Source organism: Clostridium sp., assembly GCF_030532265.1.
Taxonomy (GTDB): Bacteria; Bacillota; Clostridia; order Clostridiales; family Clostridiaceae; genus Clostridium.
In genome coordinates this window covers 7,910-62,957 of sequence record NZ_JAUNLM010000005.1, presented here as the reverse complement: position 1 = coordinate 62,957, position 55,048 = coordinate 7,910, and the positions used below count along the sequence as shown (strand labels likewise).

Sequence of the window (55,048 nt, the reverse complement as noted above, 5' to 3'; positions counted from 1 at the left end):
TAAATATAAAAAGAATGTTAAATAAATTAAAAGGGGGCAATTTCATGGACATAGAAGGAGACATACAATTAGAATGATTTTTAAAATTGATTAATTGGGGGCGTTTTTAATGAAAAATTTATCAAAAAAAGATTTATTATTAGTAAGCTTAATGCTTTTCTCATTATTTTTTGGTGCAGGAAACTTAATTTTCCCGCCATTTTTAGGACAGTCAGCTGGAGTAGATACTTGGATTACTATGATTGGATTTTTAATTACATCAGTAGGATTTCCTATTTTAGGTGTAGTTGCAGTAGCAAAATCATCAGGACTATATAATTTAGCAAGTAGAGTAAGTCCTTTATTTGCAACGGTATTTACAATTCTTATTTATCTTTCAATTGGACCTGGACTTGGAATACCAAGGGCGGGAAGCTTACCATTTGAAATGGCAGTAAGACCATATTTAGGAGAAGGTTTTATATCTCATGGATTGGCATTATTTATTTATACATTTATATTTTTTTCAGTAGCTTATTGGCTTTGCTTAACTCCATCTAAATTAGTAGATCGTATGGGGAAAGTTTTAACTCCTACGTTATTAATATTAATTTTTTCAATATTTATTGCAAGTATTTTTAAGCCATTAGGTGCTTATGGTGAAGTAACTGGAGAATATGTAAATGCACCTTTAGTAAGTGGATTCTTAGAAGGATATATGACCATGGATACAATTGCAGCATTAAATTTTGGTATTGTTATCTCACTTGTAATTAAACAAAAGGGAATAAAAGGAGAAAAGGCAGTTGTAAAAAATTCAGTAAAAGCTGGTGTATTTGCAGGTGGATTATTAATTTTAATTTACTCAATGCTTGCTCATTTAGGTGCAACCAGTGGTGGTAGATTTGGAGCAACTGAAAATGGTGCTCAAACTTTATCAAATGTTATGACATATCTTTTTGGAGATATGGGAGCTGTACTTCTTGCAGTAATATTTACACTAGCTTGTCTTACTACTTGCGTAGGACTTATAACATCATGCAGTCAATATTTTGTAACATTAAACTCAAAGATAAGTTATAAAACTTGGGTTAGAGTTTTAGCATTATCAAGTATGGTTCTTGCTAATATGGGACTTACAAAAATTTTAAGTATTTCAGTTCCTGTACTTGATGCAATTTATCCAGTTGCTATTGTTTTAATTTTACTTGCAATGTTTGATAAACTTTTAAAGGGAAATAAGTTAGTTTATTCAGCAACAGTTTTAATTACAGCTTGTGTAAGTGTTATTTATGCATTAAGCAATACTTCATTAAATATGAAATTCCTTGAAGGTATAGTTAGATGGTTACCACTTTATGATAAAGGGTTAGGTTGGGTAGTTCCAGCATTTTTGGTAGCTTTATTAAGTTCTTTAGTTGTATTATTTAAGTATAAGGTTAATAATAATGAAATTTTAGAAAAAGAAATTAATGAGGAAAAGGTAAATTTAAGTGAATTAGAGTTATAAAATTCTTATTTGATTAATTAATTTATTATATATAGAAAGAACAAGAAGTTTGAATATAAAGTATTAATAATAAAAAATTAATTATTATATATTAATACAATAATAAATATAGACCGTAGAATTTTTATCTACAGTCTATATTTTATACTATAATGTTTAAGAATTATTTAAAGCAATTATTAATGCCTTGAGCTATTCCTTCACATATTTGATTATAATTTTTATCATTACTTAGGTAAGAATCTTCTTTAGGATTTGAAATAAATCCTAATTCAAGTAAAACAACAGGAACTTTTGACCAATTAAATCCAGTTAAATCGTCTCTTTTAACTACACCTCTATTATATATACCAGTAGTTTTGGTATAAGAGTTTAGTATCTTTTCACCATAAGAATAACTTTTCTTTGCTATATTTTCTGTTATATATCCTTTCACTTCAGGAACAAGTATAGAAGCTCCTTTAGCGCTTGGTGAATCAACTCCATCACAATGAATTCGTATTAGTAGATTTGCATTAGCTTTATTTCCTATATTTGCTCTTTCTATATTACTACGTTGTTCATTTATATTATCTTTAGTTAAAATAACATTATAACCTTCTTTTTCTAATAAATTTTTTAATTTAATACTTATTTTGTGAGTTATTGTATATTCAGGTATACCACTACTCACACCAGTTGCTCCACTAGTATCTTTTAATTTTTTTTCTTTTGAATCTGGTGATACACATTCTTTTTCATTTGAGCTTTTACTTGAATGTCCTGGATCAATAACTATAGTTATCTTTTTTAAGTTATTAGTATTTTTATTAAGATTATTTTCATTTAAGTTTTTATTATTAGATGTAGAATTAGTATCTTTAGTATTTTTCTTTTCTTTATCGTTAGATTTATCAATATCTTTAGTATCATTGATTATATTATCTGATTCAGAATTTATTTTTGAATTAACAGTATTAGAATCAGATGAATTAACTTTAGATTTATTATTAGTACAACCAAATAAAAGTATTGATAAACTTAATGTTAATAAAATGAATTTCATAAATTTCTTCATTTATATTACCTTCTTTTACTTAGAATTTTCAACTGATTTTATAGTTTTTACATTTGCTACTTCATATTCATTAAGTTCTTTATCATCACCTTTAAATGATGAATCTGGAGAATACCAAGACTTTGAATTAAAATATGATTTATAAGGTTCTGTTCCAAATATATAACCATGTCTTGCATAAATTTCATTTCTCATAAGAGCTAATGTTTCTTTGTTGTACTGATTAATATCAGATTTATCTATATAACTTGAGTTACTATAGGGAATTAAATAATCTCCTTTATAATCATAAATATTTTTAGGAATATTATTAGTTGGAGTCTCATTTTTAAAACTATAAATATTTTGTGATGAATCTGTAGATTTATGGTTTTCTTTTGATTCATCTATTTTTTTCATTAATTCGTTATAGTTTATATAATCTTTTTCGTTATAGCCATATTTCTTAGCTAAAGATAAGTAACTAAGGCATGCATCGTAGTTTTTGCCATCAAAGTTTTTATCCGCATAAAATGTACATAATTTATATATTAATTTATTGGTATCTTCTTTATTCAAGTTAGTAAGAGGAGACATTTCATCTATGAATGATGAATCACCTTTTAATACATTATATATTGAATTAATAACATCATCATTATATCTATATTCTAAAGCATTATTATAATCTTTTAATTTTTCAAAAGTAGATGTAGCAGAATCTGCTTTATTTACATAATGATTATACATTAGCGAATCTCTTGAAAAATAAATGAAACTACCAATGGATAAAATAACTATAATAATTATACTTATTATTATGTATTTCTTTTTTTTATTTTTAGGTTTAATTTGGTCATCATAAGAATATGATTCCTCATCTATTTTATTATTGTTAATTATATTATTAGTATTTTTATTAATAGTTTCTTTAGATGAATTATTAATATTATTGTTTAAATCATAATCATTTTTATCATATAGTGTAGTTTTATCTAAATCATTAGAATCGGATTTTTGTGATTCATTAATTTTGCTTTTACTATATTTTGACTCATCAATATTAATTTTATTTTTATTAATAATATTATTAGAATTAGTGTCAAGATTACTCTTTATATTAATATCATTATTTTTTGATAACTCTTCATTAGATAAATCTTTAGTATTATTAGATGATATTTCTACTTCATTTTTAATAATTTTATTCCCACATTTATTACAAAACTTAGCTGAACTTTCTAATTTATTTCCACATTTATTACAATATTTCATTAAATACACCTCTAATCTTTAATATCAGTTAAAACTAATAGACCATTAGAATTTCTTTCAAAAGTATAAGTATTTTTAAATTCTTTATATTTTGGAACGTTATTATTTTTAGCAATAGAGTATACTTCATTACAAGTAACTTCTCCAGTATTTGTATCATTATTAAATTTATAATTTAGTATTTCTGTACTATTAAATGATTCAGTAATATTTTGTTTATAAATATCTGGTACAACCTTCTTTTGTTTATTATATATAGGACTATTTTCTTTAAGGTATGATGAAATATAATTAAAGTCATTATAATTAACAGCATAAGCGAACCCAGATGAGTAATTATTTAAAAGGCTATAAAGTTCTGTTTTAAAATCATCTTCTGATGCTTTAGCATCAGCAAAATTAATGTAAATTTCAGATGAAGAATCAATAGTATATTTTTTACTCATAAGTTTTTGACCATTTTCATTTGATATAGCATAAATAGTACTATTTGGGTCAACTGGACCAAAATCCTTAGCATCTTTTACTTTAATTCCAGTATTTTTGTTATTTATATATAAGTCAGCGTTTGGTATATCACTATCTATATGTATAATTTTTAAATCTTTAAATACTTCAATATCTGGACAATTATTATCAAAAGTATTTACATCTATAACTTCACTTTTATTTAAATAAGAATTAGATAATTCTGCTGTGATATTATAGTTTCCAGGCATTAAAGGACCTATTTCTGTTGATTCATTTAAATCACTATAAGTTTGATCTAACACTTTAATTTTAAAATTTTTAAAATTACATTTTACTTTCATAAATGTAGGTTTAACAACAACTTTATATACTGGGAAAAAGAAAAACTTTTTAGAAATCTCTTTTATTGATAAAGGATAACCAGTATCAACATATTTTCCAGCGTTAAAGTTATCATTTATATCAGAAAATTTAGATGGATTTTTAGTAAAATAATCAATTAAAACATTTGCATTTGTTGTATTAATTTGTAGTTTTTGATTATCACAATAAAGAATTTCTTGAAGTTCATCAGCGTTTTTATTAGATATTGCATTAGAAAAATCCATTGCAATTTCAGACTGTGTTTTTGAGGTTGATTTTCCATAAATAAAAATACCTCCTATTAAAATAAATAAAATTATAATAAATCCAATTATAAGTTTAAAATAATTTTTATTTTTGTTTGAATTAGAAATAGTAGAGCAATTAGGACAAGAGCCGTTTTCAAGCCTACTACCACATTTGCTGCAAAAATTCATAATATATCCTCCTTAGTAAAAACTTATATAAATAATTTATCATTTTTATGTATAATTTACAAATATAATTAAAAATTGACATAAATAGTATGCGGAAGGTATAATTTTCAATATAATATTTAATTAAATTAAAGGGGGAGAAATAATGTATTGTACCAAGTGTGGAAGTAAGATTCCAGATGATTCAAAATTTTGTCCAGAATGTGGAAATAGTTGCGGTGGAGAAACAAAAAATAATAAAACAACTATAAATATATCAACTCCAGAAGTTGATATAAAAAAGCATAAAAGTTATGTATTAACTGCAATAAAACATCCATTTACTAGTATGAAAGATGGTATACTAGGACTTTCATTGAAGTTAAGTTTAATATATGGCGTAATAATAACTTTGATAATTCCTTTAATAAAGGTATTATCTATAAAAATATTTAGCTACAACTTATTAAAATCAATTATGGAATTGGTTTATAGTATATCAGGAGAGTATTTTAGTAAGAATGATTCTATATTTTTAAAACAGCAATTTAACACTCAATTAGATATGGTATTTCCTACTGGAAGTGTATATTTCTTAGATTTATTAAATTATATATTATTTTATGGAATAATAATTTTTATAGTATATTTAATTTATAAATATTTAATAAAAGAAAAGATAGATAGAAAAAATTTAGGAAATATATTTTTTGTTTTTTCAGTAATTAATTTTATACTTGTTATAATTCAATCTTTAGCATTATTTATAGGATTTATACCTTGGGCTATAGTAAGTATATTTGCTTCAATAACTTCAGTAATTTTAATTTATAGTGGTTTTAACAGTATATTAAAGGGGAAAAATAAATTAGTGTATTTATTTTCGTTTGCTTATGTAATAGCATTTGGAATAGTTTTATGGGTTTCAATTAATAATATAACATCTATAATAACAAAAATTATTTATCATTCTAGTGGATTAAATTTTTAAAAATTCAAAAGTAATAGATTTAATTATAAAGTTTTTAATAAAAACGAATTAAAATATTTTTGTAAATAAAATAGAGTTGCTTTAAAAGTATTAAAGCAACTCTTTCATTATGTAGACTATTTTATTGTTCTAAATTCAAAGCCTTTATCTTTAAAATATTCAATTATTTGAGGTAGAGCTTTTGCTGTTTCAGCTTTTCCATAAGTATCGTGCATTAATACAACAATACTATCTGCATTTGGGCCAAGTTCATTAACGCTTTTCTTTAAGAATTCAACAAGTTCAGGTGCGTTTTTCTTTTTACCTTCAGCATCACCATTTAGAGCGTTCCAGTCAATATTACTTATATTAAGTTCTTGCATTTTCTTTTTAAAAGGTTCTCTACCTTTCCATGACCAATATCCACCAGGTAATCTTATTACTCTAGTTGAAAAGTCTTTTCCTAAAACACTTTTCATAAGTTCATCATTTTTATTAAAGTCTTTTAGCATATTATGTACATTCATAGTTCTACCTGGGTATAAGTAAGCATAATCATGGCTATAACTATGATTTGCAATAGCATGTCCATTTTTAGCTATTTCTTTTAATAATTCCTTAGCTGTATCATTTGCAGCTAGAGATTTTCCCATTACAAAAAATGTACCTTTAACATTATATTTTTCTAGAGTTTTAAGGACTGTTGGTGTATTAGTAGTTGAAGGACCATCATCAAAAGTTAAGTAAACAACTTTTTTACCATCTGTTCTAACAGGGTACTGTTTAGCTCCAGTTAATAAATCATTTGTATTTTTTGCTACCATTTCAGCATCATCAGCATTTGGGTCATCTTTTAATGCTATATATCCACTATTATCTAATTTTTTTTCTTCAGGTTTTTCTTTTGCTTCGTTATTAATATTATCATTATTGTTGTTATTAGATGAATCAGTAGTAACTTTGTTAGTATCGGCTTTAACAACTTCATTATTAGTACTTTTTTTATTTAAAATTAAAAATAAAGGAATACAAATAATTAATATAGCAATAAATGAAATTGAAATTATTTTTCTTCTTCTCATTGCTTTTTTTCTTTTCATTATTTGCATACTTTTACGATTATTATTTTTCATTTTTTATTACCCCCTTTTATTACTATATTTAAACTATATATTAAATATTAATATTATTAGTTACATAATGGTTAATTTTTAGCAACAATTGCTGAAAAATGAGCTAAAAATTATTATTTTAATAAATTATCATTTAAATTATCTAAATATGTATTTAAGTTTTTTATTACTAAAAATAGATATTGATATTAGACTATGTTTTTTAGTGGATTGGTTTATATAGGTATAAAATATTTAATTTTATATTTAGGTTATTTCATTATAAGAAATCAAATAGTGAATTAATTACAAAAGATTTGTTATTTAAGTATATAATAATTAAGTTTTGAAATTATATCTATAATAGAAGGAGCTAAAATTTAGCTCCTTTTTTAATAATTATAAATTATATTAATCCTTTTTGTCTTCTTTCTCTTTCAGCAAGCTTTGGCATTATTAAACCAAGTCCTACTAATACGAAAGGAGTTATTATATTTAATACTAATTGGAAAGTATTTTCTGAATACATACCACCTATACAAGCAAAAGCTGTGAAGAAGAAGCACCATGCTCCTAAAATTATTCCAAGAACTTTGCTCTTTGTGAAACGATATTCTGCATGGAACTTGTCTCCAGCTTTCTTTAATGCGATATAAGCTACAAACACCCATAAATAACGTAATGGCATACAAACAGCATTTAATTTAACTAACCATTTAACTATAGCATCAACATTTCCTATACCAAATGCAGGAATTATAATTAATATTGATACAATTATAGTAATTAATATATTACCATTTATAAATGCACCATGTTCATTTTTCTTAAGTAATTTTGATGGAATAAATTGTTCATCAGCATTTTCAAGTAAAATACGTAAAGGAGCATCAATTGATAGTATTAAAGTTGAAATTTGTCCTATAACATTTGTTATAGCATATATTACAACGAATGTATTTCCGATTCCGTAATACTCACCAAGTTTTTGGAATGCATAATAAGCACCATTAGTTAATAAGTCTTTTGGTACATTATCAGAACTAAACATCATACCAAGAGAAATAGTTCCTAATATAGCACATACTGCAACCATAATTGCTAAAGCAATCATACCTTTAGGGAATCCCTTTGAAGGATTGTCCATTTTATTTACATAAGGTGAAATCTTTTCACATCCTCCAACAGCAAATACTAATATTGAAAGACTAGTAAAGTATTTAACATCAAATGTAGGCATAAATGTTTTAAATGACCAATCAATATTTACTAATTTAGCATCAGTAATAGCAGGTGCTGCTATCATAAGAAGTATAAATAAGATTGACATAACAAACATTGATGTACCAGCAATAGTTGTTATTCTTTTTAAAGGTTTTATACCTCTTGATGCAACCCATATTCCTATTAAGAATATTATTAAACAAAGTGTTTGTAAAAGAATTGGATTTAAAGAACTAACCCCGTTGTTTTGGAATATAGCCCAGAAACCAGCAATAATAGCACCTTGTGGCTTTTGAGAAATATAAGGAAGATGTACAACCCAATAAGTCCAACCAGCATAATATGCAAGTCTAGGTCCAATAGTTTCATTGATCCATGAACTTACACCACCACCTAAATCTTTGAAGGCAGAACCAAGTTCACCTACCATTAAAGCATAAGGTACAAAATAAATAGCAAAAATAAGAATCCATGATACTATAGCCTTTAATCCACCAAATTCTGAGAATCCATTAACTACATTACCGAATCCCCAAACAGCAGAGAATGCCATAAGAGCAAGGCTATACCACATAATTTTTTTAGTTTCTTTAGTTCCTTCCATATGAAACTCCCCCAATTATAAAATTTTTATTTTAATAAAACTATAGATAATTTCAAATATACAATTAAATGTACATTTAATTGTATAATAATTGTATAAAAATAAGTTTAATATAATGAATATAAATAGTCAAGGACATTTGTGTATTATAGGCGAACAATTTGTTTGTATTTGTGGAATAAATAAATATTCTAAAATACCACTAAAGGAGAGGAAATAATTGATTAATACTTATTATTACTACACAAGTTTAGGAAAAATTACTATTGTTCAAGAGGAAAATTATATAACAAAAATTTATTTTGGTGAAAGTAAAGAAGTAAACTCAAATAATATAGAAACGGAATTAATAAAAGATGCAAAAATTCAAATAGAAGAGTACTTAAATGGAAAGAGAAAAAAATTTAATTTACCAATTAATCCAAAGGGAACAGAGTTTCAAAAGAAAGTTTGGAAATCTCTGATGAAAATACCTTATGGAAAAACATTAAGTTATAAAGAAATTGCAAATTTTATTGGAAATAAAAATGCTTCAAGGGCAGTAGGAATGGCTAATAATAAAAATCCAATACTTATAGTCATACCTTGTCATAGAGTAATTGGATCAAATGGAAATTTAATTGGATATGCTGGTGGAATTGATATGAAGCAAAAACTTTTAAATATAGAAAAAGAAAATACGTTATAAATTATAGGTATATAAAATAATTGGTTACTATCACAAATAAAAATAAACTCTATAAAGGAGTATTCCTTTATAGAGTTTATTTTTATTTAGAATTTTCTTTTATATAATTATTTAAATTAGTTATTTGGTTATTTAACTCATCAATTTTTTTATTAGAATTTGAAAGTTCATTATTAGTATCAGAAAGAGTTATTTGTTTATTGCTATATTCTTTATCTAGTTTAGCTTTTAGTTCATTATTTTTATTTGAACCGCAACCTATGATAATTCCAACAAAAAAACAAATAAATACTAATACGATAGTAAGTAGTTTTTTTACTAATTTATTCATTAATTTCTCCCCTTAATTAAAAACATTTAGAGCAAGCATCTAATCCTAAACTTTGTGCTTCTTTTAATGATGCTTGTCTTGCGTTGTTTGGATTAGTATTTCCACAATGGTTTGTTCTATGATATTTTTTACCAGTTGCAGTTATCCAAACAGTAGTTCCAACAGTATTATTGTTGTTATCTTCATAATTTGAAGAATTATTTTTTGCTTTTGATGAAGAGCTTGTATTATTAGTAGTAGATTTATGAGAGCTATTACTACTTTTTTTTATGTTAGTACTAGATTCAGCCGAAGCAGTTTGTTTTTCTTTTAATTCTTCTTTTGCTTTTTCTGCTTTTAATTTTTCAGCTTCTTTTTTCGTTTCAATTTCATCTTTTTTTGATTGTAAAGTAGAAATCTCATTTGTTAGCTTAGATATTTTAGAATTATTAGATTGCAATGCTAAATTATTATTAGAGATTTCAGATGATATACTAGAATTTCTAGATTGAGCTGAAGCTATTTCATCTGCAGATGCTGATGAAATATTACCAAATATAATTCCTAAAAATAAAAATATAATACCAAAAGCTAAAATTTTCTTATTTTTTGATATAAATGATTTAAAGTTCATTATTTAACTTCCCCCTTTGTTTTTAATCATGATTATAATAACACAATGTTTTAAATATATAGTATAATGTTACAAAAATTAAAAATATTGCATTTAAAAATAAATTTTGGATAGTTGTAAAATATATATAATAGTTATATTTTTATAATTTAAGTTAGGAGGAAATATGTTTTTTATAGGAATATTCGGAATAGAAAGTAAGTCAAAGGAAATAAAAATTTTAGAAAATCTTCAGTGTAAAAAATGCAATTTAAAAACTAAGGGTAAATTGATAAAAACATTTGACTGTTTTCACTTTTTCTTTATACCTTTATTTAAATGGAATGAAAGCTATTATGTAGTTTGCAACAGATGTAATTCTGTATATGAAATTCCAAAGGAAAAAGGTAAAGCAATAGAAAGAGGAGAGAATGTTGATGTAACTTATTGGGATTTAAAAGAGATTAAAAGAGAATATAATAACAATTATTATCAATATGAAAAAAGATGTCCGAATTGTGGAAAAGTAATAGAAGGTGATTTTAAATATTGTCCATATTGTGGAGAAAAAATAAATTAATTATTAAAAATAAAAAAGTTTAAATCATGTACACAGCAATAAATCAAATTATTAATAAATTACTTCTATAATTAAATCAAAATTATTTTATTATAAGGAGTAAAATTCTATGGGTAATATAGATAATGAAGTTTCTGAAAGTAGAAAATCAAAAATATTAATGTGTGTTGTTATAATGACATTTATGTCATGTATTGATGGAAGTATAGTAAATGTTGCACTTCCACTTATAGCACGTGATTTAAATGTAACAATGGCTCAGGTTGAGTGGGTAGTTACAAGCTATCTTTTAATAATTTCAGTATTAGTTTTATTAAATGGAAGAATAGGAGATATAAAGGGTAAAAATAAAGTTTTTAAGTTTGGAATTTTAGTATTTACTATTGGATCTATTTGTAGTGGATTTTCAAAAAATTTAGTATTACTTATTGTTTCAAGAGTTATACAAGGTATTGGAGCATCTTGTACAATGGCAGTTAATATGGGAATAATAACTGGTATATATAAGGAAGGGGAAGGTAGAGGAAAAGCTCTTGGAATATCTGCAAGTGCAGTTGCTTTGGGAACAATGATAGGTCCATCAATTGGAGGTATACTTGCATCAATTAGATGGGATCTTATATTTTGGATTAATGTACCTATTGGAATAATAAATTTAATATTAGCTAACAAGGTTTTAGAAAAAGATAATATTAAAATTGAAGAGAAAATTGATGTTAGAGGAACAATTGCTTTTGGATTTTTTATAGTTTCACTTATATTGTCAGTAACTAAAGGTGAGTTTGTAGGATATACAAATAAATATATATTATTTGGATTTTTAATTTCAATAATAGGGCTTATTATATTTTTATATTTACAAAAAACAGTTAAGTCACCAGTACTAGATTTAAAATTATTTAAAAATAAATTATTTTCAACAAGTATATTATGCAACTTCTTAACTTTTATAGGACTAAGTTCAGTAACAATAATATTACCATTTTATTTGCAAGATGTACTTAAAATGTCAACTTTACATGCGGGATTTTTTCTTATGATATATCCATTAGTATTAGGAATAGTTTCACCATATAGTGGTAAGCTTTCTGATAAGTTAAATTCAAAATATATAGCAACTATTGGTTGTTTAATATTATCAATAGGATTAATTCTTTTAGGTACAGTAAAAGAAAATACATCTTTATTTCAAGTTGCTATTTATAGTGGAATAATGGGACTTGGTAATGGTTTATTTAAATCACCTAATAATGGACTTGTTATGAAGGAAATTAAAAAAAGTCAACTTGGTATAGCAGGAAGTGTTAATGCATTACTTAGAAATGTTGGGATGGTGTTTGGTATAACTCTTTCAACAACTCTTTTATATAATAGAATGAGTCATATTATTGGTTATGAAGTTTCAAATTATGTACCAGGAAGAAATGATGTATTTATTTATGCAATGGATATTGTATTTTTAACTACAGGTTTTATATGTGTATTAGCAACAATATTAAGTATAATAAGGTCAAAAAAGTATTAAGGAAAATTAATATTGACATAAATTTCAAATAGTGATATATATAAATTATGCATTAGCACTCAAGTTATAAGAGTGCTAATAAAAATATCTTTTGAATTTGAAGGGAGAGATTTAAATTGGAAAAAAGACAATTTAAAGCAGAATCAAAAAGATTATTAGATATAGTAATTAATTCAATTTATACTAACAGAGAAATATTTTTAAGAGAATTAATTTCAAATGCAAGTGATGCAATAGATAAAATTTATTATAAAACATTAGGTGATAATTCATTATCATTTAATAAAGATGATTATTTTATAAAAATAGTTCCAAACAAAGAAAATAGAACTCTTACTATATCTGATACTGGTATAGGAATGACAAAAGAAGAATTAGATGAAAATCTTGGTGTTATTGCAAAGAGTGGTTCACTTAAATTTAAAGAAGAAAATGATTTAAAAGATGGATTTGATATAATAGGACAATTTGGTGTTGGATTTTATTCAGCATTTTTAGTTGCGGATAAGGTTACTGTTATAACAAAAGCTTTTGGTGAAGAAAAAGCTTATAGATGGGAATCAGACGGAGTAGATGGATATACAATAGAAGATGCAGAAAAAGAGGGTCATGGAACAGATATAATTCTTCATTTAAAAGAAAATACAGAAGATGAAAATTTTGATGAGTTTTTAGATGAGTATAAATTAAGATCTTTAATTAAGAAGTATTCAGATTTTATAAGATATCCAATAAAGCTTGATGTTACAAAATCAAAGCTTAAAGAAGGAACAGAAAATGAATATGAAGAATACAAAGAAGAAGAAACAATAAATAGTATGGTTCCTATTTGGAGAAGAAATAAAAATGAACTTACAGATGAAGATTACAACAATTTTTATTTTGAAAAAAGATTTGGATTTGATAAACCATTAAAACATATTCATATAAGTGTTGATGGTATGATAAGTTATAATGCAATACTTTATATTCCAGAAAATATACCATATGATTATTACACAAAAGAATATGAAAAAGGATTAGAGTTATATTCAAATGGTGTATTAATAATGGAAAAATGTTCTGATTTATTACCAGATTATTTTGGATTTGTAAAAGGTATAGTTGATTCACAAGATTTATCACTTAATATATCAAGGGAATTACTTCAACATGATAGACAATTAAGACGTATTGCTAAAAATATTAAAAATAAAATTAAAAATGAATTAGAAAATATGCTTAAGAATGATAGAGAATCTTATGAAAAATTCTATAAATCATTTGGAAGACAATTAAAATATGGTGTTTATGATGAGTTTGGAGCAAATAAGGATACATTAAAAGATTTATTAATGTTCTATTCATCAAAAGAAAAGAAAATGGTAACATTAGCTGAATATTTAGATAGAATGTCAGAAGATCAAAAATATATTTACTATGCAGTTGGTGAATCAAATGAAAGAATAGAAAAAATGCCACAAACAGAAATGGTATTAGATAAAGGATATGAAATTCTTTATTTCACTGAGGATATAGATGAATTTGCAATTAAGATGCTTATGAACTATAACGAAAAAGAATTTAAGTCAGTATCAAGTGGAGATTTAGGAATAGAATCAGAAAAAGATAATGAAAAGGCAAATGAAGAAAATAAAGATATATTTGAAGCTATGAAAGAAACTTTAAATGGAAAAATAAAAGAAGTTAAAGCTTCAAGTAGACTTAAAAATTATCCAGTATGTTTATCAAGTGAAGGTGAACTTTCAATAGAGATGGAAAAAATATTAAGTCAAATGCCAAATAATGGTGAAGTTAAAGCTGATAAGATATTAGAAGTAAATACAGATCACGAAGTATTTTCTTCATTAAAAGATGCTTTTTCAAATGATAAAGAGAAGTTTAATCTTTATACAAATCTTTTATATAATCAAGCATTACTTGTAGAAGGATTAAGCATCCAAGATCCAGTAGAATTTACAAATGATATATGTAAATTAATGAAATAGTTTGAATGAAATAGACTGTCTAAAAATTAGACAGTCTATTTTATTTATTTTAAGTTTGTATAGCAAAGGTAATAAAAAATATACATTAAAACTACTTTAATATAACTTTAATAATACAATTATTAATTTTATTTATTAAAGTTATATTAATAAAGTTAATAAAAGGTAAAAATTACTAACAACTACTAAAAAGTATTAAATTTGATATTATAATTAAATAGACTTTTTTATATTAGGGGGAAAATTATGTACTGTAAGAATTGTGGTAAGGAAATCGATGATAATGCTTATGTATGTGTACACTGTGGAGTAAAAGTTAATAATGAGGATGATAAAAAAATTGATAATCCTTCAAACTTAGCAGGAGCAGTTTCTTGTTGTTTTCCAGTTGTAGGATTAATATTATATTTTTTATGGAAGGATGAGAAGCCAAATTCAGCAAAACTTATTTGTAAATGGATGATAGGTGGAATAATTGTTTGGGTAATAATTTATATTTTATTCTTTATGCTTGGAATAGCAAGTGAGTTATAATACATATGGAAAAAATACTTCATTATATGTTTTTTTGTCATAGACTACCGGAAAGATCATTTTTTTTCAAAGGTAAGCAGTTTCCAATATGTGCAAGATGTACGGGAATACTTTTAGGATATTTAATAGGAATTATATATTTGATTATAGTTGGTAAAAGTAATTTTGCTATTATAGTATTATTAATAACTCCTCTTTTAATTGATGGAGTAGGACAGCTAAAAGGAAAATGGATAAGCAATAATTTTAGAAGACTAATTACGGGAATATTTGCAGGTATAGCAACTATACTTTTTTTAAAATTTTCAGCAGAATTAGGATTAAATAGCGGTAGATATATAAGTAAATTTATATTGAATAAATAGAGAAAAGGAGAGTATTGATTATTTCAGTACTCTCCTTTCTTGTTTAACAATTATATTCTAATTTTAGTTTATTTATATTATTTTTTATTTAGAAATGAATTGGTATTTTTACTAATTAAAAAAATGTTAATACATAAACTTATTGACTTAGAGTAAACTCTAAGTAATACAATATAATTTATAAAAATTATTTAATATAAAAATTGGAGTATAAAGATGGAATATACTATAGGACAAATTTCAAAAATAACAGGATTAAGTGAGTATACTATAAGATTTTATGAAAAAGAAAAGCTAATACCAAATATAAAAAGAAATAAAAATGGAATCAGAATATTTAGTGAAGAAGATTTAAACTGGGTAAACATAGTAAAGTGTTTTAGAGATACAAATATGTCAATTGATGATATAAAAAATGTAGTAGCTCTTTATGAAGAAGGAGACCATACATTAGAAGAAAGAAAAAAACTTATAGAAAAGCATAGAGAAAAGATAGAGAATCAAATAAAAGAATTAAGAGAATATTTAAATAGAATTGATGCTAAATTAAATATGTATGAAGGAAAAATAAAGGATAGACATTAAAATATTTATATAGATTTTAAATAAAATATAAAGGAGGAAAAGTTATGAATAACTTTGATTTTTATAATCCAACTCATATAGTATTTGGAAAAGATAGAATAAAGGATATAAATAATCTTGTACCAACAGATTCAAGAGTATTAATTCTTTATGGTGGTGGAAGCGTTAAAAAATTTGGAACATTAGATAAAGTAAAAGAAGCTTTAGGAGATAGAATTGTATTTGAATTTTCAGGAATTGAACCAAATCCAAAATATGAAACATTAATAAAGGCAGTAGATTTAATTAAGAAAGAAAAGATAGATTTTTTACTTGCAGTAGGTGGAGGCTCTGTTATAGATGGAACTAAGTTTATATCATTAGCATCACATTATGATGGAAATTTAACTGATTTATTAATACCAAACTTTACTTTAGAAAATATAAAAGTAGCACTTCCAATAGGAGTTGTATTAACATTACCTGCAACAGGTTCAGAGATGAATAGTGGTGCTGTTATAACATATGATAAGGGAAAATATAGTGTTTATAGTCCTTTAGTATTTCCAAAGTTCTCAGTATTAGAACCAGAAATAACATTTACTTTACCAAAAACTCAAGTTGCAAATGGTGTTGTTGACACATATGTTCATGTTCTTGAACAATATTTAACATATCCAGTTGATGCAAAATTTCAAGATAGAATGGCTGAGGGGATACTTTTAAGCTTAATTGAAATAGGAAGAAAAACTATTGATGAACCAGAAAATTATGACTTAAGGGCAAATCTTATGCTATGCGCAACTATGGCATTAAATGGATTGCTTAAGATGGGAGTTCCAGGAGATTGGAGTACTCATAAGATTGGTCATGCACTTACTGCTTTATTTGAAATTGACCATGCAAAAACTTTAGCAGTAGTTTTACCAGCATTATGGACTGTAAGAAAAGATAAAAAGAAAGCAAAATTAGTACAATATGCAGAAAGAATATTTAATATTACAGAAGGTAATGATGATTATAAAGCTGATATGGCTATACAAAAAACAAGAGAGTTTTTTGAAAGTCTTGATATAACTACTAAACTTTCAAATTATAATATAAATAAGGAACAAATTGAATTAGTAGTTGATTCATTAAAGAAACAAGGACTAACTAATTTATCAGAAACAGGAGATTTAACACCTAATATAGTAAGAGAAATATTAATAGAAGCGTTATAAAAAATAAAGACCAATTAATGATAAATTAATTGGTTTTTTATTTAAGGTTTAATGAGATATCTTTAATATAATAATTCTGTTTTATTTATGTTAACTATAAGTTTTTCTTAATATTATAAATATTTCATTAGTTTATAGTAAACTTTAATTAATAGAATTATTTATATGTTTTATTTACTTATCAATAATAATTAAATTTAAATGTATTTAAGGTATTATTAATTACTGGTTTAAAGAATTTGTATGCTAATATATAAAATGCAAAAATATAAATTTTATTTTAGAAACTTAAATTTTATGTATGAAAGGAATGAGGAGTATGAATAATTTTGATTTTTACAATCCAACTCATATAGTATTTGGAAAGGATAGAATAAAGGAGCTAAGTAGTCTTGTACCAAATGATTCAAGAGTATTAATTCTTTATGGTGGTGGAAGTGTTAAAAGGTTTGGAACTTTAGAAAGGGTAAAAGAAGCTTTAGGAGATAGAAGTGTATTTGAGTTTTCAGGAATTGAACCAAATCCAAAATATGAAACATTAATAAAGGCAGTAGATTTAATTAAGAAAGAAAAAATAGATTTTTTACTTGCTGTAGGTGGAGGTTCTGTTATTGATGGAACTAAGTTTATATCATTAGCTTGCAATTATGATGGAGATTTAACTGATGTTTTATTAAGGGAAGTATCAGGAAAAATCAAAAAAGCTTTACCTATAGGAGTTGTACTAACTTTACCAGCAACAGGCTCAGAAATGAATAGTGGTGGAGTTATAACATATGATAAAGGAAAATTTGTAATTGGAAATCCTTTAGTTTTCCCTAAGTTTTCAATATTAGAGCCTGAAATAACATTTACTTTACCAAAAACTCAAGTTGCAAATGGGGTAGTTGATACATTTATTCATGTTGTTGAACAATATGTAACATATCCAGTTGATGCAAGATTTCAAGATAGAACAGCAGAAGGAATACTTAAAACTTTAATTGAAATCGGTAAAGATACAATTGAAAATCCAAATGATTATGATTTAAGAGCAAATCTTGTTTTATGTGCAACAATGGGACTAAATGGTTTAATAGCTATGGGGGTTCCAGAAGATTGGAGCACTCATATGATAGGACATGAACTTACAGCTTTATATGGAATAGATCATGGGAAAACTTTAGCAATAGTTCAACCAGCATCATGGAGTGTAAGAAAGAAGGAAAAGAAGGAAAAGTTATTGCAGTATGCAGATCGTGTATTTAACATAAAAGATGGGGATGAAGATAGTAGAATTGAAATGGCTATAAGTAAGACAAGAGAATTTTTTGAAAGTTTAGGAGTTAAAACAAAGCTTTCAGATTATGGTTTAGATGAAAAAAATATTGATGAAGTAATAAATTCATTACAAAAACATGGACTTACAAACTTAGGGGAAAATGGAGATGTAACATTAGAAGTATCAAGAGAAATATTAAATAAAGCTTTATAAATTTTTATTGTAAGGTTAATTTAATTAAATTGAAGAAATATCATATTAAGGTTTTAAAAATGAAAAATTTTTATAAATTTACCGGTTAACTATTTATAATTTTGCAAAAAAGTATTATTATAATAATATAAGTGTATACAATTACATTAGCAAAATTATGGATATACAGAGGAGAAATTTATGAAGATTGGAATTTTAACAAGTGGTGGAGATGCTCCAGGAATGAATGCAGTTATTCGTGCTATAGTAAAGGTTTCTAATAACTATGGTATTGAGACTTTTGGAATAAAGAGAGGTTATACAGGTCTTTTAAATGAAGAAATTAAAAAGATTGGTGAATTTGATGTAGATTATATTTCAGAAGCAGGAGGAACTATACTAAAAACATCTAGATGTCCAGAATTTACGACAGTAGAAGGAAGAATGAAAGCAATAGAAAATTTAAAAAAATATAATATAGATGCTGTAATTGTAATTGGTGGAGATGGTTCTTTTCAAGGAGCAAATAAATTACATGAATTAGGTGTAAAGGTTATTGGAATTCCTGGAACTATCGATAATGATTTAGAGTATACAGATTATTGTATTGGCTTTGATACAACTTTAAATACAGTATTAGAATGTATAAGTAAGATAAAAGATACAGATGCATCACATGAAAAGCCAACAATAGTTGAGGTTATGGGGAGATACTGTGGAGATTTAGCTCTATATTCAGCAATGGCTGGTGGTGGCGATATAATATCAACACCAGAGAGAAAATTAAGTTTTGAAGAAATTGCACAAAAGCTTAAAAAGAATATAGAAAAAGGAAAGCAAGACAGTATTATAATAATAACTGAAAGAATGTATAATATAGAAGATCTTCAAAGATATTTAGAAGAAACATTAAATATTGGAGTAAGAAACACGGTTTTAGGATTTATACAAAGAGGTGGAAATCCATCTGCTTTTGATAGAGTTTTAGCATCAAGAATGGGTATTCATGCTGTAGAGCTTCTTAGAAAAAATGAATCTGGAAAAGCAGTAGGAATTCAAGACAATAATATGATAAGTGTTGATATATGTGATGTAAATAAGAAAAGAGACATAAAGGAAAGCAAGTACAATCTTATGGAATTGCTTTTATAAGATAAATATAGATTTAGTTTACGCATAAAATAAAAAGGACATTTTTAATGTCCTTTTTATTTTTTATTATTTTCACTATTGGTATAATTAGATTCATTTATAAGGTTTTTAAACATTTGATGGACTCCTGTACTTGCAAGTCCAGAAAACATACCAGCAAGAATTATATCTAAAGTAATTGATTTGTTTATAAAGATATTTAATGATAAACCAAGTATTAGCATAATTAATGGTATATATTTATTAGAAATAAAATGTAAGCTACTTTTAATTACATAGCCAATGCATAAACAAATTCCAACTATAGTAGGAATGCAATAATTTTGCAAAAAACCTAAATCCATATTTAAGCCTCCATATTTTAGAATTAATATATATTATTTAAAATATTTTAAATTTGATATAAAACAATTTGGGTTGATTATAATAAATTTTTGAATTAAAATTATATTATGGCAAAAATAACTTAATAAGACAGTTCGAAACCATCCTGTCTATAAACAAAACTAGGATTATAATATATTATATATATTTTTTATTTGTTTATTAGGGCAGTTTATGCCCTTTTTTTTATGCAAAAAATATTAAATTAATTATATGACTATAATTATTGAAATGTTTTAGTTTATAAAATGAATTTTATAATGTATTAATAAAATACAGATTTAGAAATGTCTTATTTAGTTAAATAATTAAATAAGGAGAAAATTTTATGAGTTATTTTTTAGAAGGAGAAGAAAGTTTTGATTCAAGTCATTTTTTAAAAGGACATTCTGGTAAATGTAAAAATTTACATGGGCATCGTTGGAGGGTAAAGTATGGACTAAAAGCAGAAAATCTAATAGAGAGTGGTAGCTCTAAAGGAATGATAATAGATTTTTCTGATATTAAAAATATAATAAAAGAGTATTTTAAAAATTATGATCATGCTTTAATTTTTACTGATGAAAATGTAACAAATGAAGAAAGAATTTTTATAGATGCATGTAGAAGGATGAATTTTAAAATAGTTAATATTTCTGTTAGATCAACAGCAGAAAATATGTGTAAATTATTTTTTTGTGAACTTGAAAATGAGCTTTCAAAAGTAATTAAAAATAAAAATTTTAAAATTGATTATATAACTGTATATGAAACACCAAATAATAAAGCAACATATAGGGAGTGTAATTAATGAAAGTAGTTGAAATTTTTCAAAGTATAGATGGAGAAGCAAATAGAGCTGGTTTTATCACTAATTTTATAAGACTTTCTGAATGTAATTTAAGATGTTCATATTGTGATACTTGTTATGCACAAAATGAATCAGATGGTGTAGAAATGAATGTAAATGAGATTTTAAATAAGCTTGATTTTAATATAAAAAATGTAACATTAACAGGTGGAGAGCCACTTTTACATAAAGAAAATGTTAGTTGCTTATTAAAAAAATTAATAGAAAATGGATTTAATGTAAGTGTAGAAACTAATGGTTCTATAAATATTAAGGAGTATATAGAAGAATTTCCAACTGTATCTTATATAGTTGATTACAAAAGCCCTTCAAGTAATATGGAAAATAAAATGATATTAGAAAATTTTGAGGTTGTAAGAAATATAGATTGTGTAAAATTTGTTGTTTCTAATTTAGAAGATTTAAAAACTATGGAAAAAGTATATAAGGAAAAAAATTTAGAAGATAGAAATATTAATGTATTTGTTAGTGCAGTATTTAATGAAATTAATCTTGAAGATATAGTGAATTATTTGAAATTAAGAAAATTAAATGGAATAAGACTTCAATTACAAATGCATAAAATAATATGGAATCCTATGAAAAAGGGAGTTTAAGAAAATGAATATTTGGAATTCAAAGGAAAAGGAAGAAAGAGCAATAGAGTTAGTTAGAGAACTTTTAGAATTAATTGGAGAAAATCCAAATAGAGAGGGATTAATTGAAACTCCAAAAAGATATGTAAATATGTTAAAGGAAGTTTTAGAAGGTAATAATTATTCCAATAAAGAAATAGCAGAAATGTTTAATAAATGTTTTAATGAAAGTTTTGAAATATCAGATAGTGACGAAATGGTTATAGTTAAAGATATACCTATATTTAGTTATTGTGAACATCATTTAGCTTTAATGTATAACATGAAAGTTACAGTTGCATATATTCCTAATGGAAAAGTAATAGGACTTAGCAAAATAGCTAGAATTGCAGATATGGTAGGCAGAAGATTGCAACTTCAAGAAAAAATAGGTAAAGATATAGCAGAAATTATAGAAATTATAACTGAAAGTTCTGATATAGCAGTTATTATAGAAGGGGAACATTCCTGTATGACAACTAGAGGAATTAAAAAGAATGGATCATGTACTAAAACAAGTATTTATAAAGGAAAATTTAAAGAAAATATACTTTTAAGACAAGAGTTATTGTTAAATATGAAAGGTGGATTTTAGTAATGAATAAGGAAGAAGCAATAGTAGTTTTTAGTGGTGGACAAGATAGTACAACTTGTTTATTTTGGGCAAAGAAAAAATATAAAAATGTAATTGCAGTATCTTTTGACTATGGTCAAAGACATAACCTTGAACTTGAATGTGCAAAAAATATTTGTAAAAAGTATAATGTGGAACATTATATATTAGATTTAAATTTGTTAAATCAATTAGCTCCAAATTCATTAACTAGAGTAGATATAGAAGTTGATAAAGAGGTGAAGAAAGATACAGTTCCAAATAGCTTTGTAGATGGAAGAAACCTTTTGTTTCTAAGTTTTGTTGCAATATTTGCAAAGCAAAGAGGAATAAATAATATAATTACAGGTGTTTCACAAAGTGATTTTAGTGGTTATCCAGATTGTAGAGATGTGTTTATAAAATCATTAAATGTCACATTGAACTTATCAATGGACTATCAATTTGAAATAATAACGCCACTTATGTGGATAGATAAAGCAGAAACTTGGAAATTAGCGGATGATTTAGGTGTTTTAGATATAGTTAAAAATGAAACTTTAACTTGTTATAACGGAATAATAGGAAATGGATGTGGTCATTGTCCATCATGTACATTAAGGAAAAATGGTTATATAAAGTTTAAAAATAAATTTAAATAATGGGGGATTTTTTGTTATGCAAAATTTAAATAGAGAAAATGAAGGATTAACACTACTTGGAAATAAAAATACAAATTATGAATTTTCATATACACCAGAGGTTTTAGAAGTTTTTGAAAATAAACATAAAGATAATGATTACTTTGTAAAATTTAACTTTCCAGAGTTTACAAGTCTTTGTCCAATAACTGGACAACCTGACTTTGCAACAATATATATATCATATGTACCAAATATAAATATGGTAGAAAGTAAGTCTTTAAAATTATATTTATTTAGTTTTAGAAATCATGGAGATTTTCATGAAGATTGTATTAACATAATAATGAAAGATTTAATTAAAGTAATGGATCCTAAATATATAGAAGTTTGGGGAAAATTTACTCCAAGAGGCGGTATATCAATAGATCCTTATTGCAATTACGGTAAGAAAGGCACCAAATGGGAACAGGTTGCTTACAATAGATTAGTAAACCATGATCTTTATCCAGAAAAAATAGATAATAGATAATAGTGTATAAGGATATATTTAATTAAATATATCCTTATTAAATTTAAAAATAAAAATATATAGATAGTTTTAATAAAAAATAAACTTATATATTAAATAACTAAGTTATTTATATAATATTTATACTTAATTTATTTATAATTTTTAATATTTTACTATCAGGTGTATTTTCTGTAATTATATAATTTATATCAGATAGAGTTCCAAATTTATAAGTTCCATCAAAATTAAATTTTCTATTTTCTATTAGAAGATAAGTTTTATTTGATGCTTCAATTATTGCTTTCTTAGTGTTACCTTCTTCTAAATCAAAGTTATTTATACTTTTATCAAAAATGTTTATTCCACAACTTCCTATAAACGCTTTATTAAATCTATATTTAGAGATACCTTGTATAGCTTCAGAACCAACAACGCCTCCAAGTTTTTTGTTATACATACCGCCTATACAAATAACATCTATTTTAAGTTCAGGATTATTAAAAAGAGAAGTTATTTCAACCATATTAGTAACTAATGTTATTTTTTTTGAACTTTTAGATAATAATTCAGCAAGTAAGTAGTTTGTACTTGATATATCTAAAAATATAGTATCATTATCTTTTATATTTTCAAAAGCTTTATTGGCTATAATTTTTTTTGTATCTATATTATTTATAAGTCTATTAGAAATATTTGTGCTTTCAGCTAAATTTCTTGGAAGTATAGCACCACCATAAGTCCTTTCAACCAAACCTTCCTTTTCAAGTTTATTTAAATCTTTTCTTATCATACTTTCTGTAACATTAAATTTATTACTTAAATCTTTAACTAAGACTTTATTATTTTTTTTTACTAATTCTAATATTTCATTAAGTCTTTCTTCCATAAACATTTTAATTCACCTCATTATTATTATATATAAAATGAGAATAAATGAAAACAAATAAGAATTGAATATATTGACATTAATAATTAATAACTATAAAATATAGATAAATGATAATAAATAAAATTAAATGATAATAAATGGGAGGTGGTTTATATGAACAAAGCTGTTGTGTGTGAAATAGAAAAATACGCTACACATGATGGTCCTGGAATTAGAACAGTAGTTTTTTTAAAAGGGTGTCCATTAAAATGTATATGGTGTGCAAATCCGGAAACTCAAAGAAAAGAAAATGATATTTATTATAACGAAAATAAGTGTATAAAATGTAAAAGATGTATAAATTCATGCAATAATAATGCAATTATTTTTAAAAATAATAAAGTAGTAATAAACAGGAATAAGTGTATATTATGTGGCGAATGTATAAAAACATGTCCAATGTCTGCTTTAAATTTTGTAGGAAAAGAACGAGATGTAAAAGAAGTGTTTAATGAAGTTTATAAAGATAATATTTTTTATAAACAATCTGGTGGTGGAGTTACTATTTCGGGTGGGGAAGTTTTGATGAATAGTAAATTTGTATTAGAACTTCTAAATATGTGTAAGGAAAATTATATTAATACAGCTATAGAAACAAGTGGGTTTGGAGACTTTAATGATTTAAAGAATATAGCAAATCTTTGCGATACTGTTATGTTTGATATAAAAAGTACTGATGATAATATGCATAAGAAGTTTACTGGAGCAAGCAATAAAATTATATTAGATAATTTAAAAAAGTTAAGTAAAATTCATCATAATATAATTATTAGGATTCCTGTAATTACAGGTTTAAATGATAATGAAGAAAATATTTCAAAAACAGCAGATATAGCTATTGAAAACGATATAAAAGAAATTCATTTATTACCGTATCATTCATTAGGAAAAGACAAGTATAGACAACTTCAAAGAGATTATAAATTAAAAGAATTGAAGAACTTAAACGAAATTGACATAGAACATTTAAAAAATATTGTTCAAAATAAAGGCTTAAAATGTGTAATTGGTGGATAAGAGGAGGTTAAATTTATGAAAGTTTATGAGATTAGAAGTGAGAGAGTAAAGGCTTTAAGAGAATCAGTTTTATCACAAACACCTAGTGTTTGTATTGAAAGAGCTAGATATGTAACAGAGGCGTATAAGGAATATGAAAATGCTCCAGTTTATATAAAGAGAGCTAAGGCAGTTGAAAAAATATTAAAAAATATGACTATATACATTAAAGATGGAGAACTTATAGTTGGTAATCAGGCTTCGAATGAAAGAACTGCTCCAATTTTTCCTGAATATGCAGCAAAATGGATGAAAGATGAAATTAAAGAAAAAGGAAATTTTGATAAAAGGGAAGGAGATAACTTCCATCTTAATGAAGATGATATAGATGAATTATTAGAGATAGTAGATTATTGGAATGGAAAAACATTAAGAGATAAATGTTATGGAGAAATACCAAAAGAAATAGAAGATGCAATTTCAGTTAAAGTAATACATGGTGAAGGAAATATGACATCAGGAGATGGACATATAGTTCCAGATTTTGAAAAGGCACTTAATTTAGGATTAAAAGGTGTAATTGATGAAGCAAAGGAAAAGCTTAAAAATGTAGATATAAGTGAAAATGATGGATTAAGAAAAAAAGCATTTTTAGAGGGTGTAATTATAACTAATGAAGCAGTAATTAAATTTGCAAATAGATATGCAAATCTTGCTATGGAACTTGCTAAAAATGAAGATAATGAAAAAAGAAGACTTGAATTAATCAAAATCGCAGAAGTTTGTAGTATTGTTCCAGAAAATCCACCAAGAAGTTTTTATGAGGCTGTGCAATTAGTTTGGTTTATTCATTTAGTAATTCAAATTGAAAGTAATGGACATTCAGCATCACTTGGAAGACTAGATCAATATTTATATAAATATTATAAAAATGATATTGAAAAAGGCATTATAACTAGAGATGAAGCAAAGGAAATATTACAGTGTTTATGGATAAAACTTTATTCAATATTAAAAGTTAGACCAACTTCACACTCAGGATATGGCGCTGGATATCCAACATATCAAAATGTAACTATTGGAGGCTCTAACTTTGATGGAAGTGATTGTGTTAATGAATTAAGCTATCTTATTTTAGAGAGTGTTGGAGAAGCAAAGCTTACTCAACCAAATCTTTCAGCAAGATTACATTCAAATAGTCCAGAAAAATTTATAAGAGAATGTGCAAATGTAATAAGAACAGGTTTTGGGATGCCTGCACTGCATACAGATGAAATAATAGTACCTGCACTTTTAAATAAGGGTGTAAGTTATAAAGATGCTTATAATTACACAATGGTTGGTTGTGTTGAAGTAGCAGTTCCAGGTAAATGGGGATATAGATGTACAGGAATGACATTTTTAAATATGATAAAAGCTTTAGAACTTACATTAAATGATGGTTTTGATAAGAGAACAGGAAAAACTCTTTTAACTGGAAATGGTAATCTTACAAACTTTAATACTTATAATGAACTTTGGGAAGCTTGGAATAAAAATATTAAATATTATACAAAACTTACAGTAGCCCTTGATAAACTTGCTGATACTCATCTTGAAGAGTTTCCAGATATGTTATGTTCATCACTTGTAGATAATTGTATAGAAAGAGGCAAGAGTATAAAAGAAGGTGGCTCTGTATATGATTTTGTTTCAGGTCTTCAAGTTGGACTTGCAAATGTGGCAAATTCCTTAGCAGCATTAAAGAGTGTAGTATATGAAAATAAATATTTAAGTAAGGAAGAAGTTATGAGTGCTTTAAATAATAACTTTGAAGGAGAAAAAGGAAAAGTTATTCAAAAAATATTATTAGAAGCACCAAAGTATGGTAATGATATAGATTATGTAGATAATATAGCAAAAGAAGCTTATGATACTTATATTAATGAAATAGTAAAATATGATACAACAAGAAAAGGAAAAGGTCCAATTGGTTGCAAATATGGCTTATCAACTTCTGGAATTTCATCAAATGTACCTATGGGAACAGTAACAGGAGCAACTCCAGATGGTAGAAAAGCATGGACTCCAGCAGCAGAGGGAGCATCACCAGTTCAAGGAACAGATGTAAATGGACCAACATCTGTATTAAAATCAATAACTAAACTTAAAACTATATTAATGACAGGTGGACAATTATTAAATCAAAAGTTTTCACCGGAATTATTAAAGGGAGATGCTCAATTTGAAAAGTTTGTAGCTTTAATAAAATCTTTTGTAGCAATGAAGGGATGGCATATACAATTTAATATAATTTCAACTGAAACATTAAGAGCAGCACAAAAGGACCCAGAAAAATACAGAGATGTAATAGTTAGAGTTGCAGGGTATTGTGCACAGTTTGTTACATTAGATCCTACAACTCAAGAAGACATAATATCAAGAACAGAAGAAGCATTATAAATTTAATTAAATAAAAATATTTTAAAGTGCAAAATTTATATATTAAAAGGGGAGAAATAATTATGATATACATGTTAGATACTGCAAATATAGCTGATATAAAGAGAGCTTTTGATTTATATCCAATAACAGGAGTAACAACAAATCCAACAATAATATCAAAGGAGAATAAAAAATTTTTAAGACTTTTAAAAGATATAAGAGAAATAATTGATAAAGATACAATGTTACATGTACAAGTTTTAGGTAAGACTTCAGAAGAAATGGTAAGAGAAGCTAAATATTTAAATAAAACTATAGGGGGAAATCTTTATATTAAAATTCCTGTAACTAAAGAAGGAATTAAAGCAATTAAAGTTTTAAGTAAAGATGGGATAAATATAACAGCTACTGCAATATTTACAGCTCAGCAAGCATTAATGGCTGCAGTAAGTGGTGCTAAGTTTGTTGCTCCATATGTAAATAGAATTGATAATATAAGTGGAAATGGTGTACAAGTAGTAAAGGATATTATTGATGAATTAAAACTTTATAGCTTAGATTGCAAAGTTTTGGCAGCATCATTTAAAAATGTTCAACAAGTCCATGAATTAAGCAAATATGGGGTTGATTCAGTAACTGTAAATCCAGAAATAATGGATAAAATGTTAGAGCATCCATTAACTGATTGGAGTGTTGAACAATTTATTAAAGATTGGGAAAGTGTATATGGTGAAGGTAATTTAACAACTGATGTAAAATAGTAAATTTAAAAATTTTATGTTATTAAGAAATTAATCGTCTATAAATTAATAATAATTTATAGACGATTTTTTATATATAAAAATTTGAAAAAATTTAAATAAATTGTATAATTAAACCAAGGGACTTTGGAGGAATTTATGAAAAATTTATTTGACTTAATTGATTTAAAAAATGGTGATATAGTTTCTGTTGTTGGATCTGGTGGAAAGACGACATTTATGTACAAATTATCTAAAGAGTTATCTAATAAAAAAGTTATTATAACTACCTCTACTAAAATGTTTATCCCAAAAGAAGATGAAAAATTTAATATTATATTTTTAAATGAATCTAAAAATATTAATTTAGAAAAAGGTATAAATTTTTTAATTGGAGAAATTGTTTCTGAAAACAAATTTCATACAAATGTAGAATTAATAGATGAAAATGTATATGGATTTGATTATTTATTAATAGAGAGTGATGGTTCAAAGAGAAAGCCATTAAAAGGTTGGAATGAAACTGAACCAGTAATAAGTAAGAGAACAAATAAAACAGTAGGAATAATACCTATAGATATTATAGGGAAAGTTGCTAAAGAGGATATAATTCATAGAATAGAAAAGTTTTCAAAAATATCTCTTATATCAGAAGGAGAGGAAATAACTCCTGAGGCGATAGCAAATGTTATTTCAAGTAAAAATGGATTATTTAAAAATAGTGTTGGAGAAAAAATATTATTTTTAAATAAGATAGAGAATAAAAAACAATATGAAATGGCATGTAAGTTGCTAAAAATATTAGAGAGGAAAAATATAAATATAAATAAAATAATAGGTGGAAGTCTCTTAAATGAAAGTTATTTTTTATTTTAAGTTTTATATTGAGGTGTTTTAGTTGGTAGCAATAATTATGGCATCTGGGATGTCTAGAAGAATGAGTGAAAATAAGCTTCTTATAAATTTATATAATAAGCCTTTAATAAGATGGACTATTGAATTAGCAAAAAGTTGTGATTTTGAAGATGTAATAGTAGTTTATAAAGATAAAGAAGTTAAAGATATAGCAGAGAATTTACAAGTTAAAACTATATATAATGGAAGGTTTAAATATGGACAAAGTGAGAGTATAAAATTAGCTTTAAGTTCTTTGAAAAAGGAATATGATGGATATATTTTTTTTACTGGAGATCAGCCTTTTATTAAAAAGGAAACTATTAAAATACTTATGAAAACGTTTATAAAGAGGGGTGGAATAATACTTCCAAAAGTAAATGGCAAAAATAAAAGTCCAGTAATTTTTTCAAGGGAATTTAAGTTTGAATTAATGAATATTGAAGGTGATATAGGTGGAAGAAATGTAATAAAAAATAACATTAAAAAAGTTACACCTGTTTATTTTAATAAAAGTATAGAGTTTTTTGATATTGATACAAAAGAAGATTTAAAAATGGCAAAAGCTATATATGAGGGGGAAAAGTTATGAAAGATGAAATAATAGTAGTAAGAGGTGCTGGAGATATAGCAACTGGGACTATTCAAAAACTTAAGAGGGCAGGATTTTCAGTGGTTTCACTTGAAGTTCAAAAACCTTCATCAATAAGAAGAAATGTATGTCTAAGTGAGGCTATATATGATGGCGAATGTACAGTTGAGGATATAATTGCTAAAAAGGCTGAGTCAATAGAAGAAATGCATAATGTATTAAAAGAAAATAAGGTATGTGTTATGGTTGACTCAAGTGGTGATTTAATAGAAAAAATAAATCCAATTGCAGTTGTTGATGGAACTTTATGCAAAAAAAATATAGGAACTAATAAAAGTATGGCTCCAATAACAATAGCATTAGGACCAGGTTATGAAGCTGGAAAAGATGTTGATATAGTTGTTGAAACAAATAGAGGACATAATTTAGGAAGACTTATATTTAAAGGGCCAGCTGAAAAAAATACTGGAGTTCCTGGAATTATAAAAGGATATGGAAAAGAGAGGGTTGTTTATTCACCTTGTGAGGGATCATTACACATAATAAAAGATATTGGTGATGTAGTTGAAAAGGGTGAGCCAATATGTAAAGTTGGAAGTGAATATGTATATGCAACTATGAGTGGTTTGTTAAGAGGAATGATAAGAGAAGGGTTTTATGTAACTAAAGGATTTAAAATAGCTGATATAGATCCAAGAATAGAAGAAAAGAAAAATTGTGATTTAATTTCAGATAAAGCAAGATGCGTAGGTGGAGCAGCTTTAGAAGGAATACTTTATTTAAGAAGTATTATGGAGGTTTAAATTATGGAAGAGAGAATTTTGAGAAATATAACTATGGAATTAAATAATTGTAGAAAGGTTGCTCTTGCAATTATAACTGAAGCTGGAGGTTCAACACCAAGGAAAGCAGGGACGATGATGAGTGTTAATGAAGATGGAGTTATAGTAGGAACAATTGGTGGAGGAGCTGTTGAAGCAAGAGTAATAAAAGCGTGTAAAAATGCAATAAAAGAAGGAATAGGTACAAGCTTTGATTACAGATTAAATGAAAAAGGAAATCTTAAAATGACTTGTGGTGGAGATATTTCAGGGTACATAAAAGTGTTTATACCAAAACCAAAACTTATAATATTTGGGGCTGGGCACATATCACAAAATATTATAAAAATAACAGATAGCATGAACTTTAGAAGAATAATAATAGAAGATAGAGAAGAATATAAAAGCTACGAAACATTTAAAAATGTTGATGAGTTCATAGTTACAGATGATGAGAATTATATTGAAAATATTGATTTTAAAGATTCTTTTGTAGTTTTAGCAACTAGAGGACATGCTAGTGATCGTAAATGGCTTAAAGCTGTTATAGATAAGCCATATAAATATATAGGGGTAGTAGGTAGTAAAAAGAAGGTTTCAGGATTAAAAGAATATCTTGTAGAAAAGGGAATTGAAGAAAAAATAATAAATAATATTCATATGCCAATAGGGCTTGATATATCAGATGGAACGCCAGAAGAAATAGCATTTAGTATAATTGCAGAAATATTATTTGAAAAAAACAATGGTAACTTAATATGTATGAAGGATAAATCAAAAAAACAATTTAATTAACTAAAATATTTCTAAAAGGGTGAAATTTTATATGAATAAAATAGGATTAAAAGATATTTCAGATGTTGTAAATGAATATGTTGTTTTACTTTCTAATGTATTAAAAATAGATGTTGAAATTGTAGATAATAATATGAATAGAATAGCAGCAACTGGAATCTATGAGAATCAAAGTGGTCAAAACATAGAGTTTTCAGGGTATGTTTATAAAGAAGCATTAAGATCTGGGGAACCAAAAGTTATTGAAAATCCTGGATTAGATATACTTTGCAAAAATTGCAAAGATAAGGGTAAATGTAAAGAGTGTATGGAAATATGCGTTCCTATAATATATGGAAATGATAAACTTGGAGTTATAGGACTTATATGCTCAACAGAGGAACAAAAAACTAGATTAATGGAAAATCTAAATACTAATTTAGAATTTTTAAAGAAAATAGCAGATTTTATAGCAATAAAAATAATGGAAGAAAGAGAAGTACTAGATAATAAAAATAATTTAGATTTTTTAAAACAAATAATAAATTCAGTAGATGATGGAATTATAACAATAAGTAAAGATCATAAGATGACATTAGTAAGCAATAAGGCTTTAACTATGTTAAATCTTACAATAGATGTATTAAATAAAGAAATAAAAATAGAAAACACTGGAGAATATTATCCTAGAGGAGAACTATTTAATTTAAAGATAGATAGAAAAAAATATTCAGTAGTTGGAAAAATAATATATAATTACATAAATTTTAAGGAGTGCGAAAAGATATTAATATTTAAGGAATTTAAAAGCGCACAAAAAGAAGCTGTTAATTTAACATTTGGTAAAAATAGAATTTCTTGTGATGAAATAATTGGTGAATCTCATCCAATGGTTCAATTAAAAAGTAAAATAAAGAAAATAGCTTCATCTAAATCAACAGTACTTATTACTGGGGATAGTGGAACAGGAAAAGAGTTAGTTGCAAGGGCAATACATGCAGAAGGTGATAGAAGAAATAAACCATTTATTGCTATAAACTGTGGAGCTATTCCAGAAAGTCTTTTGGAAAGTGAACTTTTTGGATATGCGAAAGGTGCATTTTCAGGAGCAAATTCAAATGGAAGAGTAGGTAAATTTGAACTTGCAAATAAAGGAGTAATTTTCTTAGATGAAATAGGAGATATGCCACTTTATTTACAAGTTAAGTTATTAAGAGTTCTTCAGGAAAGAACTTTAGTAAGAGTTGGATCAAATAAGCTTATAGATTTAGATATAAGAGTTGTTGCTGCAACTAATAAAAATTTAAAGGAGCTTGTTGAAAAAGGTGAGTTTAGAGAAGATTTGTACTATAGATTGAATGTAATACCTATAGAAGTTCCTCCTCTTAGAAAAAGAGATGATGATGTTATCTTAATAATAAATAAACTTATTAAGAAGTATAATAATTTATTTAATAAAGATGTTCATACAATAGAAAATGAAGTGTATAGAATATTAAAGGAATATAATTGGCCTGGTAATGTAAGAGAGTTACAAAATGTAGTTGAATTTATGGTAAATGTTGCAGGTGAAGATGGAATAATAAAAAAAGATATGATACCAAAATCTATATTAGATTTTGAAAAGAATAATGTAGATTTTGAAGTTAAAAATATAGAAGAAAATATAAAATTTGATAAAAATGAAATAAAACCTTTAAAGGATATGGAAATGGAATATATTGAAAAGGTATTAAATTTATGTGGTAAAGATACAGCAGGAAAGAAAAAAGCAGCTAAGATGCTTGGGATAGGTATTGCAACTTTATATAGAAAGATAGAAAGTCATAAAGAATAATTTTTAAATTTTATATTTATCATTTTGATAAAATTTAATATTATTTTGATATATAAGTATATAAACTTAGAAAAATAGAGGGTTACGGCCTAATTATCACTTTGACAATTAATTCTCAAAATGATAATTAGGCCTATTTTTATATAAAAAAAAGAATAGGTTTATATAAAAAAATATAAGTTTAAATATTTATACTAAACTGTTAGTTTTATTGACTTTATAGAAATATTTTCAAAATAATTGTAGATTTAATTAACAATAAAAAATAGAGGTGGTTTTGGCATAGCAATTGCTATCAGTATAGTTATAAGGAATAAACTCTAGAAAATAGTGGGGGATAAAAAAATAACTTTAGGAGGATAATGCTATGGAAAAAATATTATGGAAAGAAAATACTTTACCAAAAACAGATAAAGAAGGATGTGTAAAATTTTTAAGTAAAGAGGAAGTATCAAAAGCTAGAAACTTTCACAAAAGTTTTTCAGAATATAAAGAAACACCATTAGTTAGCTTAGATCATTTAGCAAAAAAAATAGGACTTTCAGGAATTTACTTAAAAGATGAATCTTATAGATTTGGGTTAAACGCTTTCAAGGTTCTAGGTGGATCATTTGCGATGGGAAAATTTCTTGCTGATAAATTAGGAGAAGATATTGCAAATTTACCTTATGAAGTAATAACTTCAGATAAAGTAAGAGATAAATTAGGAGATATTACTTTTGTAACTGCTACAGATGGTAACCATGGAAGAGGAGTTGCTTGGACTGCAAATAGATTAAAACAAAAATCAGTAGTTTATATGCCAAAAGGATCATCAAAAACTAGACTTGAAAATATTAGAGCAGAAGGTGCAGAAGCTAGTATAACTGATATGAATTACGATGATGCTGTAAGACTTGCTGCTAAATATGCAGATGAACATAATGGAGTTGTTATTCAAGATACAGCATGGGAAGGATATGAAAAAATTCCTGCTTGGATAATGCAAGGTTATGGAACAATGGCTTTAGAGGCTGAAGAACAATTAAAGGAAAAAGGAATTGAAAAACCAACTCATATATTTGTACAAGCTGGTGTTGGTTCATTAGCTGGAGGAGTTCAAGGATTCTTTGCATCAGAATTTGGAGAGGATTGTCCAAAAACTGTTATAGTTGAAGCAAACTTAGCAGATTGTTTCTATAAATCAGCAGTAGCAAATGATGGTAAAGCAAGAGCTGTTGGTGGAGATATGCAAACAATAATGGCAGGACTTGCATGTGGTGAAGTTAATACAATAGGATGGGAAGTTTTAAAGAATCATGCAACTGCTTTTGTATCATGTCCTGATTGGGTTTCAGCAAAGGGTATGAGAATACTTGGAAATCCATTAAAAGGAGATACAAAGGTAACATCAGGAGAATCAGGAGCAGTAACAGCAGGTCTTTTATATGAAATTATGACAAATGAAGATTATAAAGATTTAAAAGAAGCTTTAGAGCTTGATGAAAATTCAAAAGTATTATTATTTAGCACAGAAGGAGATACAGATCCAGATAAATATAGAGAAATAGTTTGGGAAGGTAAATATTAAATTTTTAGATTATATATTTGAGCATGGAGGTGAACTTTATGTTAGACGGACAAAGAAAAGAAGAATTAATAAGTTTATGTCAAGAACTTATTAGAAATCAATCACTTTCAGGAGAAGAAGAAAATGTTGCATTAGCTATAAAAAATGCATTTGAAACACTTGGATATGATGAATGTTTTGTAGATTCTTATGGAAATGTTATTGGACATATTAAAGGAAAAAGAGAAGGTAAAAAAATTCTTTTTGATGGTCATATAGACACTGTACCAGTTCCAGATGATACAAAATGGTCCCATGCACCTTTTAGTGGAGAAAGAGTTGATGGAAAGATATATGGCAGAGGAACTTCAGATATGAAGGGGCAATTGTCAGCTATGATGGCGGCAGCAGCTTTCTTTGCAAAAGATACAAATAAGGATTTTGATGGAGATATATTTGTAGCAGGAGTAGTTTTTGAAGAAATATTTGAAGGTGTTTCAGCAAGAAAAATAAGCGAAGCTATAAAACCAGATTATGTAGTAATAGGTGAGTCATCAGAACTTAATTTAAAAATAGGACAAAGAGGTAGAGCTGAAATAGTAGTTGAAACTTTTGGAAAGCCAGCTCACTCAGCAAATCCTGAAAAAGGAATAAATGCTGTCTATAAAATGTCAAAAATAATTGAAAAAATACAAGAAATAGAACCAGTAGAGCATGATGTTTTAGGTAAGGGAATTTTAGTTTTAACAGATATAAAATCATCACCTTATCCAGGAGCATCAGTTGTTCCGGATTATTGTAAAGCTACTTTTGATAGAAGACTTCTAGTTGGTGAAACTAAAGAAGAAGTTTTAGCACCAATTCAAAAAATAATAGATGAGCTAAAGAAAGAAGATAAAGAATTTAATGCAAAAGTATCTTATGCAATAGGTACAGAAACATGTTATACAGGAGAAACAATTCATGGAGAAAGATTTTTCCCAGCATGGTTATATGATGAAGATGATGAATTTGTAAAAGCAGCTCTTAAAGGTTTAAGAGAAGCTGGAATAGAACCAGAAATCACTCAATATTCTTTCTGCACTAATGGATCACATTATGCTGGAGAAGCAGGTATTAAAACTATTGGTTTTGGTCCATCAAAGGAAAATTTAGCTCATACAATAGATGAATATATAGAAGAAGAACAATTATTTAAGGGAGCTGAAGGATACTACGGAATATTAAAATCTGTTTATAACAAATAGAGGGTGATTAACATGAAAATATTAATAAAAAATGGGTTTATAGCAGATGGAAGTGGAGAAAAAGGATGGATTGGAGATATCTTAGTTAATGGTAATAAGATAGAAAAAATAAATAAAAATATAGATGATAAATCTTATGATAGATTGATAGATGCTAAGGGGCTAGTTGTAGCCCCAGGATTTATCGATACACATTCACATAGTGATCTTAAGATACTTGAAAATCCATATAATGAGATAAAAATAAGACAAGGTGTAACTACCGAGGTTTTAGGACAAGATGGTATATCAATGGCACCTTTACCAAAAGAATTTATTTCACCTTGGAGAAAAAATTTAGCTGGTTTAGATGGTGAATCTGATGATATAAACTGGGAATATGAAACTACAGATGGATATTTAAAACTTATGGAGGAAAATGGAGTAGGCTTAAATGAAGCTTATTTAGTTCCTCATGGAAATATAAGAATGGAAGTTGTAGGACTTGGAAATACAGAAGTTACAGATAAAGAAATAAAGGATATGTGTAAAGTTCTAAGAAGAGAAATGGATGCAGGGGCATTTGGGCTTTCAACAGGTCTTATATATATGCCATGTGCATATTCTAAAACAAAAGAACTTATAGAACTTTGTAAAGTTGTTGCAGAATATGATGGAGTATTTGTAGTTCATCAAAGAAGTGAAGCAAATGAAATAATATCATCAATGAAAGAAGTAATAGAAATTGGTGAAAAATCAGGTGTAAGAGTTCATTTTTCTCATTTTAAGATTTGTGGAAAGAAAAATTGGAAACATATAAATGAAGTTATAAGTCTTCTTAAAGAAGCAGAAAAAAAGGGGATTAGGGTAACAGTTGACCAATATCCTTATATAACAGGAAGTACAATGCTTGGAGTAATTTTACCACCTTGGGCTCATGATGGTGGAACAGATAACCTTATGAAAAGACTAGCATCAAAAGAAATGCGTGAAAGAATGATATATGATATGAAAAATGGAATAGAAGGTTGGGAAAACTTTCTTGAATTCATACCACTTGATTCAATATACATAACTTCTGTAAAAACAAAAAAGAATGAAGATGTTATAGGAAAAAACTTAGTTGAAATTGGACTTTTAAGAGGAAAAGACCCTTACAATGCAACATTTGATCTTTTATTAGAGGAAGAAAATGCTGTTGGAATGTATGACTTTTATGGTAAAGAAGAACAAATAATTGAATTTATGAAATTGCCAGAACAAAATGTTTGCACTGATGGATTATTATCAGGAAAACCTCATCCAAGAGCATATGGATCATTTCCAAGAATACTTGGTAGATATGTAAGGGAACTTAAAGTTATAACTCTTGAAGAAGGAGTTATGAAAATGTCTAGTAAAGCTGCAGAAGCTTTTGGTATAAAACTTAGGGGATATATAAAAGAAGGATATTTTGCGGATTTGGTTATATTTAATAAAGATACTGTAAGAGATGTTGGAACATATGAAAATCCAACTCAATATCCAGAAGGAATAGACTATGTAATTATCAATGGAAATATAGTTGTTGAGAAAAATAAGTACAATAGAGTAAAGGCTGGTATGGTATTAAGAAAATAATAGGGGGAGAGTTTATGTTAGTTGTAGGTAATGGAAGATTAATAACTCAAAATAATGAAAACCCATTTATAGATAATGGTGCCGTAGTAATTGATGGTGGAAAAATAATTGATTATGGAAATACTGAAAATATTCTTGAAAAATATAAGGAAATAGAATATTTAAATGCAGAAGGAAAAGTTATAATGCCAGGACTTATAAATACTCATGGACATATATATAGTGCTTTTGCAAGAGGGATGAATTTAGAAGGTCCAGTATCTAAAAACTTTATTGATATACTTAATAATCTTTGGTGGAGATTAGATAAGGCATTAACATTAGAAGATATAAAATATAGTGCTTATAGTACACTTATGGATAGCTTAAAGTATGGTGTAACAACATTTTTTGATCATCATGCTAGCCCACATGCTGTTGAAGGAAGTCTTTTTGAAATAGAAAAAGTTGCTAAGGAGCTTGGAATAAGAACTTCTCTTTGTTATGAAGTTTCTGATAGAGATGGAGAAGAAATCTTAGAAAAAGGAATAAAAGAAAATGTAGATTACATAAAGCATTGTAAGGAAGAAAATAATAATATGAATTCAGCAATGTTTGGATTACATGCAAGTTTTACTCTTTCAGATAAGTCACTTGAAAAATGTGTAAAGGCAGCAGAAGGATTAGATTGTGGATATCATATTCATGTAGCAGAAGGAATTGCTGATGAAGAGGATTGTATAGAAAAGTATGATATGAGAGTTGTTGAAAGACTTAATAAGTTTGGAATACTTGGTGATAAGACTTTAACAATTCACTGTATACATGCTGATGAAGATGAAAGAGAATTACTTTTAAAAACAGGTACTTCAGTAGTTCATAATCCTGAATCAAATATGGGAAATGCAGTAGGAGTATCTCCTGTAATAAAACTTATAAAAGAAGGAGTTACAGTAGGTCTTGGAACTGATGGATATACACAAGACATGTTTGAATCAATGAAAGTTTGTAATATAATTCATAAACATCATCTTAGAAATCCTTCAGTTGCATGGGGAGAAACTCCAATGATGTTATTTGATAATAATAGAAAAATTGCACAGAAGCATTTTGAGGGAATGTTTGGAATAATTAAAAAGGATGCTAATGCTGATGTAATAGTAGTAGATTATAATCCTTTAACTCCAATGAATGCAAGCAATTATAACTCACATATTTTGTTTGGAATGATGGGAAAATCAGTTGATACAACAATAGTTAATGGAAAAATTGTTGTAAGAAGAGGTCAAATTGTTAATGTAGATGAAAATAAAATATTAGAAAAAACAAGAGAGTTAAGTGCTGAATTATGGAATAGAGCATAATAATGAAATTTTAATATTTTAAGTAATAATAATCCTTTTTGAAAACGTGAACATTTATATTTAATATAGTGTTGTTTTTAATATGAGTATAGTAAGTGTGTTAAAAATAAACTAATAACATTAAAATTTATTAGTTTAAGATAATCTATAAAATTAAAATTTTATAGAAAAATAATATAAAAAATCTAATGGTAATTAGGGGGAGTCAAAATGGCAAGTTTAAAGGTTAATATATTAGGAATGGAATTTAATAATCCAGTATTTACTGCAGCAGGTCCAGGAGCTAAAGATGGAGATCTTTGTGTTAAAGCAGTAGAAGGTGGAGCAGGTGGAATTGTTACAAAAACAATATCAGTAGATCCAGCTCCAGTACCAAGACCTTGTATGGGAAAAACAAATTCAGGATTTTTAAATACAGAATTATGGTCAGAATTACCAAAGGAACAATGGATTGAAAAAGAATATAAAAGAGCAAAAGAAGCTGGAGTTCCAATGATTGTTAGTATGGGATATACAAAAGAGCAAATAGAAAAGGTTGCTCCTCTTGTAAAACCTTATGCAGATGCAGTTGAACTTTCAACTCACTATGTAGGAACAGATGTAACTCCAATTGTTGAGGCTATGAAGGCAGCAAAAGCTGCATTAGATTGTCCAGTATTCATGAAAATGAGTCCTCATACTGATATTCAAAAAATTGCTAAAGCATTAGAAGAAGCAGGAGCAGATGGATTAGTAATGATTAATTCATTAGGACCATGTATGGCAATAGATGTTGAAACTGGTTACCCAATTATGGGAAGTGAAAAAGGATATGGATGGCTTTCAGGTTCACCAGTAAGACCAGTTGCAATAAGAAATATATATGATGCATCACAAGTTATAAATATTCCTATAATTGGTGTTGGTGGAGTAACTTGCGGAAGAGATGCAGCAGAAATGTTAATGGCTGGAGCTACTGCAGTTCAAGTTTGTACAGAGGCTATATTAAAAGGACCTAGCGTTTATGGAAAAATAGCTAAAGAATTAGATGAGTTCTTAGATAGCCACGGTTATAAAGATGTAAATGAAATAATTGGATTAGCTCATAAAAAGTCAGCTGATAGACATTTTAGAACAACATCAATTGCACCAGAAGTAGATCAAGACTTATGTATTAAATGTGGAATATGTAAGACAAGCTGTGTATATGATGCAATTGAAGTTTCAGATAAATTAATAATTGATAAAGATAAGTGTTTTGGATGTGGATTATGTGTTACAAGATGTCCAAAACATGCATTAAGCATCCAATATAAATAATTTTAAATTGATACTTATTTATATTGAGTTTATATAAATAAGTAAAAATAGATATACAAAACAAATAAATTATTTTTGAAAAGATGGTAGTTTGGGTATTTTATTTTAAATTACTTAAATTTAATAATAAAATATTATTCAAATTAATATTGCGAAATAACATAATTACGCGTTAAGACCTTCAAATGTTAAGTACACATTAGTATGACACTTACAAAATAGCTAAACATGATAAAAAATAGATTACCCAAAATTTTATAGTTCAAAAATCTAAGTATAATATTAAAAATTAATTAAGTAATAAAAAAATACCCTACTATCTTTTAATATTAATAATAAAAATAATAATTATTTAATAGTAATAAATTTATTAAATTTATTAGTTTTAATAAAACAGAAAATTTTTAGATATTTATTAGAATATAAATATCTGTTTAAAGAATATGTTTATATAAGGGGAACATAATAATTTGATATAAGATTATATGGGAAAACTTGTTTTGTTAGTATATACAAAACAAGTGTGACTATGAGAGGTGGAAGTTATGGCTGAATTCATACTTAATGGAGAGAGGAAAGTTGTAAATCAGAATAAGAAGTTATTAACATACTTAAGAGAAGATTGTAATATAACATCAGTAAAAAATGGATGTTCAGAAGGTGCATGTGGAACATGTACTATTTTAATTGACGGAGTTGCTAAAAAGGCTTGTGTAGTAACTACTGATAAGGTTGATGGAAAAGAAATAACTACTATAGAAGGATTTACAGAAAGAGAAAGAGATGTATTTGCTTATGCATTTACAGAAGCAGGAGCTGTTCAATGTGGTTTCTGTATACCAGGAATGGTTATGAGTGCTAAAGGATTATTTAATAAAACATTAAATCCTACTTCTGAAGAAGTTAAAAAGGCACTTATAGGAAATATATGTAGATGTACTGGTTATGTAAAAATAGAAAAAGCTATTATGATGGCTGCTGAAATATTTAGAGAAAACAAAGAAGTACCAAAAGTACCTTGTAAAGGAATACCAAGAGTTGGAGAAAGATTAGAAAGAGTTGATGCAATGGAAAAAACTCTTGGAATAGGTGAATATGCTGATGATATTAGAATAGATGGAATGCTTCATGGAGTTGCCCTTAGAACTAAATATCCAAGAGCTTTAGTTAAATCAATTGATATTAGTGAAGCTGAAAAGATAGAAGGTGTAGTAAAGGTTGTAACTGCAAAGGATATTCCAGGAAAAAGATATTTAGGACATATATTTAAAGATACTCCAGCACTTGTAGAAGTTGGAGAAGAAACAAGATATTTAGGTGATGCAGTTGCTTTAGTAGCAGCAGAAACTGAAGAAATAGCAAGAGAAGCTATTAAGCATATAAAAGTTGAATATGAAGAATTAAAGCCAGTTACATCACCAGAAGAAGCAGCAAAAGAAGATGCTCCAAAGATACATGAAAAAGGAAATCTTTTATCACATGAGCATTTAGTAAGAGGAAATGCTGATGAAGCTATAAAAAACTCTAAGTATGTAGTTACTTATAAATATAAAGTTCCATTTACTGAACATGCTTTTTTAGAACCAGAATGTGCTGTTGCAGTACCAGAAGGAGAAGATGGCTTAGTAGTTTATACAGGAACTCAAAGTATATATGATGATTTAAGAGAAATAGGATCATTATTAGATTTAGGTCCAGATAAATTAAGAGTAATTTCTAAGTATGTTGGTGGAGGTTTTGGTGGAAAAGAAGATATGAGCTGTCAACATCATACAGCACTTCTTGCATATTTAACAAAGAAGCCAGTTAAAATGGTATTACCAAGACAAGAAAGTATTATAGTAGATACAAAGAGACATGCAATGGAAATGGAATTTACAACTGCTTGTGATGAAAATGGTATGTTAACAGGAATGAAAGCCGTAATAGTTGCTGATACAGGTGCGTATGCATCACTTGGAGGTCCAGTCCTTCAAAGAGCTTGTACTCATGCAGCAGGACCATATAATTATCAAAATGTAGATATAGATGGAAAGGCCTATTATACAAATAATACTCCAGGAGGAGCATTTAGAGGTTTTGGAGTTACTCAATCAGCATTTGCAACTGAATGTAACTTAAATAAACTTGCAGAATTAGTAGGTATAGATCCATTTGAAATAAGATATAAAAATGCTATAAGACCTGGTCAAGTTTTACCAAATGGACAAATAGCAGATGAAGGAACTGGATTAGTTGAAACTCTAGATGCAGTTAAAGATGAGTATTATGCTAATAGGGATAGAGCCGGAATTGCTTGTACATTTAAAAATGCAGGTATAGGTGTTGGGCTTCCTGACACAGGTAGATGTAGAGTTGCTGTAGTAGATGGTAAGATTCATATTAGAACATCAGCAGCATGTATGGGTCAAGGTCTTGGAACTGTAGTTGTTCAAATAGTTGGTGAAGTTCTTAAATTAAAAAATGAAGATATAGTATACGAAACACCAGATACTAAAATAACTCCAGATTCAGGAACATCAACTGCTTCAAGACAAACAGTGTTTACAGGTGAAGCTACAAAAATTGCAGCAATGAAGCTTAGAGATGCATTAAGAGATAAAACTTTAGAGGAGCTTGAAGGTGAAGAGTTCTATGGTGAATATCTAGGTGTAACTGACCCAATGGGTAGTCCTAAAGAAAATCCAGTAAGCCACGTAGCTTATGGTTATGCAACTCAAGTTGTAATTATAGATGACAAAGGAAAACTTGTAAAAGTAATTGCAGCTCATGATGTTGGACGTGCAATTAACCCAAGAAGTGTAGAAGGTCAAATTGAAGGCGGAGTTGTAATGGGACTTGGTTATGGATTAACTGAAGATTACATTATAGAAAATAGTGTACCAAAATCAAAATTTGGAACATTAGGTCTTTTAAGAGCAAATCAAATACCAGAAATAGAACCTATAATAATTGAGAAAAATACAGCAGAATTGTCATTTGGAGCTAAGGGGGTTGGAGAAATTACATGTATACCAACTGCCCCAGCTGTACAAGGAGCTTATTATAAATTAGATGGAGTGTTTAGAACAGAACTTCCACTTAAAGATACTTTTTATAAAAAGAAAAAATAATATAAATATATAGAAATAGTTAATCAAAAATTTCTATTTCTAGACTTATTATAAATATGCTTAGTATTAAAAAATAAATAATAATACTTAAAAGATAAATTAATATGAAAAGAGGTAAATGTTATGAAAAAAGTAATTAACACAGAAAAGGCACCAGCTGCTATAGGACCATATTCACAAGGTATTGAAATTCAAAATTTAGTTTATACATCAGGACAATTACCATTAAACCCTGAAACAAAAGTTTTAGAAACAGAAATAAAAGCTGCAACTAAACAAAGTTTAGAAAATTGTAAAGCAATTTTAGAAAAGGCAGGAACAGGATTTGATAAAGTAATAAAGACAACTGTTTTTGTAAAAGATTTAAATGATTTTGCTGCAGTTAATGAAGTATATGGAACATACTTTAATGAAAATCCACCAGCAAGAAGTTGTGTACAAGTAGCAAAATTACCTATGGATGCACCTGTAGAGATAGAGGTAATTGCTATTAAATAAATATTATTTTGGTTAAGGATGCTTTTAAGCATCCTTTTTTAGTATAAATATTTTATTTAGGATAAACTAAAAATATAAGCATAAACTTAAATAATGTATTAAAAATATGGTATAATTCTATTGAAATCATGAATATATTTTTGTTTTTACTCAGGAGGAAACAGTATGGATTTAATAACGGTATCGGCTATAAGTGTTGGGATTTTTTCTGCATTATGGGCATTTATAAGCGATGCTCTTGGATTATTGACATGGGTTGGGTTTATAGGATTTACTAGTTATTTTGCATCAGGAGGAAAGGCTGTTGGTCTTAAAAAATCAATTGTTGCAAATATTACAGGAATAATTTGGGCTATGTGCATAATTGGAGGAACTAATTATTTTGGCTCTCCATATATAGCTTATATACTTACAGGATTTTTTTCTTTTGTTATGTGTTTTCAATCTAAGGCTAAGCCTTTAACATTTATTCCGGGAGCATTTTTAGGAGCATGTTCAACATTTGGAACTAATGGTAACTGGAAGATAGTATTAATATCAATAATTGTTGGTAATTTAATAGGTCGTTTATCAGATATAGTAGGATTACTTATGCATGGTAAATTTGGAAAAGAAGATTAAGATTAATTTAATAAATTAATAATTAAAATAGTTACTTTTATAACTTCTTAACTGATTATTGTTAGGAAGTTTTTTTATTTGTGAATACTATATAATTAAATCACATTAAAAAGTTAATATAAATAAGTTTAAACAGTATATTAGATATAAAATTAAAATAACTATATAAATGTATTTAAATATAAAAATTAGTTTGGTATTTAAGTTATTTTAATTTTATTCAGATAGACTTTATATAAATAAAGATGTTAATATAAATTTTGTAGTAATTTTATTGTAGGTTAAATATAAGTAAAAAGATATAATTATATTTAATTAAGAAAAATAACATTTGTTTATAATTTAATGATTAAAGGATGATAAAGATGAGTATAGCTATAATGGCATGTAGAAAACTTATAGGAAAGTGTGCAGGATCAGGATGCTTTAAGGCATATAATAATTCTGATAAATATTTTTCTATATATAAAAATAATAAACAGGAGCTTGCAAGTTTCTTCTATTGTATAGGATGTAAAGATACATTAATAGAAGGTGAGAATTGGAGTCATAAGTTAAGTCAGTTAAAGAAAAATAATGTTAAAGTAGTACATATATCAGATTGTATAAAAAGAGAGTGTAAGACGTATAAAAAGCATGAGGAGATTTTAAAAAAAGAAGGTTTTGATGTTGTCCATGGAACTCATTAAAAAGAAAAGACCAGATGAATATTCATCTGGTCTTTTCAATAAGAAAGGTTTGTTTATTTATATTAATTATTATGGTTGTTAGCTTTTTTTGTGTTTAAAGTTAATGATAGAAGGATTAAAGCAATTACTGCTCCGCATATTATAAAAATAAATGCTCCATTCCATCCAAAGTTATCAGCTATAAATCCTATAACTAAGTCAGCCATAAGCTCACCTAGGATATATGCACAAAGTCCTGATAATCCAACTGCTGCACCAACAGCGAAGTTTGGAACAATATCAATTAGGTTCATACCTATTAATAATTGTGGACCATATATAAAGCATCCTATTACAGCTACTGATATCATAGTTACCATGTAGTTAGAAGTTGTCCAGTAAGCTACAACAGCGAAGATAACTCCTACCATACATATTATACTTAAAGGAGCACGTTTTCCTTTAAATAATACGTCTGATAACCATCCAAGTAATATTGATGCAGGTATTGCTGCGTATTCAAATAAGAACATAGCCCAGTTTGCATCGGCATTTGTAAAGTTCTTAGCTTCGTGTAAGTATATTGGAATCCAGTTAACAACACCTTGTCTGATTAAGTAAACAAAGATATTTGCTAAACATAAATACCAAACATATTTATTAGTTAAAACATATTTGAAAATTATTTCTTTAGTTGATAATTTTACTGGGTCTTCTTCAGTTTTGATTTCTGAATAGTCATTTCTATATTCATCAATTGGAGGTAATCCAACTGATTCTGGAGTATCAGCTCCAACTATAAATACGAATATTGCAACTACTATACATATTACTGCTGGTAAGAAGAATATGCTTTGGAAATTACTAGCTCCAAATAATACTAAAGCTAATGTAGCTAAAGGAGCTATAAGTCCACCACCAATGTTATGTGAAGTATTCCATATTCCCATTTTAAGTCCTCTTTCATTTTGTGAGAACCATTTACCTATAACGATTGAACATGGAGGTGCTCCCATAGCTTGGAATAAACCGTTTATAATCATAAGTATTAAAAATATCCAAACAGTACTTGTGAATCCCATAAGGATACTTACTACTGCAGATGCTAAAAGACCAAAACCTAAGAAATATTTAACGTTTGATCTATCTGCTAAACTTCCTAAAACAAACTTACCTAAGCCGTAAGCTACAGCAAGTCCAGTACTAATTAAACCTATATCAGTTTTTGTAAAGTGATAATTACTAATTAAAAATGGTGATGCAACTGCAAAGTTTTTTCTAACTAGATAATATCCAGCATAACCAACAAATATCATAAGAAAAACTCTTAAACGATACATTTTGTAGGCTGAAGGGATTTTATCTTTTGCTAACCTTGGCATTGCAGGTGCAGGTTTAAAAAAATTAAACATTTATAAATCCTCCCTAAAAACATAATAAATTGATTACGTTTTCTGTATTTAAATCACATTAATATAATAAAATAAAAAATTAACAACAAAATCTCCTAATTGTTTCGCAAATGTAACAATTAGGAGATTTTGTTGTAGCTTTTATTATTTATATACATTTTTGTTAAATATATTCATAATTTCGTCACGATTCATAGCTGCTTTGTTGAAATCGTAATCTAAAAATATAGTATTATATATGTTATTATTGGCTTGTTTTGTTGAGGTAGCCTTTGAATAGTTAGATAAATTATTAGCAACTTCTTGAGATAATATAAAATCTATAAAGCTTTCTGCTGCTTCTTTATTTACACAGTTTTTAAGTTCTGCTATAGAATCTACATTCCAACCAGTGTTTTTAGGAACTATGCTTATTATATCTTTGTTAAATTTACTTTGAAGAAGTTGATCTCCTAAAAAGTTTACTGTAACTGCATATTCACCAGATGAGACTCTTTGAATTGAATTAAAACCACTTACAGTATAGGCAGGTACATTTTCTGTGAATTTGGATAAATATTCTTTATATTTATCTTTACCTAACTCTTGATATAAAGAAGCTAAAAATGTATAACCAGTACCTGAGGTTTCAGGATTAGGCATTATTATTTTTCCTTTATATTCTTTTTGTAGTAAATCATCAAAGGTTTTAGGAAGTGAAATTCCTTTACTTTTAAAATCCTTATCCCATATTTTTTTATTTATTCCTATTGCTAATACATCAACTTGAAATCCAGTCCAGTAGCTATCTGGATCTTTGTATTTTGCTTGTATATCATTAGAGTTTGGTGATTTATATTTTGCTAAAGCTCCATGTGACTTTAAAACTTCATAGGCATCACAACTTCCTCCTATAAATATATCACCACTTGATTTTCCTTTTTCAGCTAATATTTTATTAACAGCTTCTTCGGTAGGGAGTTTTATAAATTCATATGTACAGCCAGTTTCTTTTTTAAATTTTTCTAAAAGTGATATAGCTTCTTCTTCTCTCATTGCTACATAAACTGTTAAATGTTTTCCTTTTAGATTCAATTTATCCTTTTTATTATCTTTATTTTTAAAGGCAAAGATAATAAAAATAATTGATATTAATATAAAAAAGATAATTATGACTTTTTTATTTAAAATCTTTTTCATTTAGTTCACCTTTAATATAAATATTTTTACCATTTTCATCGCCTAAATATTGAATTGCTAAATAATTTTTATATATAGCAATGTATATTGTATTATTTGCATTAATAGTGTTTAAACCATTTATAAAAATTTTTAAAACACCTTTTGAATCCTCATTAAGATTAGTATTTAAAAAATCTTTATTATCTTTCATAGTACTAAATTTATTTAAACATTCTATTAGCTTCTTTTTTTTCTCATTATTAAGCGTGTAAGATAAGTTTTCTTTTTCATAAATAATTTTTGTTTTATTAGATTTTAATATATTTAATATGTTTGGATAAGTATATAAGTTATTAAATAAGCTGTTTCTAAGAGTATTAATCAAATATGAATCATCATAAAATTTCTTATTGTCAATGGTTAGGTGATTATTTACTTTATACTTTTCGGAAGTGCCGTTTGAGTAAAATATTTCACCTGATATTGTTATGGTGTTAGTATTTTTAATTTTATTCTCTTTAGACATTTTTGAAGATTTTATGTCATTGAAATATTGAACTGTATCATTCATAAGTAAATTATCAGTTGAAGTAGTAGTGCCTAAGTAGTCATTATGTATTATTATTTTTGTTGGAAATTTAGTTGAAAAACTTTTTTTATTAAAACTAGAACTATCTATAATAGTTAAGTTATTATAAATTGCTTTTGTTGAATAAAGTAAAAAAGATAAAATTAAAATTATAAAAGCTATATATAATACAATAATATTTTTAAAATTCTTATTCATAAAAAATCCTTTCGTTATTTATAAAGGACTATTTCCTTTGTTTAAAAAATGTTAATGTTGCAGTTGTACCTTCATCTAAAATACTTTCAATTTTAAAACTTCCATTTTGAGTAGATAAAATTTCTTTGCATATATTAAGCCCAAAACCGTTTCCTTTTATATTGTTTATATTTGACATATTATTTATATCAAATCCTATTCCGTCATCTGATATATAAATTTCTATTCTATCATTAAGGTTTTTTGAGGATATTTTTATATACTCACATCCGCTATATTTTATTGAATTAATTAATATGTTTATAAATACTTGTTTTGTTTTATCATAATCGCCGTATATAAAAAGGTTATCGTAATTTTTTATTACTTGAATATGATATTTTTGAAGATTTACACTTAAAATAGACAAGCATTCATCAATTAAAGATTTTATATCTATATAAGTTGATTCAATTGAAAAATTTTCTTTATTTCCTTTTGATATGGTTAATATTTCTTCAACTAAAGATAATAATCTTCTTCCTTCTTTTTCAATAAGGGAAGAGCTATGTATAACTTTTTCTTTATCTGATAACTTTGGTATTATTTCTGAAAAACCAATTATTGCAGTTAAAGGGGTTTTGAATTCATGAGATATATTGTCAAAGAATTTTTTTTGTTTAATTTTTGCAGACTTAAGTTCTTTAATATAAACATCTATATTTTTACTCATTATATTAAAGGTATTTGCTAAATCTTCTACTTCATCTCCACTTTTGATTTCTATTGTTTCACCAAAATTACCATTAGCAATTTCATGTGTTTTATCCTTTAACATAAGTAATGGTGTTACTAATTCTTTTGAAAAGTTATATATTAAAATTATACCTATACCTAATGAAATGATACTAACTAAAATCATTATTAATAGGGTATTATTCAATATGCTTCCGTAAGAATCATTTTTAAGTATAAGTCTTAATACACCACAGTTAATATTATTATAAAAAATTGGTGTAGACAAAAATATGTAGGGAACACCATCAATTTTTTTTATTATGTAAGCTTCTGAACCTTCTAATGCTTTATCTATATCTAAATTATAAAGGCTTAATTGTTTTTTATCAGAATCATAAAATATTTGTCCTGAATTACTTATTATCTGAACTCTTGTGTCAAACCTGTTACTTAAATTTGTAGCAATAAATGGAGAAAGTGATTTAAAAACCTCTTCTTTATTTGGATTTTTGTTTGATTCTAATAAGTTTTCTATGTATGCCCCCATAGTTGTATTTTCTTTAAGTAAGTATTTAAGAGAGTTATCTAATAAATTTTCTGAAAGGGTATTGAAGGTTATTATATATATAAAAGCTATAATAGGTATTAAAATTGATATATTAGTTAAAATTATTTTTTGTTTAAGAGTTAGATTCATCTTCAATATCAAATTTGTAACCTGCTTTATATAAAGTTTTTATATATTTTTGACAAGAGCCTAATTTTTTTCTAAGCCTTTGAATTAAAATGTCTACAGCTCTAGTTGTTCCTTCAAAATCATATCCCCATATTTTATTTAATAAATCTTCACGACTAAATACTCTACCTTTATTTTCAGCAAGACAAAGTAAAACTTCAAATTCTTTAAATGTTAAATCTACATAATTAGAATCTATAGAAACCTTTCTTTCAATAGGGTTTATTTTAAGATTTCCAAAGGAAAGTAAAGTTGGTTTTTCTTCAGAGGTTTTTTCTAATCGTTTGGAGATAACTTTTACCCTAAGTAACAATTCCGTACTGTTAAATGGTTTAGTAATATAATCTTCTGCACCAAGTCTAAACCCTAAAATTTTATCGTTAATATCGTCTTTAGCTGTAAGCATAATTATAGGTACATCTTTAATTAATTTAATTTTATTAATAAGTTCAAAACCACTTATATCAGGAAGCATAGCATCTAAAATTATTATGTCAGGTTTATGTTTTATAGTAAGGTCTAAAGCTTCATTTCCACATGTTGCTGTAATAACATTATAATTTTGTAATTCTAAGTTCATTTTTATAAGTTGTAATATACTAATTTCATCATCAACTACTAAAATATTCAATATTTTTCTCCTTCTATTTTAATATTGTTAAATGGTATACAATAGATTATACAAAATGAGTAGCTTTTTTACAATTAGAAAGGTTTTCATATCATTAAATATTGATAAAAAAAATATATATAAATTATTTTTAATTTATAAATAAAAATAAAAAATTTTAATTTTAAATTAGATTAAATATAAATTTAACAAAAGTTAACAATAAGTTACTATTGTATTAAAGTAATTATATATGCTTGACTAAATTAAGTTTCATTACTACAATGATATAAAACATAGTAAATTTATAAATTAAATAAGTTCTCGGTAGGTGAGGCTACCATAGGGATACGGGTTGCTGCCGCGGATTAATGGAGACATTAATTTGAAGGTTAGCAGTATACGTCGAATTTCAAGGCGTATTCTAATGCAATTTCATTGCCCTACGGAGTTGAAGCTTGAACGAGGTAATTTAAAGATTATTATCCTTGTTCTGCTTTTAAGATTTTAACAAGGATTTTTTTATTTTTTAAATTACTAATAATTTTAATAAATAAGTGAGGTGAAAATAAATTGGAAACTGCAAGTAGTATTTTGGGAATTGATGGGCACCTGAGAAGCCTATATTTAATTAAGCAAAACATAAATAATATATCAAAAATACGAAGCCAGTATCTGGTTTATTTGTTTTGCCTGAAAATATAGAGACTTAAAATTAAGTGCCTGTCTACTAAAGCTTTAGTTGACAGGTTTTTTTATGCCTAATTCTCATTACTATTAAAAAGTAAGGAGGGTTTTAACATGAAAATTTTAAGAAAAGATTTTTCAAATAATAAAGTTAATTTAAGAAGAGAAGAAATAAATAAAAAATTAATTGAATTTGGATTATTAGAGAAAGAAGAATTTTTTAAAAAATTAAATACAAAAATAGAAGGTTTGGAAAAAGAAGAAGCTGAAAGAAGAATTGAAGAATATGGTTACAATAAGATTAGTTACGGAGAAGGAATAACATGGTATAAAAGACTTTTTGATGCTTTTATAAATCCTTTTTCATTAGTATTAATATTATTAGCAATAGTATCATTTTTTACTGATTACGTTATTCCAGCTCCAAAAGATAAAGATTTAACTACTGTTATTATAATTTTAGTAATGGTAACGATTAGTGGTATTTTACGTATTTTCCAAGAAGGAAAATCTAATAAAGCTGGTGAGAAACTTAAAGAAATGATTGAAACAACAGCAACTGTTATTAGAGGTGGTAAAGATATTGAAATTCCTATGGATGAAATAGTTAAGGGAGATGTAGTAAAGCTAAATGCGGGAGATATGATTCCTGCAGATATAAGAATTATTTTTGCAAAAGATTTATTTATAAGTGAATCAGCAATGACTGGAGAATCAGAGGCCGTAGAAAAGTATGGAGATCTATCACAAGAAACTAAGGGAAAAGATATAAAAAGTACTTTTGAATTAGAAAATTTAGCGTTTATGGGAACTAATGTTATAAGTGGTACTGCTATAGGAATTGTATTAAGTACAGGTAATAATACAGTAATTGGTAGTATGGCAAATGTTATAACAGAAAAGAAAGAAATGACAAGCTTTGATAAAGGAGTAAATTCAGTAAGCTTTTTATTAATAAGATTTATGGCGATTATGGTTCCCGTAGTATTTGTTATTAATGGAATTACAAAAGGTGACTGGTTACAAGCATTTCTATTTGCGTTATCAGTAGCAGTTGGATTGACTCCAGAAATGCTTCCAATGATAGTTACAACAAACCTTGCAAAGGGTGCTGTAAAAATGTCAAAGTATAAAACAATAGTTAAAAACTTAAATTCAATACAAAACTTTGGGGCTATGGATATACTTTGTACTGATAAGACAGGAACACTTACAGAAGATAAAATAGTTTTAGAAAATCATCTTGATATACATGGAAATGAAGATATTAGAGTACTTAAGCATGGTTATTTAAATAGTTACTTTCAAACAGGACTTAAAAATTTACTTGATGTTGCTATACTTCAATATGGAGATAAAGAAGGATTTTCTAATTTAAGTGAAAAATATAAAAAAGTAGATGAAATTCCTTTTGATTTTTCACGTAGAAGAATGTCTGTTGTTTTACAGGACCAAAATGGAAAAACTCAATTAATAACAAAAGGTGCAGTTGAAGAAATGCTAGAAATATCTTCTTATGCAGAATATAATGATGAAATTGTAGAGTTAACAGAGGAATTAAGAAAAGAAATATTAGAAACTGTTAGTAAACTTAATACAAATGGTATGAGAGTAGTTGCAGTATCACAAAAAAATAATCCATCACCAGAAGGTAGTTTTTCAGTGAAAGATGAAAGTGATATGGTTCTTATGGGGTATATAAGTTTTCTAGACCCACCAAAGGAGTCATCAAAGGATGCTATAGAATTTTTACATGATTATGGAGTAGAAGTTAAAGTATTAACTGGAGATAATGAAAAAGTAACTAAATATGTATGTAGTCAAGTTGGTATAAATGTTAAAAATATATTATTAGGTTCAGAAATTGAAGATATGAAAGATGAAGAGCTAAAAAAAATTGTTAGACATACAAATGTTTTTGCAAAATTATCACCAAGTCAAAAAGCAAGAATTGTATCAGTATTAAGAGATGATGGACATGTTGTTGGATTTATGGGAGACGGTATAAATGATGCTCCTGCAATGAAAAAAGCAGATGTTAGTATTTCAGTAGATACAGCAGTAGATATAGCAAAAGAATCAGCAGATATAATTCTTTTAGAAAAGAACCTTATGGTACTTGGAAAAGGTGTTGTTGAGGGACGTAAAACTTTCGCTAATATAATAAAATATATAAAAATGACAGCAAGTTCTAATTTCGGAAATATGTTTAGTGTATTAGTTGCAAGTGCGTTTTTACCATTTTTACCAATGCTACCAATTCAAATATTAGTATTAAATCTTATATATGATATTTCATGCATAGCAGTTCCATGGGATAGGGTTGATATGGAATATTTGAAAAGACCACGTAAATGGGATGCCTCATCAATTGGAAGTTTCATGGTATGGTTTGGACCAACAAGTTCAATATTTGATATAACAACTTATGCAATTTTATATTTTATAATATGCCCGATTGTAGCAGGTGGACATTATGGAGCTTCAGGAGTTAATAATGTAGTATTTTTAGCAGTATTTAATGCGGGCTGGTTTGTAGAATCACTATGGACACAAACTTTAGTAATACACATGATAAGAACACCAAAAATTCCATTTATTCAAAGTAGAGCTTCAAGTTCAGTATTTTTATTTACAGGACTTGCAATATTAATTGGAACAATTATTCCATATACTTCATTTGGAGAAATTTTAGATATGAAACCAATGCCGGGAGTATATTTTATATATTTAACTTTAACAATATTATCTTATATGATTTTAGTAAATGTTATTAAGAAAATTTATATAAAAAAATATGGGAAATTATTATAATATATAGATTAATAATATAAGTGTATAATAATTATATAAAAATAAAATTATTAAAAGAGAGGAGGAAGATTATGTTTTCATTTTTAGATAAAAAATATAATTCAGTAAAAGTGAATGATTTAAAAGATAAATTAGTAAATATAAATTTAATAGATATTAGAGAACCATATGAATTTAATAATGGACATTTACCTAATGCAAAAAACATACCTATGGAAAATATAGTTAACCAACCTGAAAAATATTTAACTAAAGATAAAGAGTATTATATAATATGTCAGTCAGGAGTAAGAAGCAGTAGAACTTGTGATTTTTTAGAGAGAAAAGGATATAAAATAATAAACGTTTCAGGTGGAACAGGAAATTATAATGGAAAATTAGAAAAATAATAAAAAAATTTGTACTAAATATAATTTTAGTACAAATTTTTTTGCATAAAATAGAATTAAGTTAATAATATAAAGTATATTAATTGTAAAAGAAATAAAATAGAAAAATATAGAATTAAATATTTAATGTGATAGTTTGCTCTTATGACGAATAAGAGTTTTTAGAATAATTCTAATATAATAGATGATTATATTAATATTTAATTATTAATATTAATGTAATAATTAATATATTTAAGAAA

50 protein-coding genes and 1 riboswitch are annotated in these 55,048 nt (G+C 26.5%); of the genes, 36 read left to right on the top strand and 14 right to left on the bottom strand.

Annotated features, from left to right (window positions below; all coding sequences use genetic code 11):
- The first annotated feature begins 109 nt into the window (after nt 1-109).
- A complete protein-coding gene (brnQ, locus tag Q4E08_RS02635) occupies nt 110-1,489 on the top strand; it encodes a branched-chain amino acid transport system II carrier protein (protein ID WP_303127985.1) in 1,380 nt (459 codons plus the stop codon).
- Between the two features lie 163 nt (nt 1,490-1,652).
- On the opposite strand, the gene Q4E08_RS02630 is transcribed toward brnQ, so the two are convergent.
- The 3 genes from Q4E08_RS02630 to Q4E08_RS02620 are packed head-to-tail and all read right to left on the bottom strand — an operon-like array spanning nt 1,653 to nt 5,071.
- A complete protein-coding gene (locus tag Q4E08_RS02630; protein ID WP_303127983.1) occupies nt 1,653-2,546 on the bottom strand; it encodes an N-acetylmuramoyl-L-alanine amidase in 894 nt (297 codons plus the stop codon).
- 15 nt (nt 2,547-2,561) lie between these two features.
- Nucleotides 2,562-3,800 carry a YARHG domain-containing protein gene (locus Q4E08_RS02625; RefSeq protein ID WP_303127980.1) on the bottom strand — a complete coding sequence of 413 codons (1,239 nt, stop codon included), beginning with the start codon at nt 3,798-3,800 and terminating at the stop codon, nt 2,562-2,564.
- 11 nt (nt 3,801-3,811) lie between these two features.
- Nucleotides 3,812-5,071: a zinc ribbon domain-containing protein gene (locus Q4E08_RS02620; RefSeq protein ID WP_303127978.1), complete on the bottom strand. Its 1,260-nt coding sequence runs from the start codon at nt 5,069-5,071 to the stop codon at nt 3,812-3,814.
- A gap of 145 nt (nt 5,072-5,216) precedes the next feature.
- Here Q4E08_RS02620 and Q4E08_RS02615 point away from each other — a divergent pair, with 145 nt between their 5' ends.
- On the top strand, nt 5,217-6,041 hold the full coding sequence (locus tag Q4E08_RS02615) for a zinc ribbon domain-containing protein (RefSeq protein WP_303127975.1): 825 nt from the start codon (nt 5,217-5,219) through the stop codon (nt 6,039-6,041).
- Between the two features lie 116 nt (nt 6,042-6,157).
- On the opposite strand, the gene Q4E08_RS02610 is transcribed toward Q4E08_RS02615, so the two are convergent.
- Both Q4E08_RS02610 and Q4E08_RS02605 read right to left on the bottom strand, forming a co-directional pair.
- A complete protein-coding gene (locus Q4E08_RS02610; protein WP_303127973.1) occupies nt 6,158-7,153 on the bottom strand; it encodes a polysaccharide deacetylase family protein in 996 nt (331 codons plus the stop codon).
- A gap of 385 nt (nt 7,154-7,538) precedes the next feature.
- Nucleotides 7,539-8,960 carry an amino acid permease gene (locus Q4E08_RS02605; RefSeq protein WP_303127971.1) on the bottom strand — a complete coding sequence of 474 codons (1,422 nt, stop codon included), beginning with the start codon at nt 8,958-8,960 and terminating at the stop codon, nt 7,539-7,541.
- 220 nt (nt 8,961-9,180) lie between these two features.
- On the opposite strand from Q4E08_RS02605, the gene Q4E08_RS02600 reads away from it, so the two are divergent.
- On the top strand, nt 9,181-9,648 hold the full coding sequence (locus tag Q4E08_RS02600; RefSeq protein ID WP_303127969.1) for a methylated-DNA--[protein]-cysteine S-methyltransferase: 468 nt from the start codon (nt 9,181-9,183) through the stop codon (nt 9,646-9,648).
- Nucleotides 9,649-9,730: 82 nt separating this feature from the next.
- Here Q4E08_RS02600 and Q4E08_RS02595 read toward each other — a convergent pair whose 3' ends face one another.
- Together Q4E08_RS02595 and Q4E08_RS02590 are read right to left on the bottom strand one after the other, a co-directional pair.
- Nucleotides 9,731-9,979 carry a hypothetical protein gene (locus Q4E08_RS02595; RefSeq protein ID WP_303127967.1) on the bottom strand — a complete coding sequence of 83 codons (249 nt, stop codon included), beginning with the start codon at nt 9,977-9,979 and terminating at the stop codon, nt 9,731-9,733.
- Nucleotides 9,980-9,995: 16 nt separating this feature from the next.
- Nucleotides 9,996-10,592 carry a hypothetical protein gene (locus tag Q4E08_RS02590; protein WP_303127965.1) on the bottom strand — a complete coding sequence of 199 codons (597 nt, stop codon included), beginning with the start codon at nt 10,590-10,592 and terminating at the stop codon, nt 9,996-9,998.
- Between the two features lie 166 nt (nt 10,593-10,758).
- Here Q4E08_RS02590 and Q4E08_RS02585 point away from each other — a divergent pair, with 166 nt between their 5' ends.
- From Q4E08_RS02585 to pfkA, 9 genes are all read left to right on the top strand, one after another.
- Nucleotides 10,759-11,151 carry a zinc ribbon domain-containing protein gene (locus tag Q4E08_RS02585; RefSeq protein WP_303127962.1) on the top strand — a complete coding sequence of 131 codons (393 nt, stop codon included), beginning with the start codon at nt 10,759-10,761 and terminating at the stop codon, nt 11,149-11,151.
- 109 nt (nt 11,152-11,260) lie between these two features.
- A complete protein-coding gene (locus Q4E08_RS02580; RefSeq protein ID WP_303127960.1) occupies nt 11,261-12,676 on the top strand; it encodes an MFS transporter in 1,416 nt (471 codons plus the stop codon).
- 116 nt (nt 12,677-12,792) lie between these two features.
- Nucleotides 12,793-14,664 (top strand): molecular chaperone HtpG, encoded by a 1,872-nt coding sequence (gene htpG / locus Q4E08_RS02575; protein ID WP_303127959.1) that lies wholly within the window; start codon nt 12,793-12,795, stop codon nt 14,662-14,664.
- A gap of 246 nt (nt 14,665-14,910) precedes the next feature.
- Nucleotides 14,911-15,198 carry a zinc ribbon domain-containing protein gene (locus Q4E08_RS02570; protein WP_303127957.1) on the top strand — a complete coding sequence of 96 codons (288 nt, stop codon included), beginning with the start codon at nt 14,911-14,913 and terminating at the stop codon, nt 15,196-15,198.
- 5 nt (nt 15,199-15,203) lie between these two features.
- Nucleotides 15,204-15,563 (top strand): DUF2085 domain-containing protein, encoded by a 360-nt coding sequence (locus Q4E08_RS02565; RefSeq protein ID WP_303127954.1) that lies wholly within the window; start codon nt 15,204-15,206, stop codon nt 15,561-15,563.
- A gap of 216 nt (nt 15,564-15,779) precedes the next feature.
- The gene (locus tag Q4E08_RS02560) at nt 15,780-16,148 is read left to right on the top strand and encodes a MerR family transcriptional regulator (RefSeq protein ID WP_303127952.1); all 369 of its coding nucleotides are present in this window, start codon (nt 15,780-15,782) and stop codon (nt 16,146-16,148) included.
- A gap of 44 nt (nt 16,149-16,192) precedes the next feature.
- Nucleotides 16,193-17,350 carry an iron-containing alcohol dehydrogenase gene (locus tag Q4E08_RS02555; RefSeq protein ID WP_303127946.1) on the top strand — a complete coding sequence of 386 codons (1,158 nt, stop codon included), beginning with the start codon at nt 16,193-16,195 and terminating at the stop codon, nt 17,348-17,350.
- Nucleotides 17,351-17,669: 319 nt separating this feature from the next.
- Nucleotides 17,670-18,824: an iron-containing alcohol dehydrogenase gene (locus Q4E08_RS02550; RefSeq protein WP_303127943.1), complete on the top strand. Its 1,155-nt coding sequence runs from the start codon at nt 17,670-17,672 to the stop codon at nt 18,822-18,824.
- Nucleotides 18,825-19,004: 180 nt separating this feature from the next.
- Complete coding sequence (pfkA, locus tag Q4E08_RS02545; protein ID WP_303127940.1) at nt 19,005-19,955, top strand: 6-phosphofructokinase; 951 nt, start codon at nt 19,005-19,007, stop codon at nt 19,953-19,955.
- A gap of 56 nt (nt 19,956-20,011) precedes the next feature.
- Here pfkA and Q4E08_RS02540 read toward each other — a convergent pair whose 3' ends face one another.
- Nucleotides 20,012-20,299, bottom strand: coding sequence for a phage holin family protein (locus Q4E08_RS02540; protein WP_303127938.1), 288 nt, complete (start codon nt 20,297-20,299; stop codon nt 20,012-20,014).
- A 368-nt stretch (nt 20,300-20,667) separates the two neighbouring features.
- Here Q4E08_RS02540 and Q4E08_RS02535 point away from each other — a divergent pair, with 368 nt between their 5' ends.
- From Q4E08_RS02535 to queF, 5 genes are read left to right on the top strand one after another with little or no spacing between them, the layout of a single operon-like run.
- Nucleotides 20,668-21,129, top strand: a complete 462-nt coding sequence (locus Q4E08_RS02535) for a 6-carboxytetrahydropterin synthase (protein WP_303127936.1) — start codon at nt 20,668-20,670, stop codon at nt 21,127-21,129.
- Entirely contained in the window at nt 21,129-21,785 is a 657-nt protein-coding gene (locus Q4E08_RS02530; RefSeq protein ID WP_303127933.1) for a radical SAM protein, read from the top strand. The genes Q4E08_RS02535 and Q4E08_RS02530 overlap by 1 nt, the downstream gene beginning before the upstream one ends.
- A gap of 4 nt (nt 21,786-21,789) precedes the next feature.
- Nucleotides 21,790-22,398: a GTP cyclohydrolase I FolE gene (gene folE, locus Q4E08_RS02525; RefSeq protein ID WP_303127929.1), complete on the top strand. Its 609-nt coding sequence runs from the start codon at nt 21,790-21,792 to the stop codon at nt 22,396-22,398.
- Nucleotides 22,399-22,400: 2 nt separating this feature from the next.
- Entirely contained in the window at nt 22,401-23,057 is a 657-nt protein-coding gene (gene queC / locus Q4E08_RS02520; protein WP_303127927.1) for a 7-cyano-7-deazaguanine synthase QueC, read from the top strand.
- Nucleotides 23,058-23,073: 16 nt separating this feature from the next.
- Nucleotides 23,074-23,568, top strand: coding sequence for a preQ(1) synthase (gene queF / locus Q4E08_RS02515; RefSeq protein ID WP_303127925.1), 495 nt, complete (start codon nt 23,074-23,076; stop codon nt 23,566-23,568).
- Between the two features lie 109 nt (nt 23,569-23,677).
- Here queF and Q4E08_RS02510 read toward each other — a convergent pair whose 3' ends face one another.
- Nucleotides 23,678-24,442 carry a DeoR/GlpR family DNA-binding transcription regulator gene (locus tag Q4E08_RS02510; RefSeq protein WP_303127923.1) on the bottom strand — a complete coding sequence of 255 codons (765 nt, stop codon included), beginning with the start codon at nt 24,440-24,442 and terminating at the stop codon, nt 23,678-23,680.
- 150 nt (nt 24,443-24,592) lie between these two features.
- Between Q4E08_RS02510 and Q4E08_RS02505 the strand changes: the two genes are divergently transcribed.
- The 17 genes from Q4E08_RS02505 (at nt 24,593) to Q4E08_RS02425 (ending at nt 45,514) form a co-directional block, all read left to right on the top strand.
- A complete protein-coding gene (locus Q4E08_RS02505) occupies nt 24,593-25,495 on the top strand; it encodes a glycyl-radical enzyme activating protein (RefSeq protein ID WP_303127920.1) in 903 nt (300 codons plus the stop codon).
- A 15-nt stretch (nt 25,496-25,510) separates the two neighbouring features.
- Nucleotides 25,511-27,916 (top strand): glycyl radical protein, encoded by a 2,406-nt coding sequence (locus Q4E08_RS02500; protein ID WP_303127916.1) that lies wholly within the window; start codon nt 25,511-25,513, stop codon nt 27,914-27,916.
- 62 nt (nt 27,917-27,978) lie between these two features.
- Nucleotides 27,979-28,659 carry a fructose-6-phosphate aldolase gene (locus tag Q4E08_RS02495; protein ID WP_303127914.1) on the top strand — a complete coding sequence of 227 codons (681 nt, stop codon included), beginning with the start codon at nt 27,979-27,981 and terminating at the stop codon, nt 28,657-28,659.
- A gap of 138 nt (nt 28,660-28,797) precedes the next feature.
- Nucleotides 28,798-29,514, top strand: a complete 717-nt coding sequence (yqeC, locus tag Q4E08_RS02490) for a selenium cofactor biosynthesis protein YqeC (RefSeq protein WP_303127912.1) — start codon at nt 28,798-28,800, stop codon at nt 29,512-29,514.
- Nucleotides 29,515-29,536: 22 nt separating this feature from the next.
- Entirely contained in the window at nt 29,537-30,124 is a 588-nt protein-coding gene (locus Q4E08_RS02485) for an NTP transferase domain-containing protein (RefSeq protein WP_303127909.1), read from the top strand.
- On the top strand, nt 30,121-30,927 hold the full coding sequence (gene yqeB, locus Q4E08_RS02480; RefSeq protein WP_303127906.1) for a selenium-dependent molybdenum cofactor biosynthesis protein YqeB: 807 nt from the start codon (nt 30,121-30,123) through the stop codon (nt 30,925-30,927). The genes Q4E08_RS02485 and yqeB overlap by 4 nt, the downstream gene beginning before the upstream one ends.
- Nucleotides 30,928-30,930: 3 nt before the next feature.
- A complete protein-coding gene (locus Q4E08_RS02475; RefSeq protein WP_303127903.1) occupies nt 30,931-31,740 on the top strand; it encodes an XdhC family protein in 810 nt (269 codons plus the stop codon).
- 31 nt (nt 31,741-31,771) lie between these two features.
- Nucleotides 31,772-33,556, top strand: coding sequence for a sigma 54-interacting transcriptional regulator (locus tag Q4E08_RS02470; protein ID WP_303127901.1), 1,785 nt, complete (start codon nt 31,772-31,774; stop codon nt 33,554-33,556).
- 367 nt (nt 33,557-33,923) lie between these two features.
- Complete coding sequence (gene dpaL, locus Q4E08_RS02465) at nt 33,924-35,126, top strand: diaminopropionate ammonia-lyase (protein ID WP_303127898.1); 1,203 nt, start codon at nt 33,924-33,926, stop codon at nt 35,124-35,126.
- Nucleotides 35,127-35,164: 38 nt separating this feature from the next.
- The gene (locus tag Q4E08_RS02460; protein ID WP_303127895.1) at nt 35,165-36,352 is read left to right on the top strand and encodes a YgeY family selenium metabolism-linked hydrolase; all 1,188 of its coding nucleotides are present in this window, start codon (nt 35,165-35,167) and stop codon (nt 36,350-36,352) included.
- A 12-nt stretch (nt 36,353-36,364) separates the two neighbouring features.
- Nucleotides 36,365-37,951 carry an amidohydrolase family protein gene (locus Q4E08_RS02455; protein ID WP_303127893.1) on the top strand — a complete coding sequence of 529 codons (1,587 nt, stop codon included), beginning with the start codon at nt 36,365-36,367 and terminating at the stop codon, nt 37,949-37,951.
- A gap of 14 nt (nt 37,952-37,965) precedes the next feature.
- Nucleotides 37,966-39,294, top strand: coding sequence for a putative aminohydrolase SsnA (gene ssnA / locus Q4E08_RS02450; protein WP_303127891.1), 1,329 nt, complete (start codon nt 37,966-37,968; stop codon nt 39,292-39,294).
- Nucleotides 39,295-39,504: 210 nt separating this feature from the next.
- Entirely contained in the window at nt 39,505-40,593 is a 1,089-nt protein-coding gene (locus tag Q4E08_RS02445; protein WP_303127888.1) for a 4Fe-4S binding protein, read from the top strand.
- Nucleotides 40,594-41,138: 545 nt separating this feature from the next.
- The gene (gene xdh / locus Q4E08_RS02440) at nt 41,139-43,706 is read left to right on the top strand and encodes a selenium-dependent xanthine dehydrogenase (RefSeq protein WP_303127885.1); all 2,568 of its coding nucleotides are present in this window, start codon (nt 41,139-41,141) and stop codon (nt 43,704-43,706) included.
- Nucleotides 43,707-43,829: 123 nt separating this feature from the next.
- Nucleotides 43,830-44,204: a RidA family protein gene (locus Q4E08_RS02435; RefSeq protein WP_303127882.1), complete on the top strand. Its 375-nt coding sequence runs from the start codon at nt 43,830-43,832 to the stop codon at nt 44,202-44,204.
- Nucleotides 44,205-44,369: 165 nt separating this feature from the next.
- A complete protein-coding gene (locus Q4E08_RS02430) occupies nt 44,370-44,825 on the top strand; it encodes a DUF1097 domain-containing protein (RefSeq protein WP_303127880.1) in 456 nt (151 codons plus the stop codon).
- 365 nt (nt 44,826-45,190) lie between these two features.
- Complete coding sequence (locus Q4E08_RS02425; protein WP_303127877.1) at nt 45,191-45,514, top strand: CGGC domain-containing protein; 324 nt, start codon at nt 45,191-45,193, stop codon at nt 45,512-45,514.
- A 62-nt stretch (nt 45,515-45,576) separates the two neighbouring features.
- Here the strand turns inward: Q4E08_RS02425 and Q4E08_RS02420 are convergent, their stop codons facing one another.
- The 5 genes from Q4E08_RS02420 to Q4E08_RS02400 form a co-directional block, all read right to left on the bottom strand.
- Nucleotides 45,577-46,905, bottom strand: coding sequence for an MFS transporter (locus Q4E08_RS02420; RefSeq protein WP_303127875.1), 1,329 nt, complete (start codon nt 46,903-46,905; stop codon nt 45,577-45,579).
- 144 nt (nt 46,906-47,049) lie between these two features.
- On the bottom strand, nt 47,050-48,084 hold the full coding sequence (locus Q4E08_RS02415) for an ABC transporter substrate-binding protein (RefSeq protein ID WP_303127872.1): 1,035 nt from the start codon (nt 48,082-48,084) through the stop codon (nt 47,050-47,052).
- A complete protein-coding gene (locus Q4E08_RS02410; RefSeq protein ID WP_303127869.1) occupies nt 48,065-48,853 on the bottom strand; it encodes a DUF3919 family protein in 789 nt (262 codons plus the stop codon). The genes Q4E08_RS02415 and Q4E08_RS02410 overlap by 20 nt, the downstream gene beginning before the upstream one ends.
- A gap of 28 nt (nt 48,854-48,881) precedes the next feature.
- A complete protein-coding gene (locus tag Q4E08_RS02405; RefSeq protein WP_303127866.1) occupies nt 48,882-50,279 on the bottom strand; it encodes a HAMP domain-containing sensor histidine kinase in 1,398 nt (465 codons plus the stop codon).
- Nucleotides 50,251-50,937, bottom strand: coding sequence for a response regulator transcription factor (locus tag Q4E08_RS02400; protein WP_303127864.1), 687 nt, complete (start codon nt 50,935-50,937; stop codon nt 50,251-50,253). Before Q4E08_RS02400 ends, Q4E08_RS02405 begins: the two co-directional genes overlap by 29 nt.
- Before the next feature lie 295 nt (nt 50,938-51,232).
- Nucleotides 51,233-51,392, top strand: a riboswitch (M-box (ykoK) riboswitch).
- A 325-nt stretch (nt 51,393-51,717) separates the two neighbouring features.
- Between Q4E08_RS02400 and mgtA the strand changes: the two genes are divergently transcribed.
- Together mgtA and Q4E08_RS02390 are read left to right on the top strand one after the other, a co-directional pair.
- Nucleotides 51,718-54,417 (top strand): magnesium-translocating P-type ATPase, encoded by a 2,700-nt coding sequence (mgtA, locus tag Q4E08_RS02395; protein WP_303127856.1) that lies wholly within the window; start codon nt 51,718-51,720, stop codon nt 54,415-54,417.
- Nucleotides 54,418-54,488: 71 nt separating this feature from the next.
- Nucleotides 54,489-54,806, top strand: coding sequence for a rhodanese-like domain-containing protein (locus tag Q4E08_RS02390; protein ID WP_303127854.1), 318 nt, complete (start codon nt 54,489-54,491; stop codon nt 54,804-54,806).
- Nucleotides 54,807-55,048: the final 242 nt, after the last annotated feature.

Excerpts from the sequence above, each read along its gene's own strand:
- Q4E08_RS02570 (WP_303127957.1), top strand. The coding sequence starts at position 14,911 with ATGTACTGTAAGAATTGTGGTAAGGAAATCGATGATAATGCTTATGTA.
- Q4E08_RS02435 (WP_303127882.1), top strand. The coding sequence starts at position 43,830 with ATGAAAAAAGTAATTAACACAGAAAAGGCACCAGCTGCTATAGGACCA.
- yqeB (WP_303127906.1), top strand. The coding sequence starts at position 30,121 with ATGAAAGATGAAATAATAGTAGTAAGAGGTGCTGGAGATATAGCAACT.
- Q4E08_RS02475 (WP_303127903.1), top strand. The coding sequence starts at position 30,931 with ATGGAAGAGAGAATTTTGAGAAATATAACTATGGAATTAAATAATTGT.
- Q4E08_RS02555 (WP_303127946.1), top strand. The coding sequence starts at position 16,193 with ATGAATAACTTTGATTTTTATAATCCAACTCATATAGTATTTGGAAAA.
- dpaL (WP_303127898.1), top strand. The coding sequence starts at position 33,924 with ATGGAAAAAATATTATGGAAAGAAAATACTTTACCAAAAACAGATAAA.
- Q4E08_RS02505 (WP_303127920.1), top strand. The coding sequence starts at position 24,593 with ATGAACAAAGCTGTTGTGTGTGAAATAGAAAAATACGCTACACATGAT.
- Q4E08_RS02630 (WP_303127983.1), bottom strand. The coding sequence starts at position 2,546 with ATGAAGAAATTTATGAAATTCATTTTATTAACATTAAGTTTATCAATA.
- folE (WP_303127929.1), top strand. The coding sequence starts at position 21,790 with ATGAATATTTGGAATTCAAAGGAAAAGGAAGAAAGAGCAATAGAGTTA.
- Q4E08_RS02510 (WP_303127923.1), bottom strand. The coding sequence starts at position 24,442 with ATGTTTATGGAAGAAAGACTTAATGAAATATTAGAATTAGTAAAAAAA.
- Q4E08_RS02540 (WP_303127938.1), bottom strand. The coding sequence starts at position 20,299 with ATGGATTTAGGTTTTTTGCAAAATTATTGCATTCCTACTATAGTTGGA.
- Q4E08_RS02615 (WP_303127975.1), top strand. The coding sequence starts at position 5,217 with ATGTATTGTACCAAGTGTGGAAGTAAGATTCCAGATGATTCAAAATTT.
- Q4E08_RS02595 (WP_303127967.1), bottom strand. The coding sequence starts at position 9,979 with ATGAATAAATTAGTAAAAAAACTACTTACTATCGTATTAGTATTTATT.
- Q4E08_RS02605 (WP_303127971.1), bottom strand. The coding sequence starts at position 8,960 with ATGGAAGGAACTAAAGAAACTAAAAAAATTATGTGGTATAGCCTTGCT.
- Q4E08_RS02530 (WP_303127933.1), top strand. The coding sequence starts at position 21,129 with ATGAAAGTAGTTGAAATTTTTCAAAGTATAGATGGAGAAGCAAATAGA.
- Q4E08_RS02560 (WP_303127952.1), top strand. The coding sequence starts at position 15,780 with ATGGAATATACTATAGGACAAATTTCAAAAATAACAGGATTAAGTGAG.
- mgtA (WP_303127856.1), top strand. The coding sequence starts at position 51,718 with ATGAAAATTTTAAGAAAAGATTTTTCAAATAATAAAGTTAATTTAAGA.
- Q4E08_RS02500 (WP_303127916.1), top strand. The coding sequence starts at position 25,511 with ATGAAAGTTTATGAGATTAGAAGTGAGAGAGTAAAGGCTTTAAGAGAA.
- brnQ (WP_303127985.1), top strand. The coding sequence starts at position 110 with ATGAAAAATTTATCAAAAAAAGATTTATTATTAGTAAGCTTAATGCTT.
- Q4E08_RS02390 (WP_303127854.1), top strand. The coding sequence starts at position 54,489 with ATGTTTTCATTTTTAGATAAAAAATATAATTCAGTAAAAGTGAATGAT.
- queC (WP_303127927.1), top strand. The coding sequence starts at position 22,401 with ATGAATAAGGAAGAAGCAATAGTAGTTTTTAGTGGTGGACAAGATAGT.
- Q4E08_RS02430 (WP_303127880.1), top strand. The coding sequence starts at position 44,370 with ATGGATTTAATAACGGTATCGGCTATAAGTGTTGGGATTTTTTCTGCA.
- Q4E08_RS02470 (WP_303127901.1), top strand. The coding sequence starts at position 31,772 with ATGAATAAAATAGGATTAAAAGATATTTCAGATGTTGTAAATGAATAT.
- Q4E08_RS02610 (WP_303127973.1), bottom strand. The coding sequence starts at position 7,153 with ATGAAAAATAATAATCGTAAAAGTATGCAAATAATGAAAAGAAAAAAA.
- pfkA (WP_303127940.1), top strand. The coding sequence starts at position 19,005 with ATGAAGATTGGAATTTTAACAAGTGGTGGAGATGCTCCAGGAATGAAT.
- Q4E08_RS02550 (WP_303127943.1), top strand. The coding sequence starts at position 17,670 with ATGAATAATTTTGATTTTTACAATCCAACTCATATAGTATTTGGAAAG.
- Q4E08_RS02625 (WP_303127980.1), bottom strand. The coding sequence starts at position 3,800 with ATGAAATATTGTAATAAATGTGGAAATAAATTAGAAAGTTCAGCTAAG.
- Q4E08_RS02535 (WP_303127936.1), top strand. The coding sequence starts at position 20,668 with ATGAGTTATTTTTTAGAAGGAGAAGAAAGTTTTGATTCAAGTCATTTT.
- Q4E08_RS02620 (WP_303127978.1), bottom strand. The coding sequence starts at position 5,071 with ATGAATTTTTGCAGCAAATGTGGTAGTAGGCTTGAAAACGGCTCTTGT.
- Q4E08_RS02425 (WP_303127877.1), top strand. The coding sequence starts at position 45,191 with ATGAGTATAGCTATAATGGCATGTAGAAAACTTATAGGAAAGTGTGCA.
- Q4E08_RS02585 (WP_303127962.1), top strand. The coding sequence starts at position 10,759 with ATGTTTTTTATAGGAATATTCGGAATAGAAAGTAAGTCAAAGGAAATA.
- Q4E08_RS02420 (WP_303127875.1), bottom strand. The coding sequence starts at position 46,905 with ATGTTTAATTTTTTTAAACCTGCACCTGCAATGCCAAGGTTAGCAAAA.
- Q4E08_RS02460 (WP_303127895.1), top strand. The coding sequence starts at position 35,165 with ATGTTAGACGGACAAAGAAAAGAAGAATTAATAAGTTTATGTCAAGAA.
- yqeC (WP_303127912.1), top strand. The coding sequence starts at position 28,798 with ATGAAAAATTTATTTGACTTAATTGATTTAAAAAATGGTGATATAGTT.
- Q4E08_RS02580 (WP_303127960.1), top strand. The coding sequence starts at position 11,261 with ATGGGTAATATAGATAATGAAGTTTCTGAAAGTAGAAAATCAAAAATA.
- Q4E08_RS02410 (WP_303127869.1), bottom strand. The coding sequence starts at position 48,853 with ATGAATAAGAATTTTAAAAATATTATTGTATTATATATAGCTTTTATA.
- Q4E08_RS02495 (WP_303127914.1), top strand. The coding sequence starts at position 27,979 with ATGATATACATGTTAGATACTGCAAATATAGCTGATATAAAGAGAGCT.
- Q4E08_RS02565 (WP_303127954.1), top strand. The coding sequence starts at position 15,204 with ATGGAAAAAATACTTCATTATATGTTTTTTTGTCATAGACTACCGGAA.
- xdh (WP_303127885.1), top strand. The coding sequence starts at position 41,139 with ATGGCTGAATTCATACTTAATGGAGAGAGGAAAGTTGTAAATCAGAAT.
- Q4E08_RS02455 (WP_303127893.1), top strand. The coding sequence starts at position 36,365 with ATGAAAATATTAATAAAAAATGGGTTTATAGCAGATGGAAGTGGAGAA.
- Q4E08_RS02590 (WP_303127965.1), bottom strand. The coding sequence starts at position 10,592 with ATGAACTTTAAATCATTTATATCAAAAAATAAGAAAATTTTAGCTTTT.
- queF (WP_303127925.1), top strand. The coding sequence starts at position 23,074 with ATGCAAAATTTAAATAGAGAAAATGAAGGATTAACACTACTTGGAAAT.
- ssnA (WP_303127891.1), top strand. The coding sequence starts at position 37,966 with ATGTTAGTTGTAGGTAATGGAAGATTAATAACTCAAAATAATGAAAAC.
- Q4E08_RS02445 (WP_303127888.1), top strand. The coding sequence starts at position 39,505 with ATGGCAAGTTTAAAGGTTAATATATTAGGAATGGAATTTAATAATCCA.
- Q4E08_RS02415 (WP_303127872.1), bottom strand. The coding sequence starts at position 48,084 with ATGAAAAAGATTTTAAATAAAAAAGTCATAATTATCTTTTTTATATTA.